The 56,757-nt window shown below is 68.6% G+C and carries 53 protein-coding genes; 30 read left to right on the top strand and 23 right to left on the bottom strand.

Translation table 11 applies throughout. The features are described from left to right. The first annotated feature begins 48 nt into the window (after positions 1-48). Positions 49-1,776: a GAF domain-containing sensor histidine kinase gene (locus BPODLACK_RS20605; RefSeq protein WP_159406099.1), complete on the top strand. Its 1,728-nt coding sequence runs from the start codon at positions 49-51 to the stop codon at positions 1,774-1,776. A 333-nt stretch (positions 1,777-2,109) separates the two neighbouring features. Here BPODLACK_RS20605 and BPODLACK_RS20600 read toward each other — a convergent pair whose 3' ends face one another. The 4 genes from BPODLACK_RS20600 to glpX form a co-directional block, all read right to left on the bottom strand. Beyond that, positions 2,110-2,811 carry a PIG-L deacetylase family protein gene (locus tag BPODLACK_RS20600; RefSeq protein ID WP_159406098.1) on the bottom strand — a complete coding sequence of 234 codons (702 nt, stop codon included), beginning with the start codon at positions 2,809-2,811 and terminating at the stop codon, positions 2,110-2,112. A gap of 13 nt (positions 2,812-2,824) precedes the next feature. Beyond that, positions 2,825-4,255: a class II fumarate hydratase gene (locus BPODLACK_RS20595; RefSeq protein WP_006434422.1), complete on the bottom strand. Its 1,431-nt coding sequence runs from the start codon at positions 4,253-4,255 to the stop codon at positions 2,825-2,827. Positions 4,256-4,262: 7 nt separating this feature from the next. Continuing rightward, a complete protein-coding gene (locus BPODLACK_RS20590) occupies positions 4,263-5,960 on the bottom strand; it encodes a fumarate hydratase (protein ID WP_006434423.1) in 1,698 nt (565 codons plus the stop codon). Positions 5,961-6,088: 128 nt separating this feature from the next. Continuing rightward, on the bottom strand, positions 6,089-7,084 hold the full coding sequence (gene glpX / locus BPODLACK_RS20585; protein ID WP_006434424.1) for a class II fructose-bisphosphatase: 996 nt from the start codon (positions 7,082-7,084) through the stop codon (positions 6,089-6,091). Positions 7,085-7,228: 144 nt separating this feature from the next. Here glpX and BPODLACK_RS20580 point away from each other — a divergent pair, with 144 nt between their 5' ends. Together BPODLACK_RS20580 and BPODLACK_RS20575 are read left to right on the top strand one after the other, a co-directional pair. After that, positions 7,229-7,804 carry a DUF4245 domain-containing protein gene (locus BPODLACK_RS20580; RefSeq protein ID WP_006434425.1) on the top strand — a complete coding sequence of 192 codons (576 nt, stop codon included), beginning with the start codon at positions 7,229-7,231 and terminating at the stop codon, positions 7,802-7,804. Between the two features lie 76 nt (positions 7,805-7,880). Next, positions 7,881-8,204: a hypothetical protein gene (locus tag BPODLACK_RS20575; protein WP_006434426.1), complete on the top strand. Its 324-nt coding sequence runs from the start codon at positions 7,881-7,883 to the stop codon at positions 8,202-8,204. Between the two features lie 2 nt (positions 8,205-8,206). Here the strand turns inward: BPODLACK_RS20575 and BPODLACK_RS20570 are convergent, their stop codons facing one another. The 3 genes from BPODLACK_RS20570 to BPODLACK_RS20560 are packed head-to-tail and all read right to left on the bottom strand — an operon-like array spanning position 8,207 to position 10,436. After that, positions 8,207-8,446, bottom strand: a complete 240-nt coding sequence (locus BPODLACK_RS20570; RefSeq protein WP_006434427.1) for an exodeoxyribonuclease VII small subunit — start codon at positions 8,444-8,446, stop codon at positions 8,207-8,209. Beyond that, positions 8,443-9,711 carry an exodeoxyribonuclease VII large subunit gene (gene xseA / locus BPODLACK_RS20565; RefSeq protein ID WP_006434428.1) on the bottom strand — a complete coding sequence of 423 codons (1,269 nt, stop codon included), beginning with the start codon at positions 9,709-9,711 and terminating at the stop codon, positions 8,443-8,445. Before xseA ends, BPODLACK_RS20570 begins: the two co-directional genes overlap by 4 nt. Further along, positions 9,708-10,436: a lipid droplet-associated protein gene (locus BPODLACK_RS20560; protein ID WP_006434429.1), complete on the bottom strand. Its 729-nt coding sequence runs from the start codon at positions 10,434-10,436 to the stop codon at positions 9,708-9,710. The genes xseA and BPODLACK_RS20560 overlap by 4 nt, the downstream gene beginning before the upstream one ends. A gap of 51 nt (positions 10,437-10,487) precedes the next feature. Between BPODLACK_RS20560 and BPODLACK_RS20555 the strand changes: the two genes are divergently transcribed. Next, positions 10,488-11,441, top strand: a complete 954-nt coding sequence (locus BPODLACK_RS20555) for a 4-hydroxy-3-methylbut-2-enyl diphosphate reductase (protein ID WP_006434430.1) — start codon at positions 10,488-10,490, stop codon at positions 11,439-11,441. Positions 11,442-11,456: 15 nt separating this feature from the next. On the opposite strand, the gene mycP is transcribed toward BPODLACK_RS20555, so the two are convergent. Next, positions 11,457-12,854, bottom strand: coding sequence for a type VII secretion-associated serine protease mycosin (mycP, locus tag BPODLACK_RS20550; RefSeq protein ID WP_006434431.1), 1,398 nt, complete (start codon positions 12,852-12,854; stop codon positions 11,457-11,459). Next, the gene (gene eccD, locus BPODLACK_RS20545; RefSeq protein WP_159406115.1) at positions 12,854-14,398 is read right to left on the bottom strand and encodes a type VII secretion integral membrane protein EccD; all 1,545 of its coding nucleotides are present in this window, start codon (positions 14,396-14,398) and stop codon (positions 12,854-12,856) included. Before eccD ends, mycP begins: the two co-directional genes overlap by 1 nt. 108 nt (positions 14,399-14,506) lie before the next feature. Here eccD and BPODLACK_RS20540 point away from each other — a divergent pair, with 108 nt between their 5' ends. From BPODLACK_RS20540 to BPODLACK_RS20515, 6 genes are all read left to right on the top strand, one after another. After that, entirely contained in the window at positions 14,507-18,589 is a 4,083-nt protein-coding gene (locus tag BPODLACK_RS20540; protein ID WP_006434433.1) for a type VII secretion protein EccC, read from the top strand. Positions 18,590-18,632: 43 nt separating this feature from the next. Next, positions 18,633-19,940 carry a type VII secretion-associated protein gene (locus tag BPODLACK_RS20535; protein WP_236577737.1) on the top strand — a complete coding sequence of 436 codons (1,308 nt, stop codon included), beginning with the start codon at positions 18,633-18,635 and terminating at the stop codon, positions 19,938-19,940. A 194-nt stretch (positions 19,941-20,134) separates the two neighbouring features. Beyond that, the gene (gene rplM, locus BPODLACK_RS20530; RefSeq protein WP_006434435.1) at positions 20,135-20,578 is read left to right on the top strand and encodes a 50S ribosomal protein L13; all 444 of its coding nucleotides are present in this window, start codon (positions 20,135-20,137) and stop codon (positions 20,576-20,578) included. Further along, complete coding sequence (gene rpsI, locus BPODLACK_RS20525) at positions 20,575-21,105, top strand: 30S ribosomal protein S9 (RefSeq protein WP_006434436.1); 531 nt, start codon at positions 20,575-20,577, stop codon at positions 21,103-21,105. Before rplM ends, rpsI begins: the two co-directional genes overlap by 4 nt. A gap of 2 nt (positions 21,106-21,107) precedes the next feature. Continuing rightward, positions 21,108-22,451, top strand: coding sequence for a phosphoglucosamine mutase (glmM, locus tag BPODLACK_RS20520; protein ID WP_006434437.1), 1,344 nt, complete (start codon positions 21,108-21,110; stop codon positions 22,449-22,451). Beyond that, positions 22,448-23,170 (top strand): HAD family hydrolase, encoded by a 723-nt coding sequence (locus BPODLACK_RS20515; RefSeq protein ID WP_006434438.1) that lies wholly within the window; start codon positions 22,448-22,450, stop codon positions 23,168-23,170. The genes glmM and BPODLACK_RS20515 overlap by 4 nt, the downstream gene beginning before the upstream one ends. Positions 23,171-23,179: 9 nt before the next feature. On the opposite strand, the gene BPODLACK_RS20510 is transcribed toward BPODLACK_RS20515, so the two are convergent. The 12 genes from BPODLACK_RS20510 to BPODLACK_RS20460 all read right to left on the bottom strand — a co-directional run bounded on the left by BPODLACK_RS20510 (position 23,180) and on the right by BPODLACK_RS20460 (position 34,122). Continuing rightward, entirely contained in the window at positions 23,180-23,932 is a 753-nt protein-coding gene (locus BPODLACK_RS20510) for an SDR family NAD(P)-dependent oxidoreductase (RefSeq protein ID WP_006434439.1), read from the bottom strand. Positions 23,933-23,977: 45 nt separating this feature from the next. Next, entirely contained in the window at positions 23,978-25,264 is a 1,287-nt protein-coding gene (locus tag BPODLACK_RS20505; RefSeq protein WP_006434440.1) for an acyl-CoA dehydrogenase family protein, read from the bottom strand. A gap of 77 nt (positions 25,265-25,341) precedes the next feature. After that, positions 25,342-26,415, bottom strand: coding sequence for a phosphotransferase family protein (locus tag BPODLACK_RS20500; protein ID WP_006434441.1), 1,074 nt, complete (start codon positions 26,413-26,415; stop codon positions 25,342-25,344). Positions 26,416-26,501: 86 nt separating this feature from the next. Then, entirely contained in the window at positions 26,502-28,340 is a 1,839-nt protein-coding gene (locus BPODLACK_RS20495) for a GAF domain-containing protein (RefSeq protein ID WP_006434442.1), read from the bottom strand. A gap of 64 nt (positions 28,341-28,404) precedes the next feature. After that, positions 28,405-29,697, bottom strand: a complete 1,293-nt coding sequence (locus BPODLACK_RS20490) for a bifunctional 3,4-dihydroxy-2-butanone-4-phosphate synthase/GTP cyclohydrolase II (protein ID WP_006434443.1) — start codon at positions 29,695-29,697, stop codon at positions 28,405-28,407. Beyond that, entirely contained in the window at positions 29,694-30,194 is a 501-nt protein-coding gene (locus BPODLACK_RS20485) for a flavin reductase family protein (RefSeq protein WP_006434444.1), read from the bottom strand. Before BPODLACK_RS20485 ends, BPODLACK_RS20490 begins: the two co-directional genes overlap by 4 nt. Before the next feature lie 82 nt (positions 30,195-30,276). Then, entirely contained in the window at positions 30,277-30,525 is a 249-nt protein-coding gene (locus tag BPODLACK_RS23670; protein WP_006434445.1) for a hypothetical protein, read from the bottom strand. Continuing rightward, positions 30,522-31,367 (bottom strand): LLM class flavin-dependent oxidoreductase, encoded by an 846-nt coding sequence (locus BPODLACK_RS20480; RefSeq protein WP_006434446.1) that lies wholly within the window; start codon positions 31,365-31,367, stop codon positions 30,522-30,524. Before BPODLACK_RS20480 ends, BPODLACK_RS23670 begins: the two co-directional genes overlap by 4 nt. Before the next feature lie 118 nt (positions 31,368-31,485). Continuing rightward, on the bottom strand, positions 31,486-31,908 hold the full coding sequence (locus BPODLACK_RS20475) for a nuclear transport factor 2 family protein (RefSeq protein WP_006434447.1): 423 nt from the start codon (positions 31,906-31,908) through the stop codon (positions 31,486-31,488). Positions 31,909-32,055: 147 nt separating this feature from the next. Then, on the bottom strand, positions 32,056-32,787 hold the full coding sequence (locus BPODLACK_RS20470) for an SDR family NAD(P)-dependent oxidoreductase (protein WP_006434448.1): 732 nt from the start codon (positions 32,785-32,787) through the stop codon (positions 32,056-32,058). Beyond that, the gene (locus BPODLACK_RS20465; RefSeq protein WP_006434449.1) at positions 32,784-33,584 is read right to left on the bottom strand and encodes an alpha/beta fold hydrolase; all 801 of its coding nucleotides are present in this window, start codon (positions 33,582-33,584) and stop codon (positions 32,784-32,786) included. The genes BPODLACK_RS20470 and BPODLACK_RS20465 overlap by 4 nt, the downstream gene beginning before the upstream one ends. Further along, the gene (locus BPODLACK_RS20460) at positions 33,565-34,122 is read right to left on the bottom strand and encodes a hypothetical protein (protein ID WP_006434450.1); all 558 of its coding nucleotides are present in this window, start codon (positions 34,120-34,122) and stop codon (positions 33,565-33,567) included. The genes BPODLACK_RS20465 and BPODLACK_RS20460 overlap by 20 nt, the downstream gene beginning before the upstream one ends. A 210-nt stretch (positions 34,123-34,332) precedes the next feature. Between BPODLACK_RS20460 and BPODLACK_RS20455 the strand changes: the two genes are divergently transcribed. The 14 genes from BPODLACK_RS20455 to groL all read left to right on the top strand — a co-directional run bounded on the left by BPODLACK_RS20455 (position 34,333) and on the right by groL (position 47,864). After that, positions 34,333-34,707, top strand: coding sequence for a hypothetical protein (locus BPODLACK_RS20455; protein WP_006434451.1), 375 nt, complete (start codon positions 34,333-34,335; stop codon positions 34,705-34,707). Then, positions 34,704-35,717, top strand: coding sequence for a hypothetical protein (locus BPODLACK_RS20450; protein ID WP_006434452.1), 1,014 nt, complete (start codon positions 34,704-34,706; stop codon positions 35,715-35,717). Before BPODLACK_RS20455 ends, BPODLACK_RS20450 begins: the two co-directional genes overlap by 4 nt. After that, the gene (locus BPODLACK_RS20445) at positions 35,714-35,974 is read left to right on the top strand and encodes a hypothetical protein (protein WP_006434453.1); all 261 of its coding nucleotides are present in this window, start codon (positions 35,714-35,716) and stop codon (positions 35,972-35,974) included. Before BPODLACK_RS20450 ends, BPODLACK_RS20445 begins: the two co-directional genes overlap by 4 nt. A 10-nt stretch (positions 35,975-35,984) precedes the next feature. Next, positions 35,985-36,974, top strand: a complete 990-nt coding sequence (locus BPODLACK_RS20440; RefSeq protein WP_006434454.1) for a dienelactone hydrolase family protein — start codon at positions 35,985-35,987, stop codon at positions 36,972-36,974. 54 nt (positions 36,975-37,028) lie between these two features. Further along, positions 37,029-38,891 carry a glutamine--fructose-6-phosphate transaminase (isomerizing) gene (gene glmS, locus BPODLACK_RS20435; protein WP_006434455.1) on the top strand — a complete coding sequence of 621 codons (1,863 nt, stop codon included), beginning with the start codon at positions 37,029-37,031 and terminating at the stop codon, positions 38,889-38,891. A 10-nt stretch (positions 38,892-38,901) separates the two neighbouring features. Further along, complete coding sequence (locus BPODLACK_RS20430; protein WP_006434456.1) at positions 38,902-40,368, top strand: bifunctional ADP-dependent NAD(P)H-hydrate dehydratase/NAD(P)H-hydrate epimerase; 1,467 nt, start codon at positions 38,902-38,904, stop codon at positions 40,366-40,368. Between the two features lie 136 nt (positions 40,369-40,504). Beyond that, positions 40,505-41,662, top strand: coding sequence for an alanine racemase (alr, locus tag BPODLACK_RS20425; RefSeq protein WP_006434457.1), 1,158 nt, complete (start codon positions 40,505-40,507; stop codon positions 41,660-41,662). Next, positions 41,659-42,801, top strand: coding sequence for an alpha/beta fold hydrolase (locus BPODLACK_RS20420; protein WP_006434458.1), 1,143 nt, complete (start codon positions 41,659-41,661; stop codon positions 42,799-42,801). Before alr ends, BPODLACK_RS20420 begins: the two co-directional genes overlap by 4 nt. After that, positions 42,798-43,331: a tRNA (adenosine(37)-N6)-threonylcarbamoyltransferase complex ATPase subunit type 1 TsaE gene (tsaE, locus tag BPODLACK_RS20415; protein WP_159406097.1), complete on the top strand. Its 534-nt coding sequence runs from the start codon at positions 42,798-42,800 to the stop codon at positions 43,329-43,331. The genes BPODLACK_RS20420 and tsaE overlap by 4 nt, the downstream gene beginning before the upstream one ends. Then, entirely contained in the window at positions 43,328-44,065 is a 738-nt protein-coding gene (gene tsaB / locus BPODLACK_RS20410; protein ID WP_159406096.1) for a tRNA (adenosine(37)-N6)-threonylcarbamoyltransferase complex dimerization subunit type 1 TsaB, read from the top strand. Before tsaE ends, tsaB begins: the two co-directional genes overlap by 4 nt. After that, the gene (gene rimI / locus BPODLACK_RS20405) at positions 44,062-44,571 is read left to right on the top strand and encodes a ribosomal protein S18-alanine N-acetyltransferase (protein WP_159406095.1); all 510 of its coding nucleotides are present in this window, start codon (positions 44,062-44,064) and stop codon (positions 44,569-44,571) included. The genes tsaB and rimI overlap by 4 nt, the downstream gene beginning before the upstream one ends. Beyond that, positions 44,568-45,614, top strand: a complete 1,047-nt coding sequence (tsaD, locus tag BPODLACK_RS20400; RefSeq protein WP_024500323.1) for a tRNA (adenosine(37)-N6)-threonylcarbamoyltransferase complex transferase subunit TsaD — start codon at positions 44,568-44,570, stop codon at positions 45,612-45,614. The genes rimI and tsaD overlap by 4 nt, the downstream gene beginning before the upstream one ends. Before the next feature lie 213 nt (positions 45,615-45,827). Next, on the top strand, positions 45,828-46,127 hold the full coding sequence (groES, locus tag BPODLACK_RS20395) for a co-chaperone GroES (protein WP_004019185.1): 300 nt from the start codon (positions 45,828-45,830) through the stop codon (positions 46,125-46,127). Between the two features lie 120 nt (positions 46,128-46,247). Continuing rightward, complete coding sequence (gene groL / locus BPODLACK_RS20390; RefSeq protein ID WP_159406094.1) at positions 46,248-47,864, top strand: chaperonin GroEL; 1,617 nt, start codon at positions 46,248-46,250, stop codon at positions 47,862-47,864. 135 nt (positions 47,865-47,999) lie between these two features. On the opposite strand, the gene BPODLACK_RS20385 is transcribed toward groL, so the two are convergent. Further along, a complete protein-coding gene (locus BPODLACK_RS20385) occupies positions 48,000-48,296 on the bottom strand; it encodes a WhiB family transcriptional regulator (RefSeq protein ID WP_006360721.1) in 297 nt (98 codons plus the stop codon). Positions 48,297-48,713: 417 nt separating this feature from the next. Here BPODLACK_RS20385 and BPODLACK_RS20380 point away from each other — a divergent pair, with 417 nt between their 5' ends. From BPODLACK_RS20380 to BPODLACK_RS20370, 3 genes are all read left to right on the top strand, one after another. Beyond that, a complete protein-coding gene (locus BPODLACK_RS20380) occupies positions 48,714-49,604 on the top strand; it encodes a hypothetical protein (RefSeq protein ID WP_006434464.1) in 891 nt (296 codons plus the stop codon). A gap of 120 nt (positions 49,605-49,724) precedes the next feature. Continuing rightward, a complete protein-coding gene (locus BPODLACK_RS20375; protein WP_006434465.1) occupies positions 49,725-50,312 on the top strand; it encodes a sigma-70 family RNA polymerase sigma factor in 588 nt (195 codons plus the stop codon). Further along, the gene (locus BPODLACK_RS20370) at positions 50,296-51,378 is read left to right on the top strand and encodes an anti-sigma-D factor RsdA (protein ID WP_006434466.1); all 1,083 of its coding nucleotides are present in this window, start codon (positions 50,296-50,298) and stop codon (positions 51,376-51,378) included. The genes BPODLACK_RS20375 and BPODLACK_RS20370 overlap by 17 nt, the downstream gene beginning before the upstream one ends. Before the next feature lie 103 nt (positions 51,379-51,481). Here BPODLACK_RS20370 and BPODLACK_RS20365 read toward each other — a convergent pair whose 3' ends face one another. Then, positions 51,482-51,871 (bottom strand): DUF5319 domain-containing protein, encoded by a 390-nt coding sequence (locus BPODLACK_RS20365; RefSeq protein WP_006434467.1) that lies wholly within the window; start codon positions 51,869-51,871, stop codon positions 51,482-51,484. Between the two features lie 181 nt (positions 51,872-52,052). On the opposite strand from BPODLACK_RS20365, the gene guaB reads away from it, so the two are divergent. The 3 genes from guaB to BPODLACK_RS20350 all read left to right on the top strand — a co-directional run bounded on the left by guaB (position 52,053) and on the right by BPODLACK_RS20350 (position 56,646). Then, the gene (gene guaB, locus BPODLACK_RS20360) at positions 52,053-53,564 is read left to right on the top strand and encodes an IMP dehydrogenase (RefSeq protein ID WP_024500326.1); all 1,512 of its coding nucleotides are present in this window, start codon (positions 52,053-52,055) and stop codon (positions 53,562-53,564) included. A gap of 87 nt (positions 53,565-53,651) precedes the next feature. Beyond that, a complete protein-coding gene (locus BPODLACK_RS20355; RefSeq protein ID WP_006434469.1) occupies positions 53,652-54,809 on the top strand; it encodes a GuaB3 family IMP dehydrogenase-related protein in 1,158 nt (385 codons plus the stop codon). 73 nt (positions 54,810-54,882) lie between these two features. Further along, the gene (locus BPODLACK_RS20350) at positions 54,883-56,646 is read left to right on the top strand and encodes a GMC family oxidoreductase N-terminal domain-containing protein (RefSeq protein WP_096273727.1); all 1,764 of its coding nucleotides are present in this window, start codon (positions 54,883-54,885) and stop codon (positions 56,644-56,646) included. Positions 56,647-56,757 lie beyond the last annotated feature (111 nt).

Raw genomic sequence — 56,757 nt, 5'->3', positions numbered from 1 at the left:
ATTGTTCAACCGAATACTCGACGGACCGCAGGGTATATCATCCAGAATATGGTCCGCGAATTCCCGGAACGTGGCGCGAGGTCTATCGAACTACAGAATGCGTTGTCGCAGAAGCGATTGCGTGATCTCCTCGGTGAGGTCAGCGACCGGATCACGCAGATCGCCGATGTCCGAGACCGCATCGACGGTCTGCTCGAAGCCATGCTGTCGGTGAGTTCCGAACTCGATCTGGAGACCACTCTCGAGTCGATCGTCGCCGCCGGAATCCGCTTGGTCGACGCCGAGTACGGCGCGCTCGGCGTTCTCGGCAGCGGATACGACCTCTCGGCCTTCCTCGCCCAGGGCATCAGCGAGGAGGTCCGCACCGAGATCGGAGACGTGCCGACGGGACGCGGCGTGTTGGGCCTGCTCATCGACGACCCGCGGGTGTTGCGGCTCGACGACCTCTCCGAGCATCCCTCGTCGGTCGGTTTCCCGCCGAATCACCCGCAGATGACCACCTTCCTGGGCGCCCCGATCCGGGTACGTGACGAGATTTTCGGCAACCTGTTCCTGACCGAGAAGAAGAACGGTGCACTGTTCACCGAGGACGACGAACTCGTCATCCAGGCACTGGCGGCGGCGGCGGGCATCGCGATCGAGAACGCCCGGCTCTACGAGCAGGCGCAGACACAGCTCGCCTGGATCGAGGCGAATCGGGACATCATCGCAGAGCTGCTGACGGGTGCCGACAACCAGGAGGTCCTCGAGGCGATTGCCCGCAAGGTGCTCACACTGGCCGACGCCGACCTGGTCTGCATCGCCGAACCCCACGACCACGAGATGCCGCCTGAATCGGTGGAAGAACTCGTCGTCACGGTCGCCGAGGGGATCGACGCCGAGGTCTTCCGCGGGCGGATCGTGCCCACCAGGGGCTCGACCTCCGGCGACGCTTTCCGGCGACGCCAGCCGGTTCTGCGTGACCAACTCGAGTACGACATCTCCGGGCACTCCTCGATACGGCACGGTCCGGTCATGGTCGCCCCGCTGCGCACGGTGGAGTCGACCCGTGGAGTGCTGATCGCCCTGCGGTCCAAGGGACGCGACGCGTTCGCAGAGGACCTGCTGAGCCTGAGCGCGGACTTCGCCGATCAGGCGGCCCTGGCACTCCAGCTTGCCAGCGCGGCCAACCAGACCCAGCAGATGCGGGTGCTGGAGGATCGCGAACGAATCGCGCGCGACCTGCACGATCACGTGATCCAGCGGATCTTCGCCGAGGGGCTGACGCTACAGGCGACGCTGCAGCGCACCCAGTCACCCGAGATCCGCGCCCGGCTGACGCGATCCATCAACAATCTGCAGGACATCGTGCAGGACGTGCGCTCGACGATCTTCGATCTGCAGGCGGAAGAATCCGAGACCACACGTCTCCGTCAACGAGTGCAGGAGACGATCGATCAGCAGGTCGACGATCTGCCGATACAGACCCACGTGCGGATGGCGGGACCGCTGTCGATCGTCGAGCCGCGACTCGCCGACCAGGTGATCGCGGTGGTACGCGAGGCATTGAGCAATGCGGTCCGGTACGCACACGCCACGACGCTGACGGTCGCGATCTCGGTCGCCGACGATCTGGTCGTGGAGGTCACCGACGACGGCGTCGGACTGGACGGGGACGTCACCGCGAGTGGGCTGACCAACATGCGGCGCCGGGCCGAGGAACTGGGCGGGACCTTCTCCCTGACGACCCCCGAGGCGGGCCACGGGTTGTCCGTGCGGTGGACCGTTCCGCTCTAGTTCGCGTCGTCGCGTAGGTTCACGTCCCGTCGGGTCAGGTGGTGGGGCCGGCCCACTGACCGGTGTCGTGGTCGGCCGGCAATCGCCAGGCCGACGTCCGCTCGGTCACCCATGCCACGGCCTGCACTCCCGACAGGAGGCCGAAGAGAACGACGAGCCAGATGGAGAGCCCGACGAGAGCGCAGACGGCGAAGGCTGCGAGGAATGCGACGAGAACACCGGTGAGAGTGATGACCGGTCACCTCCTACGTACTTGGAGGAGACTCTCGGGGGTTCGAGAGACTGACCCTCACACTTTCTCCTGGCGGCGAACGTTTCGCGAGAGGCCGAAGGTCACATGTTGATGGGTCGTTTGAGCTCGAAGCCCGCCGTGCGCACACCGTCGGCGCCGTCCTGCGGTGCCGTCGCCCGGTCGATCTGGGCGCGCGCCTGATCGAGGACCGAGGTGTCCGGGTCGAGGACCGACAGGTAGCGATCGTGCGCGGCGAGAGACCGGACGGCGACCTCGAACTGCTCGTCGACGTCGACCGCATGCGTTGCGGCCGGACCGTTCTCGAACAACCACGCGGGCACCTCGTCGTATCCGGCCGCGACCAGGGCGTCGTAGGAGTCGAGCACGGCCGCGGCGAACTCCATGTGATCGCGTTGATTCGGCTGGCCGGGGGCCCATTCGGGACCCCCGTACAATGACAGGATCACCTGCGGCGCAATGCGTTCGATGGTCTCGGTGATCTTCGCCCGGAGTTCGCGGGTGTTACGGATGTCGCTGTCGGGGAACCCCCAGAACTCCACCTCGTCGACGCCGACGATCGACGCGGAGGCGCGCTGTTCGGCTTCGCGCAGCGGTCCGCATTCGGCCGGTGACATTCCCTCGATGCCGCGTTCGCCGCTGGAGGCGAGCGCGTAGACCACCCGCCTGCCCTCACCGGTCCATCGCGCGACCGCTGCCGCCATCCCGTACTCCGGGTCGTCGGGGTGGGCGACGAGGACGAGTGCGGTCTGCCAGTCCGTGGGGAACGCCTTCAGGTTCGTCATGGCCCGGCCGTACTCAGCGTTCCCGGTCGAGATTGGCCATCTTGAGAACGTCGAGGCGCGCGTCGAGTTCCTCCTCGCTGAGCTTGTCGCCCACGAGGCCCCGATCGATCACGGTCTGGCGGATCGTCTTGCCCTCCTTGAGGGCCTGTTTGGCGACCGCGGCGGCCTCCTCGTAGCCGATCGCGCTGTTGAGCGGTGTGACGATCGACGGGGAGCTCTCGGCCAGGGTGCGGAGACGGTCGACGTTGGCCTGCAATCCCGAGATGCAGCGGTCGGCGAACAGTCGGGACACGTTGGCCAGCAGCTTGAGTGACTCGAGGACGTTGCGGGCCATCATCGGGATGTAGACGTTGAGTTCGAAGGCGCCGTTGCCGCCGCCCCAGGTGACCGCCGCGTCGTTGCCGACGACCTGGGCCGCCACCTGCGTGACCGCCTCGGGCAGAACGGGATTGACCTTGCCCGGCATGATCGAACTGCCCGGCTGGAGGTCGGGGAGCAGGATCTCGCCCAGGCCGGTCAGCGGTCCCGAGCCCATCCACCGGACGTCGTTGGCGATCTTGGTGAGCGACACCGCGATCGTCTTCAGCTGACCGGACAGTTCGACGAGCCCGTCCCGGGCGGCCTGCGCCTCGAAGTTGTCCTTGGCCAACGAGAGTTCCTCGACGCCGGTGCGGCGGACGAGTTCGGCGACCACCTTGGTGCCGAAGCCGGCCGGCGCGTTGAGTCCGGTGCCCACCGCGGTGCCGCCGATGGGCAGCTCGCCGACACGCGGCAGGGTCGCGGTGACGCGCTCGATGCCGGCCTCCACCTGCCGTGCATACCCGGCGAACTCCTGGCCGAGGGTCACCGGCACCGCGTCCATCAGGTGTGTGCGGCCGCTCTTGACCACGTCACGCCACTCGGTTGCCTTGTCGGACAGTGCCTTCCGGAGATGGTCGAGCGCCGGGACGAGGTCGGTGACGACGGCCTCGGTCGCCGCGACGTGCGTGGCGGTCGGGAACGTGTCATTCGACGACTGCGACATGTTGACGTGGTCGTTGGGATGCACGTCCACCCCGTTGGCCTTCGCGATCGATGCGATGACCTCGTTGGTGTTCATGTTCGAACTCGTGCCCGACCCGGTCTGGAAGACGTCGATCGGGAACTGGTGGTCGTGGTTGCCGTCGGCGATCTCGGTGGCCGCCGCGATGATCGCGTCGGCCCGCTCCGCGTCGAGGAGTCCCAGATCCTTGTTGACCGTGGCGCAGGCCGCCTTCAGCAGGCCCATGGCGCGGATCTGCGTCCGCTCCAGCGGGCGATGGCTGATGGGGAAGTTCTCCACCGCCCGCTGCGTCTGGGCGCGCCACAGAGCATCGACGGGCACCTGCACCTCGCCCATCGTGTCGTGCTCGGTGCGGTATTCCTGCTTGTCCGGTGCCTCGTTCTTGCCCTGTGCCTCGGTCATAGGTGTTCTACTCCTTCGATCGAATCCTTATGCCGCTCAGCGGGACGTTGACGGCCCCACTCGGGTCGGTGAAAAAGTCGTTGCCCTTGTCGTCAACAACGATGAAGGCCGGAAAATTCTCGACCTCGATCTTCCACACTGCCTCCATTCCGAGCTCGGGGTACTCGATGATCTCCTGGCTCTTGATGCAGTCGAGCGCCAGTCGGGCGGCCGGGCCGCCGATCGAGCCGAGGTAGAAGCCGCCGTGCGAGTTGCACGCCTCGGTGACCTGCTTGGAACGATTTCCCTTGGCCAGCATGACCATCGAGCCGCCGGCGGCCTGGAACTGCTCGACGTAGGAGTCCATGCGGCCGGCGGTCGTGGGACCGAACGAACCGGAGGCCATGCCCTCCGGGGTCTTGGCCGGACCGGCGTAGTACACCGGGTGATCGCGCAGGTAATCGGGCATCGGCTCGCCGGCGTCGAGGCGTTCCTTGATCTTCGCGTGAGCGATGTCGCGGGCCACCACCAGGGGGCCCGTCAGCGACAGGCGTGTCTTGACCGGGTACTGCGACAGCTGTGCCAGGATCTCGGTCATCGGGCGGTTGAGATCGACCTCGACCACCTCGCCGCCCGAGATGTCCTCCGCCACACCGGCAGCCGGCATGTACTCGGCCGGGTCGGTCTCGAGCTGCTCGAGGAACACCCCGTCGGCGGTGATCTTGCCGAGCGCCTGCCGGTCGGCCGAACACGACACCGCGATGGCCACCGGGCACGACGCGCCGTGGCGGGGCAGACGCACGACGCGGACGTCGTGGCAGAAGTACTTGCCGCCGAACTGGGCGCCGATGCCGAAGGACTGGGTCAGCTTGAAGACCTCGTCCTCGAGCTCGAGGTCGCGGAAGCCGTGCGCCGACATCGAACCCTCCGTCGGCAGGTTGTCGAGGTAGTGCGCGGAGGCGTATTTGGCGGTCTTCAGCGCGAATTCGGCTGAGGTGCCACCGATCACGACGGCCAGGTGATAGGGCGGGCAGGCCGCGGTGCCGAGCGAGCGGATCTTCTCGTCGAGGAACTCGAGGATGGACTTCGGGTTGAGGATGGCCTTGGTCTCCTGGAACAGGAAGGACTTGTTGGCCGACCCGCCACCCTTGGCCATGAACAGGAACTTGTACTCCGGGCCCTTGGGGCCCTGCTCGGTGGCGTAGATCTCCACCTGGGCCGGGAGGTTGGTCCCGGTGTTCTTCTCGTCGTACGTGGTCAGCGGTGCGAGCTGCGAATAGCGCAGGTTGAGCTGCGTGTAGGCGTCGTAGACACCCCTCGAGATCGCCTCGGCGTCGTCGGTGCCGGTCAGCACGCCCTCGCTCTTCTTGCCCATCACGATCGCGGTGCCGGTGTCCTGGCACATCGGCAGGACGCCACCGGCGGAGATGTTGACGTTCTTGAGCAGGTCGAGGGCCACGAAGCGGTCGTTGCCCGATGCCTCGGGGTCGTCGATGATCTTGCGGAGCTGCGCGAGGTGGGCCGGGCGCAGGTAGTGGCTGATGTCGTGCATGGCCTCGGCGGTGAGCTTGCGGATCGCCTCCGGCTCCACCTTGAGGAACGTCTGTCCGCCGGCTTCGAACGTCGAGACACCCTCGGTGGTGATGAGTCGGTAGGGGGTCTCGTCGGCGCCGATGGGGAGCAGATCAGAGTAGAGAAACTCGGGGGCTGAGGGTGGTTTACTCACGCACCGGATCGTATCGCCCCAGCAAAACGGCCCCACGTCAGAGGTGACCGGACTCGTGAGATGGATCACGGTCGCAGCTCCCCGACGCGGGGCCGTTTGCTCGGTGTGTCAGAGGTCGACGCCGGGCGTCAGAGACTGATGCGGGCGTACTCGCGCAGCTTGGCCGGCTTGTGGACGGCCTCGATGCGGCGGACGGTGCCCGACTTCGATCGCATGACCAGCGAACGAGTGGTCGCACCGTTGGGACGGTAGGTGACGCCGCGCAGCATGTCGCCGTTGGTGACACCGGTCGCGCAGAAGAAGCTGTTCTCGCCGCTCACCAGGATGTCGTTGGTCAGGACCCGGTCGAGGTCGTGACCCGCGTCGATGGCCTTCTGGCGCTCCTCGTCGTTGCGGGGCCACAGCTTGCCCTGGATCTCGCCGCCCATGCACTTCATCGCGACGGCCGTGATGATGCCCTCGGGGGTGCCACCGACGCCCATCAGCATGTCGACGGTCGAGTAGTCGTCGGCGGCCGCCACGGCGCCGGCGACGTCACCGTCGGAGATGAGGCGGATCTTGGCGCCGGCCTGGCGGATCTCGCCGATGAGATCGGCGTGGCGGGGCCGGTCGAGGACGATGACGGTGAGGTCGGCGACGTCGATGCCCTTGGCCTTGGCGACCGAGTTGATGTTCCACTCGACCGACTCGTTGATGTTGATGGCGCCCTTGGCGTCCGGACCCACGGCGATCTTGTCCATGTAGAACACGGCCGACGGGTCGTACATGGTGCCGCGTTCGCTGACCGCGATCACCGAGATCGAGTTGGGGCGGCCCTCGGCCATCAGGGTGGTGCCGTCGATGGGATCGACCGCGACATCGCAGTCGGGGCCCTCGCCGTTGCCGACCTCTTCGCCGTTGTACAGCATCGGCGCCTCGTCCTTCTCGCCCTCGCCGATCACGACGACGCCGCGCATGGAGACCGTCGAGAGGAGCTGGCGCATCGCGTCCACCGCCGCGCCGTCGCCGCCGTTCTTGTCACCGCGACCCACCCAGCGGCCGGCCGCGAGTGCAGCCGACTCCGTCACACGGACCAATTCCATCGCGAGGTTGCGATCGGGTGCCTGGTGGTTGCTGGCTGTCATGGGCTTCGGCTCCTCATGTGTGGCCCCGATCTCAGTGGGTCGCAGCCCCTGGGATCCGTGGGTGTGGCGGTGATCTCAGGGACCATCCTTGCATGTCACACCGGCCGTTCGGTGACTGACCCTGGTAGTGGGATACTCGGCGACATGGCAGACAAACCGCGCATTCTCATCAACGGCAAGGACATGTTCTGGTCGTTGGTGCCGCTGATCGCGCTGTGTGCATTGGTGGCGATCGCGTCGGGGAATTGCTCGGTCGGCTTGAATCAGGACCCCGCAGACAGCAAGGTGCCCGCGTTCGACGTGGTCACCGCACTGGACGCCGACGCCCGGCAGATGCCGTTCCCGATCCGCCGGCCGCCCACACCCGAAGGATGGAAGCCCAACTCCGGCTCGTCGGATGCGATCGAGGGACATCGGGTCAGCACCGTCGGCTGGCTCAGTGCGAGCAAGGCCTATGTGCAGCTGAGTCAGACCGACGCCTCGGAGGACCTGCTGGTGCCGTACCTCGGCGGGAGCGGTGACGAGTACGCGGACACCACCGGCACCGGTACCCGCGAAGCGGGTGGCCGGCAGTGGGTGACCTACGAGACCTCCGAGGGCAAGAAGTTCTGGATCGCCGACTTCGGCGATGTCCGGATCGGCGTGCTCTCCCGGGGACCGGACTCCGACATCGAGACGATCGCGTCGTCGGTGGCGACGCAGCCACCGCTCGATGCCTGAGTGGAGACGATTCGAGTAGCCGACTACTCGCGATGACGAGTGCCTCCGTTCATAGCGTCTGCTCCAGGAGGCGCTCATGTCCGGGGAATTCTGGCACAGGTACAGGTGGACACCGGCGACGTCGTTGTCCGCACAGGCCGACGCCTGGCTGAACATCATGTGGGGACGACTCGTCCTCGTCGCGGTGCTCGTCGCACTGCTGGTGATCGTGGTTCCCGTGTACGGGGCCGGCGCGGCCGTTGCGGCGACCGGCGGTCAGGTCATCAGCGTGCCGTGCGTGCGAGTCGACCCACCGGCCGGCCGCCGGGAACCGCTGGTGCTCACCGATGGTCCGGTTCGAGCCGCCGAGCGGTCGCGGGTGTCCGCGGTCGACCAGCGGGTCCTCGTCGACTTCGACTGAGGTCACTCATCGTCGTCGTCGGCCGAATTCTTCTGTGCGATCACGGTTTCGATGCGTTCACGCGCGCCGCGGAGATGTTCTTCGCAGCGAGTCGCGAGCGCCTCGCCCCGTTCCCACAGGGCCAGTGAGGTGTCGAGATCGAGGCCACCGTGCTCGAGTGTGCTGACGATGTCGGCGAGTTCGTCGCGCGCCTCCTCGTATCCGAGTTCGGTGACCGGTGTGTACTCCTCGTCGGTGCTCACGAATCTCCTTCGTCGTCCGTGGACGTGGATGTGGGTGCCTCGGTGGCGGTGACGGTGGCCCTCGCCGCGCCGTCGGCGACGCGGATGCGTAGTTCGGCGCCCGCCGGCAGATCGTCGAGAGTGCTGACGACGTGGGTCACGTCGGTGTCGGTTCGTTGCACGACCGCGTAGCCACGCGCGAGGGTCTGGGCCGGGCCCAGGGTCGAGAGCCGGGCCGCGAGGTGCTCGTGGCGCCGGTCCTCGGTGTCGACGTGGCGTAGGACGTCGCGCCGCAGGGCACGCACCAGCTCGGCCACGTTCGCGGACTCCTGGTCGACGATCACGCCCGGCCGGGCGAGGACCGGACGTCGCCGCAGTCCGTCGATCACCCCGGTCTCGCGGCGCACCCAGTTGCGCAACGCCTGAGCGCTACGCCGGCGCAGGTCGTCGATCCCGGCGAGTTCGGCCTCGACGTCGGGCACCACTCGCTTGGCGGCGTCGGTCGGGGTGGCCGCACGCAGGTCGGCGACGAGGTCGAGCAGCGGATTGTCGGGCTCGTGCCCGATCGCGCTGACCACCGGCGTCCGACACCGCGAGACCGCCCGCAACAGCGCCTCGTCGGAGAACGGCAGCAGATCCTCGACGCTGCCGCCGCCGCGGGCGATGATGATCACCTCGACGTCGGGGTGGGCGTCGAGGTCGGCGAGGTGGGTCAGGATCCGTGCCACCGCCGTCGGGCCCTGCACGGGTGCCTCACGGATGTCCAGGCGCACGGCCGACCACCGGCTGGTGGCGACGCTGACCACGTCGTGCTGGGCGGCACTGGCCCGCCCGCTGATCAGCCCGATGGCGCGGGGCAGGAACGGCAGCGGACGTTTGAGCCGGCTGTCGAACAACCCCTCGGCGGCCAGCAGCTGACGGAGGCGTTCGATCCGCAGCAGCAGTTCGCCGACCCCGACCGGACGGATGTCGCTGATCCGCAACGACACCGTGCCGCGGCCCGTGTAATAACTCGGGCGGCCGAGGACGACCACGTGGCTGCCGTCGGTCAGCGGAACCTCGGTGCGCGTCAACAGATCCGGGCTGCACGTCACCGATATGGAGATGTCGGCGGCCGGGTCCCGCAGGGTGAGGAAGGCCGTGCGGGTGCCGGGGCGCCGGCTGATCTGGGTGACCTGACCCTCCACCCAGATCTGGCCCAATCGGTGTATCCAGTCGGCGATCTTCGTGTTGACCGTCCGTACCGGCCACGGATTCTCGGCCGAATTCGGCGAGGTCCCGCTCACGCCTCGGTGGAGCGCTTGTTCTGCGAGGCGATCCGGTTCTCGAGCATCGTGACGAACGGTGCGCGACCGCGGTTCGACTTCTCGTAGTCGACGAGGCTGGTGAGGTCGTCGGTGCCGACCGCCCGAAGACGTGCCCGCAACTGTGCCAGGGTCAGCGTGTCGTAGTCGATGAGTTCGACGATCTCGGGCGTCGAGCCGTTCTTCGACGCCGGGGCCGGGGTCGCCGGCGTCTCCGCGGCGTCCAGGACGTCTTCGGGCGCGGAGCTGTACAGCGCGAAACGGCCGGCATCGGCACGCGGCGGTGCGGCGGTGGTATCCGTGGCATCGGCGGGCTGGTCGCCCGGGTCGTTGCCGTCGGCGGCGGCCTCGATCTCGTCGTCGATGGTGGTGGCCTTCGTGGACGGCCTGGCGGGCTTCGCGGGCGTCTCGATCGGTACGTCGCCGGCGTGGGCGTCGGCGTCGGGGGCCGGGGTCTCGACGTCATCCTCGTCGAAGCGGGCCCACTCGGGCTGCTCGCTGGGCTTGTCGAAGATCATCTCCAGGACGGCGTCGCCCTTGATGGCGAGTTCGGCGATGTTCTGCTGGGCCCGCATACCTGCCTGCAGGGTCTGGCTGACCGCGGTCATCGGGAGGGTGACGAACAGCGCGGGAAGCTTGCGCGTCTCCTCGAGGGCGGTGACGATCAGACCTGCGGCGATACGGGCCGGGTAGGGTGCGCGATGCATGCCAACACTCTGCCATCACGGGCACCCGTCTGTAACCCGTACCCTGGAAGCATGTCTGTCACGAAGCGTGTCCTGCTCGCCGAACCTCGCGGCTACTGCGCGGGTGTCGACCGCGCGGTGGAGACGGTCGAGCGTGCTCTCGACAAGCACGGCGCTCCCGTCTATGTCCGCAAGGAGATCGTGCACAACCGCCACGTGGTCGAGACCCTGGCGGATCGCGGGGCGATCTTCGTGGGGGAGACCGACGAGGTGCCGGAGGGGGCGATCGTCGTGTTCTCCGCACACGGTGTCTCACCGCAGGTCCATGCGACCGCCGCGGAACGCAACCTGAAGACCATCGACGCGACCTGTCCGCTGGTGACGAAGGTGCACCAGGAGGCCAAGCGGTTCGCCCGCGACGACTACGACATCCTCCTGATCGGCCACGAGGGCCACGAGGAGGTCGAGGGGACGGCCGGTGAGGCGCCCGAGCACATCCAGCTGGTGGACGGCCCGGACAGTGTGGACTCGGTGACCGTGCGTGACGAGTCGAAGCTGGTCTGGCTGTCGCAGACCACGCTCTCGGTCGACGAGACCATGGAGACGGTGAGGCGCCTGCGCGAGAAGTTCCCGCTGCTCAACGATCCGCCCAGCGACGACATCTGTTACGCCACCCAGAACCGGCAGGTCGCCGTCAAGGCGATGGCCCCCGACTGCGATCTCGTCATCGTCGTCGGTTCCAAGAACTCGTCGAACTCGGTTCGCCTGGTCGAGGTGGCCCTACAGGCCGGCGCCAGGGCCGGCCACCTGGTCGACTACGCGCGCGAGATCGACGATGTCTGGCTCGAGGGCGTGAGCACGGTGGGCGTCACCTCCGGTGCGTCGGTGCCCGAGGTCCTCGTCCGCGGCGTGCTCGACTTCCTCGCCGAACGCGGCTACGACACGGTGGACACCGTCAACACCGCCAACGAGACACTGACCTTCGCGCTGCCGCGCGAGTTGCGGCCCGCGCGTACCACCAGCTGATCAGAATCTGTCTGATCAGAACTCGTCGGGGTCGAGCTTGCGCACCCGACGGTGGGGCAGCGCGATCGCCAGCACGGTCGCGATGAGCGCGGCGCTGACACCCGCCCCCGCGACGGCGACGTTGCGTGCGGTGTGGTCCGGCGGCGTCGGGGGTGCCGGTGCGGCGATCGGGGCCGACTGCGGCCCGGCCCGCTGATCGGCGGGTAGTTCCGCGGTCAGGGCGGAGACCGGGTCGACGACCCCGTGACCGATCCGCTGGTCGTGTCCGGTTCCCGGGGCGTGGGCGGTCGCCACGATCCGATCCATGACCTCCCGTGCGCTCAGGTCGGGGAACCGTGCCCGGACCAGAGCTGCGGTACCGGCGACGTAGGGTGCGGCGAAGCTCGTCCCGATCAGCGGCAGCGGCCCGTTCTCGCTCCGTTGCGCCGACACCAGACGGCCCGAACCCTTCGCGCTGTCGAGACTCACGATGTCGGTGCCCGGTGCCGCCACACCCACCCACGGGCCGTGGAGGCTGAAATCGCTCGGTGTGCCGGTCGCGGCGTCGATCGAGCCGACGGTGAGGACGTACGGCGAGTACCACGCGGGACTCGCGATCGTCGTCACCGCACTCCAGTCGTCCGGGTCGCCGGCGAGAGGCGTCGGATTCTGGCTCTGGCAGGCGCCGTCCCGGGTGATGTTGCCGGCCGCCGCCACCACCACGACGTCGCGGTCGTAGGCGTATCGGATCGCCGCCCCGAGTGCGCGGTCGTCGACCTTGTCGGCCGCCGACGCGCACGCGACCTCGGAGATGTTGATGACGGTGGCGCGCAGATCGACGGCGCGGACGATGGCGTGGGCGAGAGTACGGACCGAACCGTAGCCCGAGCCGACCGCCGGTGCGCCGTCGTCGGCGCGGCGATCGTTCTTGGCCTTGAAGGCGCTGCTGGACTGGCGGATGCCGATGATCGAAGCTGCGGGCGCGACCCCGGCGAAGGCGTCCGAGGTGCTCGGCCGGGCGGCGATGATGCCCGCGACCAGGGTGCCGTGGGCGTCGCAGTCCTCGAGTCCGGTGCCGTTCGAGACGTAGTCGCCGCCCGCGGTGACGCGCCCGAGTCGCGGGTGCGGTGTCACGCCGGTGTCGATGACGGCCACCCGCTGTCCGGCGCCACGGCTGAAGCGCCAGGCCTCCTCGAGATTCATCATCGATTGGGCGGCAGTCGGATTCGCGGTGTTGCGGGTGAGGGTCGCGGTGTTGCACAGATGGCTCTGCTCGGTCGGTTCCGGCGGTGCGACAGGTGCCGAACGGATCAGTGCCGATGCGTCGACCCGCGGCGGCGTGACTGCGGCGGCGGGGGAGGAGGTCAACCCGAGCAGGGTCGCGGTCAGCGCCAGCGCGAGAGGCGCCGCGATCCGGGTGCGTGCCCGGGACATCAGATCTCCCGGACGATCCGGTACAGGTCGAGCAACCACAGCAGCAGCGGGACGATGAGCGCGACGAGGATGTACTCGCCGATCTCCGCCCACCGGCGCATCACCGGGGAGAAATCCTGATGAGGCGCAACGACTCCGAAGACGAGCGCGGCGATCAGGACGACGCTGCCCAGGGCGAAGGACACGATCGGCCACCGGCCGTCCCCGAACGCCAGACCGACCAGCAGGGTGAGCACCACGAGCGAGCCGCCGATGATGAGGATCGCCGCCTGGAAGAGGTCGCTGTGGGACCGTCCGCGCAGGCACAGGACCACGCCGATGATCGCTGCGTAGGCCGCGTTCTTCCATTCGAAGCCGGCGAGGGGAGCGGCGGTGAGCACCGCCGAGATCGCGACGATGCCGGTGAGGCCGCCGATGATGCCGGTCAGGTACGCGTTGGCGATGTATGAGCGACGTTCCAGCGCATCGGCCTTCGGCAGTGCCGTGGCCCCGATCGCGCCGATTCCCTCGATCGACGGCTGCGGTTCGATGTCCTTGACGTCGATGGCCGCGCCCGCGGTGGGGACCGGCGGCAACGGCAGTTTGGCGAGCAGGATCGTCAGTCGTGGGGAGAGTCCGATCAGCAGCAGACCCACCGCCGCGACGACGGCCGCGACCTCCGCGACGTCGGCGTCGATGAGCATTCGGGCACCACATCCCAGGACGCCGACGAGTGCGGCGCTGGTCACCGCACTGTGGGCGGTCGCACCGACCGCGGTCATCCGGTAGGTGATGACCGCCGTGGCCAGGGTCAGCGCGAATCCGAGGGTCAGATGCGCGGCACCGAAGGAACCGGGCGTGAGGATCATGCCGGTCACGAATGCCATCGGCGCCGCGCAGACCGAGAGGATCGTCGAGCTGAGCTGATCCCGGTAGTAGCGCGCGACGATCGTGGCCGCGGTGATCAGTCCGATCACCGCCAGCCCGGATCCTCCCGCGGGCCACAGTGCGCCGCTGTCGAGTCGACTCGCGGCGAGCCCCGCCGCCGCGGCGACCGCCGCGACCAGGGCCAGTGCATGACCCACATACCTCGCCGAGGTCGCGGTCCAGCTCATGAACTGGGATTCGTTCAGTCGCGCAACGGCATCGACCACGTCGTCGAACAGGATCGGCGACTCACCCGTCCGGGTGGAGGTCAGCAGGAGAAGGTCGCCGTCGCGGATTCCCGACTCCGACAGCGAGCGGTGCAGGGCCAGCGGTTCCTGACCGACCAGGGCCAGGGTCCAGCGGTTCTGCCGGTCGTGCGGGCGGCCGCGGCCGCGGGAATCCGAGTCGGGGTCGTCCGGGTCGTGACGGTTGGGGTTGCGCGACTCGATCTGTGCGACGAGGTCACCGATGAGTCCGGCGATCGGGATGCCCGCGGGCAGTCCGACGTCGAGTTGGGTGTTGCCGCCCAGCACCGAAACACGTACGAGCTGCGGCTCGATTGCGGTGTCCGCGCGTCGACGGTCACCGCCACTGCCGTCCGCGGCGGTCGTCGGGTGTCCCGGCGCGAATCCGTCCACAGGTGACTTACAGGTCAATCCTCCCCCAGGTTTCAGCAGCTAACATAGCCAACTTCAGCGGGTTCGCCCGCCCGGGGATACACAGCTCGAGGTGTCAGGGGGGATCGAGTGGTCACGACCACTGAGGGATTCGTGCGTCGGCCACGCATCACGCCGCCTCGAATGCCGGGCGGCGAGGTCAACATCCAGGCGCCGCCGGACGTCCCGCGCGTGGTGCCCGGCAACCTGCTCATGAAGCTGCTGCCGGTGGTGATGATCGTCGCCGTCGTCGGCATGATCGCGCTGATGATGGTCACCGGTGGCCGCAACATCCTGACCAATCCGCTGTTCATGATGTTCCCGCTGATGATGCTCATGTCGATGTTCGGCATGTTCGCCGCCGGTGGGCGCGGCGGCGGCAAGCGCGCCGCGGAACTCAACGAGGAGCGCAAGGACTACTTCCGCTACCTCGGCCAGTTGCGCGCCCAGGTCTTCGACACCGTGGAGAACCAGCGCGCCGCCCGCACCTGGAGTCATCCCGATCCGCACGCGCTGCTCGACGTCGTCGGCAGCCGGCGGATGTGGGAGCGACGCCCCGCCGACAACGACTTCGCCCATGTGCGTGTGGGAGTCGGCGTCCAACGCCTCGCGACGCGGCTGATGCCGCCGGAGACCGGCCCGCTCGAGGACATCGAGCCGGTGTCGATGGTGGCCCTGCGTCGCTTCGTGCGGACCCATTCCGCGGTGTACAGCCTGCCCCGGTCGATCTCGCTCCGCGGCTTCCCGGCGATCAACATCGAGGGTGCCCGGCAGGAGACCCGCGAACTGGTCCGTTCGATGATCGTCGAACTCTGCGCCTTCCACGGCCCCGACCACCTCCACATCGGCATCGTCACCGGCGACCCCGCCGGCGAAGCCTGGGACTGGGCGAAATGGCTTCCGCACGTAGGGCATCCGACGCTGCGCGACGGTATCGGGCCGATGCGGATGATCTATCCGACGCTCGCCGATCTCGAGAACGCGCTGGCCGCCGACCTGCTGGAGCGTGGTCGGTTCAGCAGGTCGGCGCCGCCGAACGGGAACCGCGCCCACCTGGTGGTCGTCATCGACGACGGTTACGTCGCCGGCGACGAGCGCATCCTCAGCTCCGCGGGCATGGAGGGCGTGACCGTCCTCGACCTGACGGCACCGCCGGACGGTCTCGCGGCCCGGCGCGGCCTGCAACTCGTGGTGCGCGGGGGGAAGGTCTCGGCCCGGAGCGTCGCGGGCGTCGAGGAATTCGCGGACATGGACTCGCTGACGATCGCCGAGGCGGAGGCGATCGCACGCCGCATGGCCCGGTACCGGCTGGCGACGGCGGCCACCCTGGCGAACCTGGAATCGGAGGCCACCTCGACCGATCCGGGCCTGCCCGCCCTCCTCGGCATCGACGACGCCGCCCGTTTCGACCCGGCCACGGCCTGGCGCGGACGCACCGGTCGTGAACGTCTGCGGGTGCCGATCGGATACACCCCGAGCGGCGCGCCGGTCGAACTCGACATCAAGGAGAGCGCCCACGGTGGCATGGGACCCCATGGCCTCTGTATCGGTGCGACGGGTTCCGGCAAGTCGGAGTTCCTGCGGACCCTCGTCCTCGCCATGCTGGCCACGCATTCGCCGACCGAGCTGAACCTGGTCCTCGTCGACTTCAAGGGCGGCGCGACCTTCCTCGGGCTCGAGTCCACACCGCATGTCGCGGCGATCATCACCAACCTCGAGCAGGAACTGTCGATGGTCGACCGCATGAAGGATGCGTTGTCGGGCGAGATGAATCGCCGCCAGGAGGTCCTGCGTGCGGCGGGCAACTACGCCAACGTCGCCGACTACGAACGTGCCCGCGCCTCGGGTGTGCGCCTCGAACCGCTGCCCGCCCTGTTCATCGTCGTCGACGAGTTCTCCGAACTGCTCTCGCAGAAACCGGATTTCGCCGAACTCTTCGTCGCGATCGGTCGCCTGGGCCGCTCGTTGCACATCCACCTGCTGCTGGCCTCGCAACGTCTCGAGGAGGGCAAGCTCCGTGGGCTCGACTCCCACCTGTCGTATCGAATCGGCCTGAAAACCTTCTCCGCCAACGAATCCCGGTCGGTACTCGGTGTCCCCGACGCCTACCACCTACCTAGCGTGCCCGGTTCGGCCTACCTGAAATGCGACTCGGACGACCCGGTCCGGTTCAACACCTCGTATGTCTCGGGTCCGTACTATTCGCCGGCCGTGGCCTCAGACACCTCGGACACCATGACGTCGGGGATACCGCGACTCGGGAACCTCAAGGTCTTCACCGCGCTGCCGGTCCCGCTGGACGAGGGTTCCCCGCGGTCGCTGCTCGATCAGGCGGCGAGCCTGCTCGACGAGGAGCCGCCTTCCCTCGACGCCGCGCCCGCCGACTTCGAGCCGACCTCGGTGTCGGTGCCGACGCTGATGCAGACCATCATCGGTCGCATGGAGGGCTCCGGCCCGCCGGCTCACCGGGTCTGGCTGGACCCGCTCGACGATTCGCCGACCGTGGAACACCTGGTGGGAGCACGCGACTGGATCAAGCCGACGGTCCCCGGCAACCTGGCCTTGCCCATCGGTCTGGTCGATCGCCCCTACGACCAGCGCCGCGACCCCCTCGTCATCGACCTGGCGGGCGCGGCCGGCAACGTGGCCGTGGTCGGTGGCCCGCAGTCGGGTAAATCGACGACGCTGCGCACGATCATCATGGCCGCGGCGGCCACGCACACGCCGGAACAGGTGCAGTTCTACTGCCTGGACTTCGGCGGCGGCAGTCTCGCCGGCCTCGCCGGTCTCCCACATGTTGGTTCGGTGGCGTCCCGCGGCGACATGGATGCCGTCCGCCGCACCGTCGCCGAGGTCGGGGCGGTAGTCCGGGCACGGGAGCTGTTGTTCGGCCGTCTCGGCGTCGAGTCGATGCGTGATTACCGGGCCCGCCGTGCGGCCTGGTTCGCCTCCGGGACCCTCGCGCCCGACGATCCGTTGGCCACCGACCGGTTCGGCGACGTCTTCCTCGTGCTCGACGGCATCAGCGTGCTGCGTTCCGAACTCGAGTCGCTCGAGGAGCAGATCACCACGATTGTCTCTCAGGGGTTGTCTTTCGGCGTGCACGTGATCGTCAGCGCCTCGCGGTGGGCCGAGATCCGCCCGGCGGTCCGAGACCTCCTGGGTACGCGCATCGAACTGCGCCTCGGCGACCCGTCGGACTCCGAGATGAGTCGCCGCGCCGCTGCGGGCGTCCCGCAGAACCGTCCCGGTCGGGGTCTCACCGCGGAGGAGCTCCACATGCTCATCGCCCTGCCGCGCCTCGACCCGGTCAGCAGCGCCGAGTCGCTGCCCGCCGGTGTTGCGGCCTCGGCGGAGAAACTCGCCGCCGCGTACCCGGGCCGTTCGGCGCTGCCGGTCCGCAAGCTGAGCACCGAGATCGCGATGTCGGCCGTTCAGAACGGGCTGGCCGCGGCCGGGGTCACGTTGTCGCTGAACCAGGTCGCGATCGGCGTCGGCGAACTGGAGCTGGCCCCGGTGGTGCTCGACTTCGACGCGCAGCCTCACTTCATGGTGTTCGCCGACGTCGAGCACGGAAAGACGAACGTGCTGCGCGCGATCGTTCGCGGCCTCGTCGCCGGCGGCACCCCGGAGCAGGTGAAGATCGCGTTCATCGACTACCGCCGCACGATGCTCGGTGTGGTCGACGGCGATCACCTCGCCGGATATGCCAGCTCGCACGACAATGCCATGACGCTGATGAACCAGCTGGCGGCATATCTCAAGGACTGCATGCCCCCGAACGATGTGACCGTTCAGCAGCTGCGGGAGCGTTCGTGGTTGGTCGGCAAGCCGGAGGTGTACCTCGTGGTGGACGACTACGACATGGTGGCAACGTCGTCGGGCAATCCGTTGCTGCCGGTCATCGAGTACGCATCGCACGCCCGGGACATCGGTTTCCACATCGTCCTGGCGCGTCGATCCGGCGGCCTCGGCCGGGCGATGTTCGATCCCGTGATCGCGCGGCTGAAGGACCTGTCGTCCGACATCCTGCTGATGAGCGGCGACCGCGACGAAGGTTTCATCACCGGACGCAGCCGCATGCAGCGGCTGGTGCCCGGACGCGGTGAACTCGTCTCGCGGGTGCGTCCGCAGGAGATGATCCAGGTCGCCCACCTACCGGCCGACGACTAGCGACGGATCTGCCTTGGACGACACGGGTACGGGCAGGAGCGGGGTGAGCCGACGCCGTCCGACGGTCGTCGACCTCGCGTTCGGGCAGCCACGGATCTGGGATCCGGTCACCGGGCTCAGGTGCCCTGACCGCGATCTGCGCCCGCTGCTCCTCGCGGTCGACGAGATGACGGTCGTGCTCGACGGCCGGCGCCGGCACCTGCGGCAGGCGTGGCAGCAGGCGTTCGACGAGATGGGTGTCCACGCCTCGGATCCGGGCCGGCCGCTGATCGTCGGGCATCCGAGTACCTGGGGACACCGGCGCGCGTCGTCGCTGGCCGATGCCGGAGGGCGGAGGGCGGGCCAGGCGCCACTGACGCTTCTCCCGCGTGCGGTCCTCATCGCGCGCAGCCACGCCGACATCACCGTGCGGCGCTGTGCCGTCGTGGAGACCACGCACCTCCCGGAACCGCCCCACGATCCCGCCCGTCCACGCCCGGCTGCGTGGGATGTGCAGATCGTGCGGCGACACCCCCAGGGCTGGGACATCGAGCGCAGTGGGGTGATCGAGCCGGGGGACCGGGAGGCCGAGGGGCTCTCGATCATCGACGACGCGGTCGAAGCCGTCTTCGTCGACGGTGACGATCCGCGGGAGGTGGCGGCGGCGACAGAGCTGGTCGCCGCGCACGCGATCGCGGGCCGTGTCGTGCCGGTGGACCGCGACCTTCTCGTCCGTCTGGGCCGCCGGACCGGTGGTGTCGCCGACGACGCCGTGCCGGTGGCCGACGGGCCCGCGATGCCGGCGCCGGACGCGTCGAGGCGACGCAGCCGTCGTGTGCTGGCCGGTGCTGCGGCCGCGGCGGTGGTGGTCGTCGCCGTCGCCTTCGGGGTCGGGTGGTGGCAGCGGGACGACCCCGCGCCCGCTGCTGCCGAGGTCGCGGTCGGCCGCGCCACGCTGTCGGTTCCCGGGAACTGGCGGGAGTCCGGGCAGGACACCCCGAGCGGCGACACCACCGACGACCCGACCACGACCCGCGCCGTGTTCGTCTCCGCCGACGACGGCCGGCGGATCATCGCGGTCCTGACCGAGCTGCGCGACGGGTCGACCCGGCAGTCCGTCGCCACGAGTCTGCGTAATCGCATCGACCAGCGGGGCGACGACGTCGTCACCGAGTTCTCCGCGGACACCCGCTACGCCGGACGCGACGTCATCAGCTACCGGGAGGCGCCGGCGTCGGGCAGCGCCATCCGCTGGTATGTCATCGTCGACGACGGTCTGCAGGTGTCGATCGGGTGTCAGGCCGGGACGGCCGCCGAATCTGTGGACCGCGAATGCGCGGAGGCCGTCAGATCGGTACGGGTGGGGCAGTAGGGGACGAGCGTGACGGGTCGGCTCGGCGTTTTGACCCTGACCTGCACGGTCGCGTAACCTGGATCGCTGGTGCTCGGCGCCTGTCGCATACACGCGTGCACAGGCAGAAGAGGCCCGGGTCCCCACTGGTCGCCGGGAAGAACCTCCGCCGTACATCCGACCAGCACCCACAAGACAAGAGTTGAGGACCAACTGTGCCTACCTACACCCCGAAGGCCGGTGACATCACGCGTACGTGGCACGTCATCGACGCCACCGACGTGGTGCTCGGCCGGCTGGCCGTGCAGAGCGCGAACCTGCTCCGCGGCAAGCACAAGCCGACCTACGCCCCGCACATGGACGGTGGCGACTTCGTCGTCATCATCAACGCGGAGAAGGTCGCGCTGACCAGCAACAAGGCCGAGCGCAAGCTGAACTACACCCACTCGGGGCATCCCGGTGGCCTGAAGTCCCGCACCACCGCCGAGCTGCTCGAGACCTTCCCCGAGCGCGTCATCGAGAAGGCCATCAAGGGCATGCTGCCCTCGAACAAGCTCGGCCGTGCGATGGCCTCGAAGCTGAAGGTCTACGCAGGCCCGAACCATCCGCACGCGGCTCAGCGCCCCGTTCCCTTCGAGATCAAGCAGGTGGCCCAGTGACCAACGAGAACATCAACGAGGCCGTCGAGGCCGTCGAAGAAGCTGTCGAGGTCGTTGAGGCCGTGGAGGCCGTCGAGGCCGCTGCCGACGATTACGACACCGCTGCCGCTGTCGAAGAGGTTCGCGAGCCGGTAGTGATCGACCGTCCGATCCAGACCGTCGGCCGCCGCAAGGAAGCCGTCGTCCGCGTTCGCCTGCTGCCGGGCACCGGTGAGTTCAAGCTCAACGGCCGTTCGCTGGAGGAGTACTTCCCCAACAAGGTGCACCAGCAGCTCATCAAGGCTCCGCTGGTCACCGTCGAGCGCACCGAGTCGTTCGACATCTACGCCAAGCTCGTCGGCGGCGGCCCCTCGGGCCAGGCCGGTGCGCTGCGTCTCGCCATCGCTCGTGCCCTCATCGAGGTCACCCCGGATGATCGCCCCGCCCTGAAGAAGGCCGGCTTCCTCACCCGTGACCCGCGTGCGGTCGAGCGCAAGAAGTACGGCCTCAAGAAGGCCCGCAAGGCGTCGCAGTACTCCAAGCGCTGATCTTGGCACGCCTTTTCGGTACCGACGGCGTCCGAGGCCTGGCCAACGCCGAGCTCACTCCCGAGCTCGCGTTGCGCCTGGCCTCGGCCGCCGCGGTCGTTTTCGAAGACCTGTCCGACGATCACTCGCGCCGCCCGCGTGCGGTGGTCGGTCGCGACCCACGAGCCTCCGGCGAGATGCTGGAAGCCGCCGTGTGCGCGGGACTCGCCGCGACCGGCGTCGACGCCATCCGCGTCGGCACCGTGCCCACCCCGGCGGTCGCCTTCCTGACCGCGGACTACCACGCCGACTTCGGCGTGATGATCTCCGCGTCGCACAACCCCATGCCCGACAACGGGATCAAGTTCTTCTCCGCCGGCGGGCACAAGCTCGACGACGAGGTCGAGGACCGTATCGAAGCGGCGATGGACGACGACTTCGTCCGGCCCATCGGTGCGGCGGTCGGTCGTGTTCTCGACGCACCGGACGCGGGAGACCGCTACCGGCGGCACCTGGCCCAGGCCGTCGACGAGCGTCTGGACGGTCTGACGGTCGTGGTCGACTGCGCACACGGCGCCGCGTCGCAACTCGCGCCGCTGGCCTATGCCGACGCCGGTGCCAAGGTCATCACGATCCACGCCGATCCCGACGGCCTGAACATCAACGCCGACTGCGGTTCCACCCACATGGACAAGCTGCAGGCCGCCGTCCTCGAGCACGGCGCCGATCTCGGTCTCGCCCACGACGGCGACGCCGATCGTTGCCTCGCAGTGGATTCCACCGGTCAGATCGTCGACGGCGACGCCATCATGGCGATCCTGGCGACATCGCTCGCCGACAAGAACCGTCTGCACGAGAACGTCCTCGTCGCCACCGTCATGAGCAACCTCGGCCTGCACATCGCGATGCGCGAGGCGGGAATCACGGTGCGTACCACGGCCGTCGGCGACCGCTACGTGGTGGAGGAGCTGCGTCGCGGCGGGTACTCCCTCGGCGGTGAGCAGTCCGGCCACATCGTGGTCCCGGGATCGGGAACCACCGGCGACGGCATCCTCACCGGCCTGATGATCATGGCCCGCATGGCGGCCACCTCGTCGCGACTGGCCGACCTGTCCGGCATCGTGACGGTGCTGCCGCAGGAGCTCATCAACGTCCGCGTCGCCGACAAACACGCAGTCGCGGAGTCGCAGTCGGTCAAGCAGGCCGTCGTCGACGCCGAGGCCGAACTGGGCGAATCGGGACGAGTTCTGTTGCGTCCCTCCGGAACCGAACAGCTCGTCCGGGTGATGGTGGAAGCCGGCACCGCGGAGCAGGCGGGCACGGTCGCCCGTCGCCTCGCCGATGTCGTCGCCGCCGCCGGCGCATGACCCCCGATCTCGTGGACAGGGCCAGCACTCCGCGGGCGGTCCTGTTCGACTTCTCCGGCACCCTGTTCCGCTTCGAGGCGCGCGACGACTGGTTCGTCGATCTCCTCGACGATGCGGGCGAGGCGTTCGTCCCGGAGCGGCAGGCGGACATCATCCGCCGCATGGTCGCGCCGGTCGGACTGCCCGAGGGTATCGAGGGCGACGACCGGACCGCTTGGGAGCGAAGGGATCTCGATCCGGAATTGCACCGGGTCGGGTACCTCGCCCTGCTGCGCACGGTCGGGATGAGCAACGCCGGTCACGCCAACTCGCTCTACGACCGGGTCCTCGACCCGGAATCGTGGGTGCCGTTCGCCGACACCGTCGAGGTGCTGACGCGTCTCGCGGACACCGGGGTGCCGATCGGCATCGTCAGCAACATCGCCTTCGATCTGCGCAAAGTCCTTGCCCTGCACGGCATCGACCACCTCGTGGACGCCTACGCGCTCTCCTATGAGGTCGGCGCGATCAAACCCGAACCGCGCCTCTTCCGCGCCGCCCTCGACCCGATCGGCGTGCCGGCCGGCGACGTGCTCATGGTCGGGGACAGCGAGAAGGCCGACGGCGGTGCGCGTGCGCTGGGGTGTTCCTTCGCGCTCGTGCACGATGTGCCGCCGGCCGATCGCCCGACGGCGCTGCTCGACGCCGTGGCCGCTCATGGCATCGAGCTGCGCGACTGAGATCTCCTCTCAGAAGTTGCCCTTGGCCGACCAGCCGCCGTCGACCGGGTAGATCTCGCCGGTCAGGAAGTCGCCCTCACGCATGAGATAGGCGACCATCGAGGCGATCTCCGACGGGCGGCCCAGCCGACGCACGATGTGCGCGTTGGCATTCGCCTGCCGCATCTCCTCGGTGATGTCGGCCAGGATCGGGGTGTCGATGGTGCCCGGTGCGATGGCGTTGATCAGGATGTTGTGCGGGCCGTACTCGTAGGCGGCCTGCTTGGTGAGGCCCACGACGCCGCCCTTGGCCGCCGAATACGACGCCAGGTTGGGCAGACCCCGAAGCGCGGCCATCGACGAGATGTTGACGATGCGGCCACCACCGTTCTCGATCATGCCGGGGATGACCGCTCGCATGCCGAGCCACACGCCCTTGAGGTCGGTGCCGACGACGACGTCCCATGCTTCCTCGGTGAGGCCGACGACGGTGTCCTCGCTGATCATGTTGACCACGCCGGCCACATTGGCCAGGAAGTCGATCGAGCCCTGTGAGGCGGTGATCTGCTCCACCGTGGCCGCCCAGTCGTCGGCGACGCGGACATCGAGGCGGACCGCCTCCGCGGAGCCGCCGGCCTCGGCGATCTCCTTGAGGGTGACCTCGCAGTCCTGGATGTCGGCGGCGACCACATGGGCGCCGTCCGCGGCGAGTCGGATGGCCGTGGCCTGACCGATACCCTGTGCGGCGCCGGTGACGATGGCAGTTTTTCCGTTGAGAGACATACGTGTTCGCTTTCTGGTTCGGAGGAGGGGACGAGCAGGGTGCGTTCAGGGCTGTTCGGCGAGCAATTCGGCGAAGCGATGCCGGGCGGCCTCGCGCCGGGTGGGGATGTGCTCGGTCGGCCGGTCGTCGGCCGGTCGTGTGTATCCCTTGAGGTACTGGCGGGCGACGCTGTCGCGGTGCACCTCGTCGGGGCCGTCGTAGAGACGCGCGGCGCGTGCCGCGCGGTACATGGACTCCAGCGGCAGGTCCGCGCTGTAGCCGAGTGAGCCGTGGACCTGGAGCGCGCGGTCGATGACGTCGTGCAGGATCTTGGCGCCGAAGAACTTGATGTGCGCGATGTCCTTGCGGGCGGCGGCCGTGCCCTCCTCGTCGATGCGCCACGCGGCATGCAGCGTCATCAGACGGAGGGCCTGGATCTCGGCCGCGGAGTCGGCGATGAAGTTGCGGACCGTCTGCTTGTCGGCGAGGACCGATCCGTGGGCGTACCGGTAGGTGGCGCGTTCGCACATCATGTCGAATGCGCGACTCGCCTGACCGATCCAGCGCATGCAATGGTGAATCCGGCCGGGGCCCAGTCGTTTCTGGGCGATCAGGAAGCCGTCGCCCCGATTGCCGAGCAGCGCCGTGTCGTCGACCCGGACGTCACGCAGCACCACCTCGCAGTGCGAACCGTAGGTGTGCGGGCGCGGCCGGGGATTCTCGACCGAACCGATGTCGCGGACCACGTCGAGACCCGGTGCGTCGATCGGGATGATGAACTGCGATGTGCGACGGTGGCGTTCGGCGTCGGGATCGGTGACGGCGACGACGATCATGAAGTCGGCGGTGGCTGCATTGCTGATGAACCACTTGTGGCCGTTGAGAACCCACTCGTCCCCGTCGCGGACCGCGGTGGTGGTGAGGTTGGTGGGATCGGCGCCGGCGTTGTCGGGTTCGGTCAGCGCGAACGAGGAATAGTACTCGCCGGCGAGCAGCGGTTCGAGCCACCGCTTCTTCTGCTCCTCGGTGCCGACCGCGGCGAGGATCTCGCAGTTGCCGGAATCCGGTGCCTGGCAGCCGAACACGAGCGGACCGTACGGTGTGGAACCCAGGATCTCCTGCATCAGGCCCAGCTTCACCTGGCCGTATCCCTGTCCACCGAGTTCCGGGTCGAGGTGTGCGGCCCACAGGTCGTTCGCCTTGACCTCTTCCTGTAGCGGGGCGATCGCCTTGCGCAGTTGATCCCAGTCGAGATCGAGGGTCTCGAGCGGGAAGACCTCGGTACGGACGAAATCCTTCATCCAGTCGAGCTTCTTCTGGAATTCGGGTTCCGTGGAGAAATCCCAGGCCATGGTGGTGTGCTCCGTTTCTGTGGGGGATCGTTGACGAGTACGGGTGGGGTGGGGAAGCGCCGGCGATGTGCGGCGGGTCAGGCGCCGGCGATGATCCCGCGTGCGCGGACGAACAGACCGTCGGCGTAGCGGTGCAGCCGTTCACCGACGTCGCGGGGCGCCTTGCCGTCACATGACCGGGCGTAGGTGCCCTCGAGGATGATGCCGAGTTTGAAGCTCGCGAGAACGGTGTACCAGTCCAGTGCGTCGAGATCCCGGTCGGAACGCTCCGCGTAGCGGGCGACGATCGCGGACCGGCTCGGCAGGTTGCCGGCGCGTCCGAGGGCGCTCTCGTAGAGATCGGACTGCAGCGGGTCGTCGGGCCAGATCGCCAGCAGCACACCGAGATCGAGCAGCGGATCGCCGACGGTTGCCATCTCCCAGTCGACGATGGCCGCGACCCGGGGAGCGCGGTGATCGTAGAGGACGTTCGCCACGTGGTAGTCGCCGTGCAACAGTCCGGGTCGGAAGTGGCCGGGACGGTTGTCCTCGAGCCAACCGGCGATCCGATCCAGATCGGGGAATGCTCCGCCCCGATATCCCGGTGTGGCGGCGTACCGCTCGTGTTCGGCGAGCCACCGGGGCACCTGCCGTTCGAGGAAGCCGTCCGGTTTGCCGAAGTCGTCGAGGCCGATGACGGAGTGGTCGACCGCCGCCAGTCCGGCGAGTGCGTCGACGAGGGCGTAACCCATGGCCTCGCGTCCTTCGGCTGTCGCGGCGTACGGGGCCGGCAGCGCATCGGCGGCGTTGAACCCGTGCACCGGCTCCATCAGGAAGAAGGTCGCGCCGAGGACGTCGGGATCGGTGGTGCCGGCGACGAAACGCGGGTGCGCGACCTCCGTCGAGCTCAGGGCCGACAGCAGGGTCATCTCGCGGGCGATCGCGGCGTTCGACTGCGGGCGCAGGTGCCGGGGCCCGCGCCGCAGGACGTACTCACGTCCGCCGCGGCTGACGATCACCATGATGTTCTGGGTACCGCCGTGCAGCGGCCGGAGCTCGGTGGTGTCACCGGTGGGGAGGCCCTGCTCGTCCATCCACGCCGTCAGCGCTGCGATGTCCACCGGGATGGGGTCGGCGGGAGCAGGACGGTCGGGGATCGTGCTGTGGGCCATGAGACGAACCTATGGCGTGTCCGCCTCGCGGAGAACCGTCGTCGTGCTGATCTGTTGGAGGAATCTCCAACCGGCATCGACGCAGTTCACTGACCTGCGAGATCCAGGACCTGGAAGGCCATCTTCGCCGACAGCAGGCAGTCCAGCGACGTCGGATCGCGACGGGCGATCTCCTTGATCCGGCCAAGGCGGTACCGGATGGTGTTCTCGTGGACGTCCAGCGCCGACGCGGTCGCCTGCACCTTGCCGTCGGCGGCCACGAAGGCGCGCCAGGTGGCGAGGAGGGTGCCGTCGTCGTGCTGTCGTACCGGCGCGACGAAGGAGTGCGCGAAGTGCAGGGCCTCCTTGACGTGGCCGCTGGACACGATCACCCGGAACAAGCCGAGCTCGTCTAGCGTCATGACCCGCTCGTCCCAACCGAAAGACTTTGCCACCGAGCCCATCTCGCGCAGGTCGCGATGAGCGTGGGGATAGTCGACCGGGGTGCGACAGATCCCGGAGATCAGGGTCGCCCCGAGTGAGAGGTCGCCGGAGAGTCGATCGCGGATCGTCGACACGTGGTCGCGGACGTGCCCGACCTCGTCGAGGTCGTCGGATTCCAGGCGGACCATCACGATGACCGCCCCGGGCAGCCGGACGGCCGGTGGCGGGGAGATGGACATGACCGAGGCGAAGGTGCGCGTGACCAGGGACTGAATCGCCGACGCCGTCAGCCTGTCGGTCGCGTCGTCGACGGCGAAGCGAACGAGCACATGGGGATTGGTCAGGTCGATGCCGAACTGCGGGCCTCGTCGGACCAGGTGCTCCTTGTCGCGGCTGTTGCGCAGTAGATCGGAGAGGTAATCGTCGCGCGCCTGACCCTCGGTCTCGATCTGCCGACGCTCGGAGAGCATCTGGAGCGCCAGGACGGTGGCGCCGCGTTCGGCGATGTTGGCGTCGAGCGCCTCCAGGCTGCGGCCCACCTCGACGATGCCGAGGAAGCCGGTCTGCTTGCCCTCGATCACCATGCGGCACATGAGATGCCGACGACCGAGGCCGACGGCCAGCTGCGCGGGCACGATGGCCGACGGCGTGCTCACCGACAGTTCGGCGAGTGCCTGACGCACCGAGGCGGTGGCCCGCACCTTCTCGCTCATCACCGGGGGAGCGGTGAGCTTCAGCGCGTCCGGCGCGGACCAGGCGAGCACGTCGAACGAGTTGTTGTAGAGGACCACAGGCTTGGCTGACAGCTCCGACAGAAGCTCGACGACGCGGTGGATGTTGGCACCCTCGAGCACCGCGCTGGTCAGCCGGTGATGGACGTCGGCGAGGTAGGCCAGTGTGGCGTTGTTCCGGGCGATCTCGGCGGCCTGACCGCGCAGGCGGGTGTTGAGCATCGCCTGGCTGATGAACAGGGCGGACAGGCGGGCGAACAGTTCGGCCACCTCGATGTCCGCGGGCGTGAACTCGTGTTCGCGTCCGCGGCTGTCGACGAAGATCAGGCCGATCACCGCATCGTCGAAGGTGAGCGGGACGCCGAGCATCGCGCGGACATCCCAGTGCGTCATCGTTCGGCGGTGGGGACGCGGGTCGTTGAGCGCGTCGGCGATGACGACGGGCGCGCGCGTGTTGATGACCTCCTGGCTGAAGAGGTCGCCGTCGAAACCGGAGACCTGCCTCTTCACGGCCTCGGTGATGTCGCCGGCCTCCTGGCAGAAGCCCGCGGCGCCGCGGTAGCTGCCGTTGGCGTGCCGCAGGTACACCGAGCACCGGGTGACGCCGAGAAGTGCGCAGAGCTTCTGGCCGACCAGGCTGAGGAGATCTTCCAGCTTCGTGTCGGTGATCGCTTCGGTCGTGATCTCGGCGACGGCCGCGATGACCTCGCGTTCGCGGCCGGTGGCATGTGCCGATCCGGCGTCCACCCCGTGCTCCACCATGGACGTCATCCGCGCGACCTCCTCACCGACTGCTCATGATGAACCTCACAGTAGCAATGAGTGGTGAGGCGGATCATGCACCTGTCGTCCCGGTCGGCGCCTCGGTGACGGCCTCGGTGGGCAGCACGTGGCCCATCCGCTCCCTCTTCGTGCGCAGATACCGGACGTTGTGCGGGGTCGACACGGTCGGCAGTCCGACGCGTCCGACGATCTCGAGGTCGTGCCCTCCGAGTCCGCCGTACTTCGCCGGGTTGTTGGTGATCAGGCGGACGCGGCGGATGCCCAGGTCCTTCAGGATCGCGGCGCCGGTGCCGTAGGTGCGCGAGTCCACCGGGAGTCCGAGAGCGGTGTTGGCGTCGACGGTGTCGAGCCCCTGTTCCTGGAGTGCATAGGCGCGGATCTTGTGGCCCAACCCGATGCCGCGGCCCTCGTGTCCGCGCAGGTAGACGACTGCGCCGCAGCCCTCTTCCGCGATGGCCGACAGAGCTTGTTCGAGTTGTGCACCGCAGTCGCAGCGCAACGAGCCGACGATGTCGCCGGTCAGGCATTCGCTGTGTACGCGGACCAGCGCGCCCTCGGCGGTGGCGCCGGCTGCGGCCACGTCGCCCATGACGAGAGCGAGATGTTCGGTGTCGTCGATGTCCGAGCGGTAGGCGACCGCGCGGAAGTCGCCGAAGAGGGTCGGCATCGCCGCGGTGGCCATCTGGTGGACGAACGAACCGGTGGCGGTCCGGTGGGTCACGAGGTCGGCGATGCGCAGCACGGGCAGTCCGTGACGTTCGGCGAACTCGAGCAGGTCGTCGCCGCGTCGCATCGTCCCGTCGTCGGCGATGATCTCGCCGATGACCCCGACCTCGCCGGCGCCGGACATGGTCACCAGATCGACGGCGGCCTCGGTGTGTCCGGCGCGGGTGAGGACCCCGCCGTCGCGCGCCTGCAGCGGGAAGACGTGCCCGGGACGGCGCAGATCGCCGGCCAGGGTGTCGTCGGAGGCGAGCGCCCGGACCGTGAGCGCGCGGTCGTGTGCCGAGACCCCGGTGCCGGCATCCCGGTGGTCGACGGTGACGGTGAAGGCGGTGCCGTGCGCGTCCCGGTTGTCCTCGACCATCTGCGGTAGCTCGAGCCGGCGGGCGCGGTCGGCGGTCATGGGCGCACAGATGATGCCGGTGGTGTGCCGGATCAGGAACGCCATCTGTTCCTCGGTGACGGAAGCCGCCGAACAGATCAGATCGCCTTCGTTCTCAAGGACGTCGTCGTCGACCACGACCACGAAACCGCCGGCGGCGACCGCCGCTACGGCACGGGCGACCGCCTGGGTGGACGCCTCGGTCGCGATGGGGGTCGGGGTGCTGGGGATCGTGTTCACGAGGCGACCTCGAATGCTCGGTGGGTGCCGAACACCCGGTCGTGGTAGGTGAGAGGTGCTACGGGGGCGACGCCGGTCGCGGCGATGTTGCCCAGTGCGACAACATGATCGCCGCCGTCCACCAGGGATTCGGTCGTGCAGGCCAGCCAGCCGGAGGTGCCGTCGAGGCGGGGGAGTGCAGACGACTCCGACCAGACGATCCCGTCGAACTTGTCGGCGCCCTTGCGGGCGAACCGCATCGCGACGTCGGCCTGGTCGTGGGCCAGCACGTTGACGCCGAATCGACCGGTGCGACGGATGATCGCGAGGAGGTCGGAGCCGCGATCGAGGGACACCAGGACCATCGGCGGTCCCATCGACAGCGACGTGAATGCGCTGACCGTGGTGCCGTGCGGTCGCTGGTCGTCGAACGCGGTGATGACCGCTACGGGCGTGCAGACCCGGGCCATCACCTCGCGGAACTCGAGGGCCACCTGGTCGATGACGGTTTCGCTCATCGATCCTCCTGGAGATGCGTGAGAGGGTTGGGGTCGCTGCGACGCCGGAGAGTACCGGCGCCGCAGCGACGTTCGGATGGCGTCAGACCCCGGCGGGCGTCTTGGCCTTCATCTTGTGGACCGCGGGTACGACCTTCTCGCCGAAGAGCTTCAGGCTCTGCTCGGCGGCGTCGAAGGGGAGACCGCCGAAGGCGAAGGCCGCGTTGGGCAGGAAGTCGCCGATGAGTTCGTGGCGGTAGGCGTACTTCTCGATGCACTGCTCAGGTGTGCCGTAGATGTTCGCCTCGACGTAGGCGTCGGCGGCGGCCTCCATGCCGGCCTCACGGATCATGTCCGCGCCCGCCTGGTAGGTCTCGTAGCCCTTGGTCTCACGCCAGTGCTTGCCGGCGAAGTCGTAGTGCTTGATGACCGACAGGAAGACCGGTTGATGTGCTCGTAGGCCAGGCGACGGGCCTCCTCCTCGTCCTCGTGACAGATGACGAAGTCCTGGATGACCGGCGGGCCGGGCTCGGTGCCCTGGGCATCGCGGAACATCTGCTTCCAGCCGTTGATGGCCTCGGCATGCTGCTCGAACGGGAACTGCATGAAGGTCATCATCTGGACACCGAGGTCGGCGACCACCGGCACCGAGTCGGGTGACATCGCGGCGGCGAAAAGCCTTCCGTCCCAAGAGGTGTTCGGATTGGGGGCGGGACGCAGCGCGATCTCCTTCTGCGGATACATCGGGCCGTCGCCGGAGACGACGCCGGTGCGCAGTCCGCGCAGCACCATCTCGGCGGCCTCGTTGAAGCGGGGGCGCGCCTCGTCCATCGGGATTCCGAAAGCCTCGTACTCCATCTTCGCCAGACCGCGTCCCATGCCGAGAAGCACACGACCGCCGGACATCTGGTCCAGCATGATGGCCTTCTCGACGACACGCAGCGGATCGTTCCACGGCAGGATCGTGGCACCGATGCCGAGCTTCACCTTCGAGGTCCGGCCGGCGAGGTAGGACAGGATCGCGAAGTTGTCCGGGCACATCGAGTAGTCGTCGAAGTGGTGCTCCGCCGACCAGACCGAGTCGAAACCGGCCTTCTCGGCCAGTACGCCGAGCTCGAGGTCGCGCAGGAAGACCTCTTCGTCGCTCACGTTCTCGTGGTAGTTCTGGAAGACGAGAAGTACGCCGACATCCATTGCATTGACTCCTTGATCACAGGGGTTGGGGTACTGGGTATCTCGAAAGATCGGGTCTTTCGAGGGGAATGGCCGCCGGCGGCGGGATTAGGGTCGGGGACCGCCGGCGACCGGGGGCTCAGCCGAGGAAGACCGCGCGGGTGTGCTCGGTGTCGAGGAATTCCTTGACCTCGTGGATCTTTCCGTCGCGGACCACGAAGACGAAGTGGTAGAGGTTGTTGTAGACCTTGCCGTTGTTCATCTCCGAGTACGACTCGGTCTCGACCGCGACGCGTTCTCCCTCGGCGGTGAAGGCGAGCGGGGTGAGGGCGATGGCACCGGTCTTGGTGGTGGAGGAGAGGCCGGCCAGCATTTCGCCGAATGCCTCTTTGTCCTTGGTCCCGGAGATGCCTTCGATCTCTCCGCCCACCCACCAGGTGGCCGTCGGCGCCAGGTAGGACAGGATGGCGTCCACGTCGTCGCGGGAGAACACCTCCATGAATTCCGCGACCAGAGCCTTGTTCTGCTGCTCCGTGCTGACGCTTGCCGTACTGGTTGACACCGATTGGCCTCCTTCTGACCGCCCCCCGGGGGAAGGCGAGAAACTGTGTGCAACAACGACGTTATGGGTCGATATGGCGTGAGTCACCCTTGCGTTTCGCGTCTCTTGTGGGTTGTCACAACCGGTGCGGGGTGTCGCGAGCCCACGTCACCGGCCACCGCCGCTGAAGGTGTTCATCAGTCCGCCGTCGACGGGCACGATGGCGCCGTACATGTAGGTGGACAACGCGACATCGACGATGACCTGCGCGATCTCCTCCGGCCGGCCGGTACGTCCGGCCGGGATGGACGAGACGACACGCGCCCGCGCCCGGTCGCTGAGTCCCGAGGTCATGTCGGTATCCACAAAACCGGGGATGACCAGGTTCACCCGGATGTCGCGTGGGGCGAGTTCCGCGGCCAGGACCTGGGTCAGACCGCTGAGACCGGCCTTGGCCGAGCCATACGCGACGTCGCCCGGGAATCCCCGGAAACCGACCACCGCACCGACATTCACGATCGACGAGCCCGGTTCGAGGATCGGGACCGTGGCCTTGCACATCTCGAAGGCGCCGGTGAGGTTGGTGGTCAGCACAAGGTCCCAGTCCTCGCGACTCAGATCGTCGACGCGTCCACCGCGGTGCACGCCGGCGACGTTGATCAGGCCGTGGGCACTGCCGTACTCCTCCTTGACCGTGGCCAGTGCGCCGGCCACCGAAGAGGAATCGGTGATGTCGGTCTTCAGTTCCAGGACCTGAGCCGGTCTGGTGAACGGCGTGGTGGACACGCCACGGGCCAGGGACACGACCGAATCGCCTCGGGCTGTGAGGTTCTCGACGACCGCCCGGCCGATGCCGCGCGATCCGCCGGTGACGATCCAGACCCGGGGTCGGGTGCTCATGACTTCAGGAAGCCGGTCAGTTCGGCGAGGTAGCGGTCCCGGTCCTCGAGGAACGGGGCGTGACCGCAGGCGTCGAACGGGACGAGACGAGCGCGCGAGTTGAGTTCGAGGACGGCCTCGGCCCCGGCGAAGGGGACGAAGGCGTCGTCGCGGCCGTGCAGGAGCAGGATCGGGATGTCGAGCCCGCCGAGTTCCTTGCGCAGGTCGGTCCGGGCGAGGTCGCGCAGTGAGTCGTCGCCGACGGGTCCCATCTCCATGAACATCCCCCAGATCCAGTCCAGGACATCGGAACTCGGGGGAGTTGCGCACACCGCCGCGGCCACCCCGCGGAAGGTGTCGGCGCGGTTGGCGGCGGCGCCGGCGAGCACACCCTCGACGTCGTCGGTGGAGCCGCCGTAGGGCCAGTCGTCGGTCGCGGTGTAGCGCGGCGACGCACCACCGGTCAGGACCAGGCCGCCGGCACGCGAGCCGAGTGCGGCGGCGGCAGCGGTGGCGACCGCTCCGCCCAGGGACCAGCCGTTGATGACCGGGGACGACAGGCCGAGGTGTTCGACCACCTTGACCACGTCGGCGGCGAGCGCCGCGATCGTCACATCTTCGAAGTCCTTGTCGGAGCGGCCACAGGCGCGCAGATCGACGAGAACGACCTCGTGGCCCGCGGCCTTGAGCGCGGGAGCGGTCGTGTCCCAGCAGCGGGTGTTGGCGCCCCACCCGTGGATCAGCACGATGGGACGCTCGTCCCCGCGGTGGTGCTCGAAGTAGATCCGGCGATCGTTCTCAACCGCGAGATGGCTCATGGACTTCTCCTTCTTCGTCGAACTCGATTTCGAAAAACTTGTCGGTCTGGGTGGTGGGTTCCTCGTGCCGCAGGGCGCGGGGGACCAGCGGCGGGGCGTCGGCGAAATGCGGCATGACATGGTCGGCGAGCAGTTCCATCGACCGCACGACGTCCTCGTGTGCCATGCCGCCGAACCGCATCCAGCAGATGAGATGGTCGAGACCCGTTTCCTCGCGGAGGATCTCGATGTCGCGGATGAGCCCCTCGGGGTCGCCGACGTAGCAGATCCCGCCCTCACGCAGGCCGGTCAGTGACATCGCACCCTCCGCGGCGGCCTCTGCCAGCGCGGCGTATCGCTCGTAGCCCGCGGGTGTAGCGGCGCCCTGAGGAACGGCGGACATGACGTTGTCGAAGTACCACTCGAGGCTCGGTCGTGCCCGTCGGACGGCCAGGGCGTCGTTCTCGGCCAGATGGATCTGCCAGTTCATCGGGAAGTCGAGGGACAGCGGATCGCGACCCCGATGCATCAGCGTGCGTTTGGCGCCGACGACGTGCATGGTCCTTTCGCCGACGGTGTGGTCGGTGTCACTCTGGGCGATGGATGTGACGACGGGAAGGGCCCATCGGCGGGGTCATTGTCGGAAATCCCAAGGTCCGCGGATGCCGACCCGGGAGATGGAACCGGCAGCGTCCCGTGAGCGTCCAACAGATGGCGTGTTCCGGGCGGAGACGGCGAGCGCGCGGGATGGGTACCATCAGGCATCGTCATGGGGGTGGGCATGGACAGCGCGGGGTCGAACCGGATCGCGATGGACGTCGAGCAGGTGTCCGCGGTCGCGGGCTATTACCGGCGTTCGTCCCTTGTTCTGAACGCGGTCGCCGACGACCTGGCCGCGCACGACTTCGGCCGGTGGGCGCGCACCGATGCGGACCGCGGCCCGGTGTCGTCGCTGGGTCCGTCCGCCGCGGCCTACGCCGAGATGAGTGCCACGCTCTCTGTCCGACTCCGAACGCAATCACGCGCGGCGGCCGTTCTCGCCGACACCCTGCGGAACTCCGCGATCATCATGGCCGCGGGCGACGCGCACGCCGCGGACGAGATCACCCGTGCGGCACCGGGATCGGGGGCGACGACGGGATGAGGCGGGGTGCGGATTCGCTGGCCACGCTGCGGAAGGACGCGCAGGACGGTACCGGGGCGCTGACCGAGTTGCTGGCGGTCGGACGGCTGATGGGTGTACCGGTTCCCGACGACGTGACGATCCGTGCGGGGCTCCGTGCGGTGGACGACTTCGACATCGCGGCGCTCGCGGCGGACAGCCGGGTGCTGGTCTCCGCTCATCGAGCCGTGTCCGATCAGCTGCATCACCTGCCCGAGCAGCGGGTCCGGCTCGACGACGGCTGGCACGGGGAGACCGCGTCGTTCGTGATCGAGACCGTCGTCGACCATCAGCGGCGCGCGGAATCCGACCTCTATCTGCTGCACACGATCACCGACGCCACCTCCGCGGCCGCATCGGGGATCGACCGTCTGTTGCGCTCCTTCTATCTGGCCCTCGCGCGTCTGTCGGCACCGAATGCCGCGGGAACCCCACCGGCCGAGCTCCCACAGGCCGTGCTCTCCGGACGTGTCCCGCTCAATGTCGCGGTCGAGGACATCCGGTCGCGCGTGGCACTGTTCACCACCTCCCTCGACGCGACATTGCGCGGGATCACCGGAATCCTCGACATCCTGAACCGGTCCCTCGACGGGATCGACGACGATCCCTATCCCGTCGAACCCGAGCCCGTCGAACCCGAGACCCGGCCCGTCGCGCGTGCTGCCGAGCCGGTCCGGCCCCAACCCGCTCCGACCGAGCCGCCCCTCCCGCCGACCGAGACGGTGCTACCTGTGCGCGAGTCCGACGAAGGGGACATCCCGTTCCGGTTGAGCGGCTCGTCGGCCGCGGAACCCGAAGTCGCGCAGAAGGTTCGTGGGGCCGAACCGGCTGCTTTCGAGAGCAGGCCGGCGGCCGGTCCCGGACCGCAGACGCCGACACCGACCCACATCGTCGCCGACACCCGCAGCGGCCGCACATCTCCGGCCGCCGGCGGGGCGTCGAGCTCACCCGAGCGATCGACCGGAGATCTGGCCCTGGCGGGTGACCAGTGAGTCTCGCCGATCAGATCGAAGCGCTGGCGCGCTCTGCCACCGCCGAGGTCGCCGATGCCTCACACCGTTTCTCCGCGGCACAGCGCGATCTCGAGATCGCGATGACCGACCACCGGCGCACCGCCGAGCAGTCGGCGGCGCAACGGCTTCGTGCCGAACTGGAGCACGAGGCCGACGCCGCCGACGCATTGCCCGGCATCATGCTGCCCGCCGACATGGCCGACGCCAGTCCGCATCTGCCGCCGCCGAACGCATAGGCTGTCAGCTGTGCCAGGCAAGAAGCGTCCGAAACCATCGCAGTCGCCCGCGAAGCTGATGACCGCGCTCGGCCGTCGGGGCCCAAATCGCGTTCTCCACGGCGATCTCGGGATCGTCGGTACCCGCGGCGAGGTGTTCACCCCTGCGAGCGGGGAACGACTGCCCGCCATCGCCTTCGGGCACGGCTGGCTGTCCTCGCCGAGCCGCTACCGCGACCTGTGCCAGCACTTGGCGTCGTGGGGCATCGTGGTGGCGGTCCCGGCCGGTCAGCGGGGGGTACTGGTGTCCGACGACGCGATGGCCGCGGAGCTGCGTTCGGCGTTGTCGATCGTGACCCGGGTCCGGCTGGGCTTCGGCGAGATCACCGTCGACCCCGCGAAGGTGGGCTTCGCCGGTCACGGTTTCGGGGCGTCCGCCGCCGTCATCGCTGCGTCGGAGGGCATCCTGCACGGCCAGCGGCAGCCCGACGTCCGGGGTGTGGTCGCGCTCTTCCCGGCGCCGACCACCGCCGGGCTCCTGCCCGCGGCACGTCGAGTGACCGCGCCGGGGCTCATCGTCTCCTCGATCGGCGAACTCGACACCATCGACGGCAACGCGCTACCGCTCGCGCAGGCGTATGGCGCCGACCACACATCAGACGACGAGCGCCGCGTGGTGCTGCGCACGCCGCCCGGAGCGACGTCGCGGGGCCTCGTCGAACATCGCACGATCGGCGCGCTGTGGGGGAGCAACGGGGCCGACAAGAAGACGCACGGCGCCGCGCGTGCGCTGACCACCGGATTTCTGCTCCACACGCTTACCCAGGACCCCGAGTACCAGGCGTTTTCCGATCCCGACACCGTCCTCGGCAAAGTCCCGGCCGTTGACCTCGACGATCCGCCGGAGGCACAGGACCGAATCGCCAAACTGCTCGGCGCCAAGGAACGCAGGCGTCGTCGCGCAGCGTCTCCGGTGCCCGCCGCGGCCCCGAACGTCGTGGTCCCCAAGACCCTGGAGTGACGCCCCCGCGCGCGAGCGCATCGTCCGCACCGCGCGCAGGTACGCTGACTAGCTATGTGTGGAATCGTCGGATACGTGGGGCGCCGCGATGCCCTGGACATCGTCGTCGAGGCATTGCGACGGATGGAGTACCGCGGGTACGACTCGGCGGGTGTCGCCATTCTCGACGGCACCGGTAACACCGCGATCCAGAAGAAGGCGCTCCGCATGGAGAACCTGGAGAAGCAGATCGCGACCGTCGGCCGGGAGTCGCTGTCGGGGACCACGGGCATGGGGCACACCCGGTGGGCCACGCACGGCAAGCCGACCGACCGCAATGCGCATCCGCACGCGAGTGACGACGGCAAGATCGCGGTCGTCCACAACGGCATCATCGAGAACTACGCCGAGCTGCGGGCCGAGCTGGAAGAAGACGGCGTCGAGTTCGGCTCGGAAACCGACACCGAGACCGCCGTCCACCTGGTCTCCAAGTACTACGCCCTCGGCCCGACCGCCGGCGACTTCGTGGCCAGCGCCTATGCCGCGCTGCGCCGGCTCGAAGGTGCGTTCACCCTCGTGTTCACCCACGCCGACCATCCCGACACCATCGTGGCGGCACGCCGGTCGACCCCGCTCGTGGTGGGTGTCGGGCAGGGCGAGATGTTCGTCGGATCCGACGTGACCGCGTTCATCGAGCACACCCGCGAGGCCGTGGAGCTCGGCCAGGACGAGGTCGTCGTGATCACCGCCGACACCTACACGATCACCGACTTCGACCGGAATGAGCGCGCGGGCAAGCCGTTCCACATCGACTGGGATCTCGCGGCGGCCGAGAAGGGCGGCTACGACTTCTTCATGCTGAAGGAGATCGCCGAGCAGCCGCGCGCGATCGCCGACACCCTGCTCGGACACCTGCAGAACGGGCGCATCGTGCTCGACGAGCAGCGACTGACCGACGACGACCTGCGCGATGTGGACAAGGTCTTCGTCGTCGCCTGCGGTACGGCCTACCACGCCGGACTGCTGGCCAAGTACGCGATCGAGCACTGGACGCGTCTGCCTGTCGAAATCGAGCTGGCGAGCGAGTTCCGCTACCGCGACCCGGTCCTCGACCGGTCGACGCTGGTCGTGGCGATCTCCCAGTCGGGCGAAACCGCCGACACGCTCGAGGCCGTCCGGCACGCAAAGGATCAGAAGGCACGAGTCCTCGCCATCTGCAACACCAACGGTGCGCAGATCCCGCGCGAATCCGACGCGGTGCTGTACACCCACGCCGGTCCGGAGATCGGTGTCGCGTCCACCAAGTGCTTCCTCGCGCAGATCGTCGCGGCCTATCTGGTGGGTCTGGCCCTGGCGCAGGCCCGCGGCACCAAGTATGCCGACGAGGTGGCCCGCGAGTTCGCGGCCATCGAGGCGATGGCCGACTCGGTCGCCGAGGTCCTCGAGACCATGGAGCCGGTGCGCGAGCTCGCGCAGTCGCTGGCCCACCACAATACGGTGCTGTTCATCGGCCGTCACGTCGGCTATCCGGTGGCCCTCGAAGGTGCGCTCAAGCTCAAGGAGCTCGCGTACATGCACGCCGAGGGCTTCGCCGCCGGTGAACTCAAGCACGGGCCCATCGCGCTGATCGAGGACGGTCTGCCCGTCATCACCGTCATGCCGTCCGCGGACGGTCGCGCGGTGCTGCACTCGAAGATGGTCAGCAACATCCGCGAGATCCAGGCCCGCGGTGCGCGCACGATCGTCATCGCCGAATCCGACGACGCCGCCGCCCGCGCGGTCGCCGACGAGTTCATCCCGATCCCGAAGACGCCGACGCTCCTGCAGCCGCTGGTCTCCACGGTGCCGCTGCAGGTGTTCGCCGCCAGCGTCGCCCAGGCGCGCGGTTACGACGTCGACAAACCGCGCAACCTGGCCAAGTCGGTGACCGTCGAGTAGACCGGTCCCGATGTCGACCCGGTACCTGACCGCCGACGAGGTCTGCGACGCCGAGCGGGCGTCGGGGGACCTCCTCGCCAACGGAACGCTGATGCGCCGCGCCGCGCACGGCGTCGCGCAGGCCGTCGTGGGGGAGTTGAACCGGACGGGCGGATGCTACGGGCGGACGGTAGGAGTGGTCGTCGGGGCGGGTGACAACGGCGGCGACGCCCTCTTCGCCGCCGCCGAACTCGCCCGCCGCGGAGCAGCCGCCCATGCGGTGCTGCTGGCACCCGACAAGGCGCACCCGGCCGGGCTACGGGCGTTCCGGTCGGCCGGCGGGCGTGTCGTCGACTCATTGCCGGGGCATCCCGACGTCGTCATCGACGGTGTCGTGGGCATCGGCGGCCGCGGACCGCTGCGACCCGCCGCGGCGGCGGTCTTCGCCGGTCTCGGTGCCGAGACCACGGTCGTGGCAGTCGATCTGCCGTCCGGTGTCGACGCCGACTCCGGCGAGGTCCACGACCCGTCGGTCCGCGCCGATCTCACCGTCACCTTCGGCTTCCCCCGGCGCGCACACCTTCTCGCCGCGCCCCGGTGTGGTCGCGTGATCGTCGTCGACATCGGCATCGGTGGCCCTACGGAACCGGCTGCGCAGCAACTCATCTCGTACTCCGACGAGGAGATCGACTGGCCGGTGCCGGGACCTGCCGACGACAAGTACACCCAGGGCGTGGTCGGGGTCGTCGCCGGCTCGCACCGCTATCCGGGCGCGGCGATCCTGGCCTCCGGGGCCGCGGTGGCCGCGACCTCGGGCATGACGCGGTATGTCGGATCGGCTCACGCCGAAGTCGTTTCGCACTTCCCCGAGGTGATCGCCGCTCCGGACCTCGCCGACGCCGGCCGCGTCCAGGCATGGGTGGCCGGTCCGGGAATGGGCACCGACGCCGCCGCGACGGCGACGCTGCGTACCGTCCTCGACTCCGATCTGCCGGTTCTCGTCGACGCCGATGCGCTCACCATCGTCTCGACCGATCCCGCACTCGTCGACGGCCGTCGGGCGCCCACGCTCCTGACTCCCCATGCCGGGGAGTTCGCGAGGCTGACCGGGACCGAGGTGGGCGCCGATCGGGTGTCCGCGGTCGCCGACCTCGCCGCCCGGTGGGGTGTCACGGTGCTGCTGAAGGGCCGGATCACGCTGATCGCCGACCCGTCGGGAAGGGTCGTCGGAAACGACGCCGGGGCGTCGTGGGCCGCGACCGCCGGCGCGGGCGACGTGCTGGCCGGGATCGCCGGCTCACTGCTCGCGGCGGGTCGGTCACCACAGGAGGCGGGTGCCGCGGCGGCCCGCGTCCACGCCCACGCCGCCCTGCTGGCGAGTCGGGGAGCCCCGATCGGCGCCTCCGCGCTGCTCGCGGCCCTGCGACCGGCGATCCGCGAGTTCGCCACACGACGAGCAGGAGCGGAGCCGCCGACGCCGTCACGCGCATCATCGTGACGTCCGCCCAACCGTGTCCCCGGTGCGCCCGCATCGGTGTGATTCCTCATAGGCGGCCGGGTGAAACGGCTGGTCACGGCGCTGGGCAGGTCTCCGCGCACAAATCGTTCGCGACGATCTGGGAGAATGGTCGGCGATGACTTCCCCTGCTCTGACCGCGACCGTCGACCTCGGCGCCATCGCGCACAACCTCGACGTGTTGCGGACGACCTCGAATGCTGCCGTGATGGCCGTCGTGAAGGCCGACGCCTACGGTCACGGCGCCGTGCCGGTCGCGCGGACCGCACTGGCCGCGGGCGCCGCCGAGCTGGGCGTCGCGCACATCACCGAGGCCCGCGCCCTGCGTGCCGCCGGGATCGACGCCCCGATCACCGCCTGGTTGCACACCCCGGCCGCGGACTTCGAGGGCGCGGTCACCGACCACATCGAGATCGCCCTGTCCTCGTCCACCCAGCTCGACGCGGTGGTCGCGGCCGCCCGTGCCACCGGAGTCGCGGCGAGTGTCACGGTCAAGGTCGACACCGGACTCAACCGGAGCGGCGTCGCGGCCGACGAGTGGGACGACTTCGCCGTGAAGATCGCGAAGGTGCACGCTGAGGGAGCCGTCACCGTCCGCGCGGTGATGTGTCACCTCGCCCGCGGTGACGAACCCGACCATCCACTCAACAGCGAACAGGCCGCCCGGCTCGACGCCGCAGCCGCCGACCTCGCTCGCCTCGGCGCGGCGCCCGAGATCATCCACATGGCGAATTCACCTGCGGCACTGACTCGTCCGGACCTGGCGCGTGACATGGTCCGGCCCGGGATCGCGCTCTACGGTCGTACCCCGGTCCCCGAGCGCGGCGACTTCGGGCTCATCCCGGCGATGACGCTGTCGGCGCAGATCGCCCTGGTCAAGCGCGTCGCCGCCGGGGAGGGTGTCTCCTACAGCCAGACCTGGATCGCACCGCACGACACCGTCGTCGCGGTGATCCCCGCGGGTTACGCCGACGGGGTCCCGCGCCTGCTGTCGGGACGACTTCGCGTACGGATCGGTGACCGGCTCTTCGGCGGGGTCGGCCGGATCTGCATGGATCAGCTGGTCGTCGACCTCGGACCCGACGCGGCCGGGGTGCGGGAGGGCGACGAGGTCGAACTCTTCGGCACCGGGGCCCGCGGGGGCCTAACCGCCAAGGACTGGGCCGACGCCATCGGCACCATCGACTACGAGATCGTCTCCCAGATCGGCAGCCGCGTGGTCCGGCGCTACGTGAACGCGAGCCCGGCTCGCGGTGACGCGGTGGCCGACGAGTGAGCGGGGTGAGTGTGGTGGACGATTCCGGACGCGTCGGACTGCTGGCCGGGCTGGCCGGTGTCGCGGCACTGGGCGGTATGGCGGCGGTCGGCGCCGCGCGCAACATCGCGCGCAAGAGCGTCGTCGGCAAGTCCGATCCCCACGCCGACATCGACCTCACCAGGTTGTACGACGAGCAGGCGCGGACGGTGACCACCGACGACGGACTCGACCTCGCGGTCCGGACCGTCGACCTCGGTGACGTTCCCGACGGCACACCTCCCGAGCTCACCATCGTCTTCGTACACGGATTCAGCCTGCGGCTGGCGAGCTGGCACTTCCAGCGCGACCAACTCGCGGCGGAGTGGGCCGACCGCAACTACCGTTTCGTCTTCTACGACCACCGCGGACACGGCGAGAGCGATCCCGCGCCGGTGGAGACCTGCACGATCGCCCAGCTCGCCGACGACGCCGCGGCCGTGATCCGTTCCACGGTGACCGCCGGACCCGTTGTCGTGGTGGGCCATTCGATGGGCGGCATGACGGTGATGGGGCTGGCCCGTCGTCATCCGGCCCTGTTCTCGTCGACGGGCCCGGTTGCCGGCGTGGGTCTGGTCGCGACCGCGTCGCGTGGCCTCACCGAGGCGGGACTCGGTGAGGGACTGGGTAATCCGGTGGTCGACGCTTTCCGCCTGAGCGTCCGACGCGCGCCGCGCCTGGTCCAGGCAGGTCGTGGCCTGACCCGCCAAGCCCTCGAACCCGTGCTCGTCGCGGCCAGCTTCGGGCCGGCGTTCTTCAGCCCGGCACTCGGTAGTGCCGTGGAGAAGATGATCCAGAACACGCCGATCGAGACCATCGTGAACTTCCTGCACGCCTTGGAGATCCACGACGAATCGACGGCACTGCCGGTGCTGGCGCAGGTGCCCACGACCGTCGTGTGCGGCGACAAGGACCGGCTGACAACGCTGCCGAACTCGGTGCGCATGTACTCCCAGCTCGGTCCGGATTCCCGCCTCGTGGTGGTCAAGGGGGCCGGCCACATGGTCCAGATGGAGGAACCCCGGATGGTCAGCGACGCGATCGTCGATCTCGTGGACCGCGCCCGGATCGCCCGGCCGGCGCCCCGTCGGCGCTGGTGGAAGAAGCTGGGGAAGGCATGAGCCCAGAGAGATCGCACACCGACGGAATCCACCCGACACCGGTCACCGACCGCACCGGAACCCGTGAGCTGCCCGAGGTCGCCGACACCGAGGCGTTCGGCGCCGAACTCGCCACCGTGTTGTCCGCCGGTGACCTGGTGATCCTCGACGGCCCGCTCGGTGCGGGCAAGACGGCCCTGGCCCGCGGAATCGGCGCAGGTCTGGGGGTCGAGGGCCGGGTCACCTCGCCGACCTTCATCATCGCGCGCGAGCACCGGCCGGGCCGACCCGACGGCCCGGCGATGGTCCATGTCGACGCCTACCGGCTCGGCCTGGCCGGCAGCGACGAGGCCGGTAGACCGGCACGAGGCGGCCTGGACGAACTCGACGCCCTGGACCTGGACACCGAACTGACCGATGCGGTCGTCGTGGTCGAATGGGGTGAGGGGGTCGCCGAGCGACTGGCACAGCGATACCTGGTCGTGCGGTTGCGTCGCGACGTGGACACCGATGTGCGACACGTGGAATGGGAGTGGGTGACCGAAGAATGAGTTCGGCTGAACGGGGTCTCGGCGCGGCGCGGACGGTGCTCGCGATCGACACCGCGACCGACTCGGTCGTCACCGGCGTCGTCGCACTGACCGGCGAGACGATCGGCGGTGTGCGCGTGCTCGCCGAACGCGTGGTCACCGACCACCGCCGGCACGCAGAGCTGCTGACCACTCTCATCGCGGAATGCCTTGCCGAATCCGGGATCTCCCGCGACGCCCTCTCCGCGGTGGTTGTCGGATGTGGTCCCGGACCGTTCACCGGCCTGCGTGTGGGTATGGCCACCGGCGCGGCGTTCGCCGACGCACTCGGCATTCCCGCACACGGCGTGTGTTCGCTGGACGCGCTCGCACTCGAGACGACTCCGCCGGCCGGGCGTCCCGACGTCCTCGTCGTCACCGACGCCCGGCGCCGCGAGGTGTACTGGGCGCTGTACCGCGACGGGGCGCGGGTCCGCGGACCTGAGGTGTCCGCGCCGGCGACGGTCGCCGAGGAGCTGGCCCCGGTGTTCACCACCGGCGAGGTCGGTGCGGTGTCCGGGTCGGCGTCGCATCTGGAGCTGGTCGGCTGGACGGAGACGACCCCGCAGGTGACCGTGCCGTCGGCCCGGGGGCTCGTCGCGGCTGCCGCGTCGGCAATCGAGGCCGGCGTGGTGCCGGAACCACTTGTGCCGCTGTATCTCCGACGCCCCGACGCGGTCGAGCAGAAGGCCAGGAAGCTGGGAGCCGCGCGGTGACCGCCCCCGAACTGATCATCGACGCGCTGACCTACGGCGACATCCCGCACTGCGCGGCGCTGGAGAAGCGGATGTTCGCCGAGGACTCGCCCTGGCCGGCCTCGGCGTTCCGGGCCGAACTGAACGCGCCGTACAACACCTACTTCGCGGCGCGGGAACGTGCGGGCGGTGAGGTCATCGGCTACGCCGGGATCTCCACACTCGGTCAGCCGGATGCCTACGAATGCGAGATCCACACGATCGCAGTCGATCCCGCCCACCGGGGGCGGGGAATCGGCAAGGCGTTGCTGGAGGCGATGCTGACGGTGGCCGACGCCGTCGACGCCCCGGTCTTCCTCGAGGTCCGCACCGACAACGACGTCGCGATCACCCTGTACTCCCGGCACGGCTTCAGTACCGCCGGCTTCCGCCGCAATTACTACCAGCCGTCCGGCGCGGATGCATACACGATGTTGCGGGCCCCGAGTTCGGGACGGCCGCTCGATCCCGAGGAGGGCCCGGCGTGATCGTCATGGGCATCGAGAGTTCCTGCGACGAGACCGGGGTCGGCATCGTGCGCTGGACGCCGGCCGACGGTGACACACCCGGCCATGCGACGCTGCTCGCGGACGAGGTCGCCTCGAGCGTCGACGAACACGCCCGGTTCGGCGGCGTCGTCCCCGAGATCGCCTCACGCGCGCACCTCGAGGCCATCGTGCCGACGATGCGCCGCGCCCGCGAGGCCGCCGGCATCGACCGGCCCGACGCCATCGCGGTCACCATCGGACCCGGACTGGCCGGTGCGCTGCTCGTCGGCGTCGCGGCCGCCAAGGCGTATGCGCTGGCCTGGGACGTACCGCTGTACGCGATGAATCACCTCGGCGGACATGTCGCCGTGGACACGCTGGAGCACGGACCGATGCCCGAGTGCGTCGCCCTCCTCGTGTCGGGCGGACACACACACCTGCTGCACGTCACCGATCTCGCGGAGCCCATCGTCGAGCTCGGCACCACCGTCGACGACGCGGCAGGGGAGGCCTTCGACAAGATCGCCCGACTGCTGGACCTCGGGTTCCCCGGCGGCCCGGCCCTCGACCACGCTGCGCGCGACGGCGATCCGAAGGCCATCGCGTTCCCTCGCGGGATGACCGGGCCACGCGATGCCCGCCATGATTTCTCCTTCAGCGGTCTCAAGACCGCGGTCGCGCGCTACGTGGAGAAATGTGAGCGCGATGGGGTGGCGGTTCCGGTGGCCGACGTCGCGGCGTCGTTCCAGGAGGCCGTCGCCGACGTCCTCACCATGAAGGCCGTCCGCGCGTGCGGTGATCTGGGTGTCGACACCCTCGTCCTCGGTGGCGGTGCCACCGCCAACTCGCGGATCCGGTCGCTCGCCGAGGAGCGCTGTGCGGCCGCCGGCATCACGCTGCGCGTGCCGAAACCGAGACTGTGCACCGACAACGGCGTGATGATCGCGACCCTGGGCGCACATGTGATCGCCGGGGGCGCGGCGCCGTCGCCGCTCACGGTGGCTTCCGATCCGGCGATGTCGGTACGGGTCAGTCAGCTCTGAGGTCCGCATCGAGGCTCGGGCGCTTCCTGAGCTGCGATCGCGGGGAGCGAAACTCCGGCATTTTGCACCCACCACCCTTGAGTGCTGGCACTCGCACGTATAGAGTGCTAGCTGGCGCTGAACGAAGCCTCGGACACCCGCGACGACGAGGTTTTGTCCCAGGGCCATGAACGTGCAGATTCTTTCTCAGTACGAAAGTTGAGGACTCACATCGTGGCGAGCGTGAACATCAAGCCGCTTGAGGACAAGATCCTGGTGCAGGCCGTCGAGGCCGAGACGACCACCGCCTCGGGCCTGGTCATCCCGGACTCCGCCAAGGAGAAGCCGCAGGAAGGCACCGTCATCGCCGTCGGCGAGGGTCGGGTCACCGAGCAGGGCAACCGCGTCCCCGTGGACGTCAAGGAAGGTGACACCGTCATCTACAGCAAGTACGGCGGCACCGAGATCAAGTACGCCGGCGAGGAGTACCTGATCCTGTCGGCGCGCGACGTCCTCGCCGTCATCGGCAAGTAGGACTCGGGCTCTACAGACCCCGCGAGTCGTTCGCGATTCGACGCACCGCCCCGGCTCCCCGTGCAGGGGTACCGGGGCGGTGTGCGTTGTCTCGACCGACTCCCGCGAAGAAAGAGATTCATGGCCAAGCAGATTGAATTCAACGAAACCGCGCGGCGGGCGCTCGAACGAGGCATCGACCAGCTCGCCGACACCGTGAAGGTCACCCTCGGCCCGCGCGGCCGGCACGTGGTCCTCGCCAAGGCATTCGGTGGACCGAGTGTCACCAACGACGGTGTCACCATCGCCCGCGACATCGACCTCGAGGACCCCTTCGAGAACCTCGGTGCCCAGCTGGTCAAGTCGGTGGCGACCAAGACCAACGACGTCGCAGGTGACGGCACCACCACCGCAACGGTTCTCGCGCAGGCGATGGTCAAGGCCGGTCTGCGCAACGTCGCCGCCGGTGCCAACCCGATCGCACTCGGACAGGGCATCAGCAAGGCCGCCGACGCGCTGAGCGAAGCCCTACTGGCCGCCGCGACCCCGGTCGCCGGCGAGCAGTCCATCGCCCAGATCGCCACCGTCTCCTCTCGTGACGAGGAGATCGGCGAGATGGTCGGCAAGGCGATGTCCGTGGTCGGCGCCGATGGCGTCGTCACCGTCGAAGAGGGCTCGGGGCTGCAGACCGAACTCGAGATCACCGAGGGCGTGCAGTTCGACAAGGGCTTCCTCTCGCCGTACTTCGTCACCGACGTCGACAGCCAGGAAGCGGTCCTCGAGGATGCGCTCGTGCTGCTGTACCGCGACAAGATCAGCTCGCTGCCGGAGTTCCTGCCGCTGCTGGAGAAGGTCGTCGAGGCGGGCAAGTCGCTGCTGATCGTCGCCGAGGACGTCGAGGGCGAGCCGTTGTCGACCCTGGTCGTGAACTCGATCCGCAAGACCATCCGAGCCGTCGCGGTGAAGTCGCCGTTCTTCGGTGACCGCCGCAAGGCGTTCATGGAGGACCTGGCGGTCGTCACCGGCGGCACCGTGGTCACCTCGGACGTGGGCCTGAGCCTGTCGACCGTGGGCCTCGAGGTCCTCGGCTCGGCACGTCGTGTCGTCGTCACCAAGGACGCCACCACCATCGTCGAGGGTGCGGGTACCAAGGAGGCGATCGCCGGCCGCGCCGCGCAGCTGCGTCGTGAGATCGAGGAGTCGGACTCCGACTGGGACAAGGAGAAGCTCTCCGAGCGTCTGGCCAAGCTGGCCGGCGGGGTCGCCGTCATCCGTGTCGGTGCGGCCACCGAGACCTCGCTCAAGGAACGCAAGCACCGCGTCGAGGATGCCGTCGCCGCAGCCAAGGCCGCGGTCGAGGAGGGCATCATCCCCGGCGGTGGTTCGGCGATCGTGCAGGCGTCGAAGGTGCTCGACGAGCTCGCCGCCTCGCTGACCGACGACGAGGCGCTGGGCGTCCGCGTGGTGCGGGATGCTGCCAAGGCGCCGCTGTACTGGATCGCCTCCAATGCCGGTCTCGACGGCGCCGTGGTGGTCGACAAGGTGTCCAACCTCGGCAAGAACGAGGGCTTCAACGCCGCGAGCCTCACCTACGGGGACCTCGTCGGCGAGGGCATCATCGATCCGGTGAAGGTGACCCGTTCCGCGGTCGTCAACGCCGCGTCGGTCGCCCGCATGGTGCTCACCACGGAGACCGCGGTCACCGATCGACCCGCCGAGGAGCCCGCCGGCCACGCCGGACACGGTCACTCGCACTGATCGAGCGGTAGTTCACCGATCGAGCGGTGATACACACACAGGAGCCGGGCATCCTCCGAGGATGTCCGGCTCCTGTGTCGTTCGCGGTGGTGTCCGCAGGGCCCTGCTCGCCGTCCGCCGGCGGCTACGGACTGCTCAGCTCGCCATGCGGCGACCGACGCCGCGCTTCATCAGCATGCTGCGTTCGGACTCCGAGAGTCCGCCCCAGATCCCGTAGGGCTCGGCCACTGCCAGCGCGTGCTCGCGGCACTGGGCGATGACGGGGCACTGGTGGCACAGCTCCTTCGCCCGACGTTCACGCTGGGCGCGCGCACGGCCACGTTCACCGTCAGGATGGAAGAACATCGACGAGTCGACGCCGCGGCAGAGGCCGGACATCTGCCAGTCCCAGATGTCTGCGTTGGGGCCGGGGAGATGATTGGGCTGAGGCATGGCAGCTACTCCTTGTCTAAGGCCGCACCGAGGTGCTCGGTCGAGAAACGTCGATTTCCTGCAACGCTTGGGCTCACATTAAGCGGCCCTGAGAAATGGCGTCAATACCGTCGAAATCAGACATCGGGGCAGTGAAAGTCTCCTAAATGTTAACGGCGGGTTAGATGAACGGATGGTGCTAGCACAGCGGGGTCGAGGGGTTGTCACGCCCTCTGATCGGACGAAGGTAATGGGCCGCGACCTGCGTAGATGGAAAGACCAATGCTTTCCTCGACGAGTGAACACGACCTGATCATCGAACGACGGCCGTGTCAACGGTTAACACCGAGGAAATCTGGTTATTATCCGCCGGTGATCTGGTCGCAGGATTAACGTTGGGAATCGTTCGTTAAATTCATGCAAACCAAAAGAGAAGTAGTGATCAAGACCACTTCACGGGGCCTCGACAAGGCTCTTGAACTGCGTTGGGAGGCCGCGGTGGAGGCGGGAGGCCGCGGTGAATACGCCGCGGCGCTCACCATGCTGGCGCGGTTGGACGAGGACGTGAGGTCCACACAGGGGTCGACGCCCCGCGGACCCGCCGCCGCGTTGCTGTCGCTGTGCCGGAGCACGACGGCCTCGCTGCTGCGGCAGGGCGGACGCCACGATCTCGCGCTGGGACTCGACGGGGTCGCCTTCGCAACGGTCGCGGGTGTCCATCCGGTCGCGGACGATCTGGGACGGGATGACTCGGCTCGGATCGACCCGGTACGGGCCGCACAGTCCGATGCTCTCATCGGACTGGCTGCCGACAATCTCGGTCTCCTTCGTTTCCGGGCGTCGGCGCGACTGCTCGGTCGTGCTCGGGAGCAGCTGTCCGGGCCGGGCGGGTCCGGCCCGGAGGGGTGGGCCTCATCGGAAGCCGTGGACTGGCTCACCCACGGCCGGTGCCGGCTGCGCTGGGAATGGGTCAGTGCCGAACTCGGGCTGTACTCCGGAGACGTCGCCGCGGGGTTGGCTCATGCAGAGGCCGCCGACCGGCTCGTCCGTCATCTGGCCGGCACCTCGGACGTGCCGGTCCGGCATCGCGTGAAGACCTCTCTCATCCACGCGGCGGCCCTCGCCGGGGCGGGGAATTCCGAGGCATCGGCCGCGCGGGCCCGTCGCGTCGTCGTCGATGCAGGTGAACACGGTTTGATGCCCCTGGAATGGGCGGCGACGAGCCTGCTCGTCGGCACGGGCGTGGCGTCGGCGTCGGAAGAGGAGAGATGTCGAGAACTGCGCGCCACGCTGAGCGGCAAGGGCATGGCACTGACGCCCGCGGAGTGATGGCTAAGGTGTTTGAGGGTCTGCCTCGTGCGTTGCGGTGACGTTCAGGGGTGTCGCGGCCCGTAACAGGACCGCCTCACGACGGTCAACCGATCTGTAACACGGGGATTCCTACGCGCGATGAAGCTGTCAGGTGGTGAGTTGGACGACGCTGTCCGGGCCGCGGGCCATGGCGATCGTGCAGCTCTCACCTCTGTCCTCGAAAGCGTGCAGGAACCGATCCTGCGCTATTGCCGAGGGCGAATCGGAGTAGGAGAACGTCATCTGTTCTCCGCAGACGACATCGCGCAGGAGGCTTTGATGGCGGTGATGACCGCGCTGCCCCGTTATCGGGACCAGGGCAAGCCGTTCATGGCCTTCGTCTACGGCATCACGTCACACAAGGTCGCCGACGCCATGCGGGTGGCCGCCCGGGTCAAGTCCGATCCGGTGGAGGATGTGCCCGAGGTGGGTCATGTGACCGGCGGACCGGAGCAGTCCGCTCTCGACGCCGACGGCAGTAGGCAGATGCGCGCGTTACTGGACATACTTCCGGACAAGCAGCGTGAGGTGCTGGTACTGCGGCTGGTCGTCGGCATGTCGGCCGAGGAGACGGCCCAGATGATCGGGAGCACCGCGGGTGCGGTTCGAGTGGCCCAACACCGGGCGCTGGCGAAGCTGAAAGACGAGTTGAAACGGACAGGAGGTCACGATGAGCGGGGAGTCTGACTGGCGCGATCGTCGCTTTGTCCACGGACGCGAACATCTCGGCCGTCCGGGTCAGCCGTCGAGCCGAGGTCGAGGACCGGGACCGAGCGGCCCGTCCACCGGAGGTCCCGCCACCGGAGGACCCGCAACCGGCGGTGACGCTCTCGAGCACGAAGCGGGTGCAATCGGTGCGGAATCACTGGACTTCGCCGAGGTCGGTTTCGACGAGAACTTCCTCGACGCGCTTTCCCACGATGTGCCCGTCCCCACGCGTGACAGCACCGAGTACCAACTCGCAGAACTTCTCTCGGGGTGGCGCAACGACGTCGTGTCGACCCCGGTGTCGCAGCTGGTGTCCGTCGACGACGTCGAGCGCGCGATCGCGAGCACCGAACGCGCGAGTCGTGGCCGCCGTATGGTGCGCCACCTGCGCGTGGTGTCCGGCGCGGCCGCGATCGTCATCGTGGCAGCGGCCGGCCTGACCGTCCTGTCCGAGGGCTCGCAACCGGGCGACCCGCTGTGGGGCGTCAAGCAGGTCGTGTTCGCCGAGGCGGCGTCGGAGACCCAGGCCGCCCACGATGTGCGCGCGGACCTCGAACGTGCCGAGGCGGCGATCGCCGCAGGCGACACGCAGGCGGCCGCGAGCTTCATCGCGAAGGCCCAGAGCAGCATGGGGCCGATGCGCGACAAGGACAGCCGGGAGGAGATGTCGGACTGGATGAACCGGCTCCGCGCCGGGGTCGGCCTGCCGCCGACCCGGGATGCGACGTCGTCGGCCGGTCAGTCGGAATCCGCGGCGACCGAATCCGGCGCAACGACCACCGATCCGGACGTGCGCAACCGGACCGACCAGAGGTCGCCCTCCGACAGTTCGGTGACCACGACGCCGACGACCGAGGTGCCGCCTCCCGCGGAGGAGCCCGGTCAGACCGAGGAGCCGTCACAGTCGGCCCCGCCGAGCGAGCCGACCACCGGGCCCACCGAACCCACGACGAGTTCCTCGGTGTCGCGTACACCCGCCGACTTCCCGGCCTTCCCGTGGACACCGCCGCCCGGTGTCGACGCGTCGGACGGACGGCCCCGCTAGATCCGCAGGAACAACCGCAGACGACTACGCCCGTACCGAGATCGGTACGGGCGTAGTCGTCTGACGGGGAGATGTCGGTCTGGTGGGCGGTGGCCCGCTGGTGTCAGCGGCCTTCGTCGAAATGGTTGCGGGCGTCGGCGTAGCCGCGGCAGTAGTCCCAGGTGACGTAGGCGTCGGGTCGCGGGTCGACGGCCGGCTCGTGCGGCCGGACGGTCCCGTCGATGAGCAGCTGGATCAGGTTGGCCCGGAGCATGTCCCAGTCGTGGTAATGGTCCTCGTGGCAGTCGTCGCAGACGACGACGAGACCGCGGACGCCGCGGTGGGCGAGCAGCGCCTCGTAGACCGCGAGATCGGCCAGGTCCTCCTCGACCGCCAGCCGCTCGTTCTCGTCCAGAGGGATGCCCGGTTCCACACTGTCCAGTGCGGAAGCGGGATCGCTCGGGTCGTCGGCGAACGGATCCGGCGGGAGGCCGGGTGGCAGGTGGTCACGCACACCACCACCGTAGCCGATCCGGGCGCTGTTCCGCCGTAGCCCTCCAAAGGTATTCCGAAGGTATCCGAGCCGGTGCCGGAGGAGGTTCCCGAACGTGGGAACGCGGGGTCCCGGACGCCTCACCGGCGCCGGAGTACACGTGTGACGATCGCCGCATCGGTCGACTCGATACGATGGACCGATGACGCATGTTCGCACCGGTGGAGACGATCCCGGCAAGGTCGCAATGCTCGGCCTGACCTTCGACGACGTCCTGTTGCTGCCCTCGGCCTCGGACGTGATCCCCAGTGAGGTCGACACCTCCTCGCGAGTGACCAAGAACGTGACGCTGCGGGTGCCGCTGGTGAGCTCGGCGATGGACACCGTCACCGAGTCTCGCATGGCCATCGCGATGGCGCGCGCCGGCGGCATGGGCGTGCTCCACCGCAACCTGTCCATCGAAGCGCAGGCCGCCCAGGTGGAGACCGTCAAGCGGTCCGAGGCCGGCATGGTCACCGATCCGGTCACCTGCACGCCGTCGCACACCCTCGCCGAGGTCGACGCGATGTGTGCGCGGTACCGGATCTCCGGGCTGCCCGTCGTCGACGACAAGGGTGAGCTCGTCGGCATCATCACCAACCGCGACATGCGCTTCGAGGTCGACCAGAACCGTCCGGTCGCCGAGGTCATGACCAAGGCGCCGCTCATCACGGCGCAGGAGGGCGTGTCCGCCGAGGCCGCGCTCGGGCTGTTGCGTCGCAACAAGATCGAGAAGCTGCCGATCGTGGACGGCAACGGTCGACTCACCGGTCTCATCACCGTCAAGGACTTCGTCAAGACCGAACAGCATCCGAATGCCACCAAGGACTCCGACGGTCGTCTCCTCGTCGGCGCCGCGGTGGGTACCGGTGGGCCGCAGTGGGACCGCGCGATGGCCCTGGCCGACGCGGGCGTCGACGTGATCGTCGTCGACACCGCCCATGCGCACAATCGCCTCGTGCTCGACATGGTCGCCAAGCTGAAGGCGGAGGTCGGCGATCGTGTCGACGTCGTCGGCGGAAACGTCGCGACCCGCGAGGCCGCCCAAGCGCTCATCGACGCCGGTGCGGATGCGGTCAAGGTCGGCGTCGGACCGGGCTCGATCTGCACCACCCGCGTGGTGGCGGGCGTGGGTGCCCCGCAGATCACCGCGATCCTCGAGGCGGTCGCCGTGTGCCAGAAGGCCGGTGTGCCGGTCATCGCCGACGGCGGTCTGCAGTATTCGGGCGACATTGCGAAGGCGCTCGCCGCCGGTGCGTCGACCGCGATGCTCGGCTCGCTGCTCGCCGGCACCGCCGAGGCGCCGGGCGAACTCGTCCTGGTCAACGGCAAGCAGTTCAAGAGTTACCGCGGCATGGGTTCACTCGGCGCGATGCAGGGCCGCGGCCAGGCCAAGTCGTACTCGAAGGACCGCTACTTCCAGGACGACGTCCTCAAGGAGGAGAAGCTCGTCCCCGAGGGCATCGAGGGTCGCGTGCCGTTCCGCGGTCCGCTGGCGCAGGTGATCCACCAGCTCGTCGGTGGCCTGCGTGCCGCGATGGGCTACACCGGTTCGTCGTCGATCACCGATCTCCAGACCGCACGTTTCGTCCAGATCACCGCGGCCGGGCTCAAGGAGTCGCATCCCCACGACATCACCCTCACCTCCGAAGCGCCCAACTACTATTCCCGCTGACATCCCCGCGGCCGTTCCCGCCGGTCCCTCCGGACCGGGGACGCCGTAGGGTCGTCGTGCAGTTGAACTCCGCAGAAAGGCGCACTGGTGCGTGACCTCGTCGAAATCGGCATGGGCCGGACGGCCCGACGGACCTACGAACTGGACGACATCAGCATCGTCCCGTCCCGTCGGACCCGTTCGTCCAAGGATGTCTCCACCGCGTGGCAGATTGATGCCTATCGATTCGAGTCCCCGATCCTGAGCCACCCGACCGATGCCCTGGTGTCGCCGTCGGTGGCCATCGAGCTCGGCAAGCTCGGCGCGCTCGGCGTCATCAACGGCGAGGGACTGTGGGCGCGGCATCGCGACGTCGAGGCCAAGCTCGAGGAGCTGGCCGCCATCGCCGCGGGCGATCCCGATCCGTATGCGGCGGTGCGTCATCTGCAGAAGCTGCACGCCGCACCCCTCGACAGCGGTCTTCTCGCCGAAGCGGTTGCGCAGGTTCGCGACGCCGGTGTCACCACCGCGGTGCGCGTCAGCCCGCAGCACGCACCGGAACTGACCCCCGCCCTCCTCAAGGCGGGTGTCGAACTCCTCGTGGTGCACGGCACGATCATCTCCGCCGAGCACGTCGCGCAGGTCGACGCCGACGGGGCCCAGCGCGAACCGCTGAACCTGAAGACGTTCATCGCCGACCTCGACATCCCGGTCATCGCCGGCGGCGTCCTCGATCACAGCACCGCGCTGCACCTGATGCGCACCGGTGCGGCGGGCGTCATCGTCGGCTACGGCTCGGCAGCCGGAGCGACGACCACCGGTGAGGTGCTGGGCATCGGCGTGCCGATGGCGACCGCCATCGCCGATGCGGCCGCCGCCCGTCGCGACTACCTCGACGAGACCGGTGGACGCTACGTCCACGTCATCGCCGACGGCGACATCCACACCTCGGGTGACCTGGTCAAGGCCATCGCCTGCGGTGCCGATGCCGCGGTGCTCGGTACGCCGCTCGCCGCCTCGGCGTCGGCTCCCGGTGGTGGGTGGTACTGGCCGTCGGCCGCCGCTCACCCCGACACCCCGCGCGGGGCGCTGCTCCAGGTGGCCGGCAACGCCGACCGCCCGAGCCTCGATCGAGTCCTCAACGGCCCGTCCGACGATCCGTTCGGCGAGCTCAACCTCGTCGGTGCGCTGCGGCGCGCGATGGCCAAGGCCGGGTACTGCGACCTCAAGGAGTTCCAGCGGGTGGGGTTGTCCGTCCACGCTTGACCGCTTCCCGCGTATCGAAGGGTTAGGGTGACCTGGCTCATCCCATGTGATTACAGCCATTAGTATGGTTTCCATGGGTGTGACAAAGCGATCCGACAGCTCCACCGACTTCGACGTCCTCGTCGTCGGCTCCGGATTCGGTGGCAGCGTGAGCGCGCTCCGACTGGTGGAGAGGGGTTACCGCGTCGGTGTCGTCGAGGCGGGACGCCGCTTCGAGGACGAGGAGTTCGCCAAGACCAGCTGGCGGCTGAACCGTTGGCTGTGGGCCCCGAAGCTCGGTCTCTACGGCATCCAGCGCATCCATGCGCTCAAAGACGTGATGATCCTGGCCGGCGCGGGTGTGGGCGGCGGTTCGCTGAACTACGCGAACACGCTGTACAAGCCTCCGACACCGTTCTTCACCGACCCCCAGTGGAACCACATCACCGACTGGGAGGACGAGCTCACCCCGTACTACGACCAGGCCCGGCGGATGCTCGGCGTGGTCACCAACCCGACCATCACCGACTCCGACCGGATCGTCGCGGAGGTGGCGGAGGAGATGGGCGTCGGCCATACCGTGACGCCCACGCCCGTCGGCGTGTTCTTCGGTGCCAAGGCCGGACTCGACGGTGCACCCGGCGAGACGGTGCCCGACCCGTACTTCGGCGGCGCCGGACCCGACCGCACCGCGTGCACCGAATGCGGTGCCTGCATGACCGGCTGCCGCGTCGGCGCCAAGAACACCCTGCTGAAGAACTACCTCGGACTCGCCGAACGCAACGGCGCCACCATCATCGACCGGACGACGGTCGACTCCCTCGTCCAGCGGGCAGACGGCTCGTGGGAGGTCGGGACACACCACTCGTCGTCGTGGGGGCCGTTGGGACGTCGTCGGCGCACGTTGACCGCCGGCCAGGTGATTCTCGCGGCGGGGACGTTCAACACCCAGCGTCTGATGCATCACGCGAAAGTCACCACGCTGCCGCAGATCTCGGATGCGATGGGCCGGCTGACCCGGACCAACTCGGAGTCGATCCTGGGCGCGATGGGTTCGCGGGTCGACCCCGAGCACGACTACTCACGCGGCGTCGCGATCACGTCGTCGTTCTATCCGGAACCGAACACTCACATCGAGCCGGTGCGATATGGCAAGGGCTCCAATGCAATTGCCTACTTGCAGACGCTGCTCACCGACGGCGGCACGCGCCGCAACCGGTTCGGGCAGTTCCTCAAGCAGGTCGCGAAGAACCCGTTCCTGCTGGTGCGGCTGCTCGTCGTGCGCCAGTGGAGTGAGCGGACGGTGATCGCGCTGGTCATGCAGAACAACAACAACTCGCTGACGACCTTCGTGCGCAAGCGCGGACCGCTGCGTTACATCACCAGCAAGCAGGGTCACGGCGAGCCGAACCCGACATGGATTCCCAAGGGTAACGAGGCAACTCGCCGGATGGCGGCCAAGCTGAAGGGCGGCGTCGCCGGCGGCACCTGGGGTGACATCCTCAACATGCCGCTGACCGCCCACTATCTCGGTGGCTGCGCCATCTCCGACGATCCGGACAGCGGTGTCATCGATCCGTATCAGCGCGTGTGGAACTACCCGACGCTGCACGTCGCCGACGGCGCGTCGGTCTCGGCGAACCTCGGTGTGAATCCGTCGCTGACGATCTGTGCGCAGGCCGAACGGGCGGTCGCGTTGTGGCCCAACAAGGGTGAGGAAGACCGTCGGCCCGCGCAGGGGGAGTCGTACCAGCGGATCGACCCCACGGTCCCGGCGGCGCCCGTCGTCCCGGCGGACGCTCCCGGCGCGCTGCGGCTGCCGATCACACCGGTCACGGGCCCGGGCGTCACCGCATAGATTCCGCAACCTGATTTTCACCTCACGCGCTAGTTGTACTGACCCGGGACGTTAGGTACGGGGTTCGGCGAGTCGGCGTGACATAGGGAAGACCTCCGAGTGAGGTGTGGA

The organism is Gordonia sp. YY1 (assembly GCF_009872315.1).
GTDB classification, from domain to species: Bacteria; Actinomycetota; Actinomycetes; order Mycobacteriales; family Mycobacteriaceae; genus Gordonia; species Gordonia amicalis.
This window is presented reverse-complemented; position numbering and strand designations above follow the sequence as displayed.

What these genes read in the sequence shown, in the direction of transcription:
- groL (WP_159406094.1), top strand. Translation starts at nt 46,248, where the DNA reads ATGGCCAAGCAGATTGAATTCAACGAAACCGCGCGGCGGGCGCTCGAA.
- BPODLACK_RS20385 (WP_006360721.1), bottom strand. Translation starts at nt 48,296, where the DNA reads ATGCCTCAGCCCAATCATCTCCCCGGCCCCAACGCAGACATCTGGGAC.
- BPODLACK_RS20465 (WP_006434449.1), bottom strand. Translation starts at nt 33,584, where the DNA reads ATGAGCCATCTCGCGGTTGAGAACGATCGCCGGATCTACTTCGAGCAC.
- BPODLACK_RS20555 (WP_006434430.1), top strand. Translation starts at nt 10,488, where the DNA reads ATGTCTGTCACGAAGCGTGTCCTGCTCGCCGAACCTCGCGGCTACTGC.
- BPODLACK_RS20470 (WP_006434448.1), bottom strand. Translation starts at nt 32,787, where the DNA reads ATGAGCACCCGACCCCGGGTCTGGATCGTCACCGGCGGATCGCGCGGC.
- BPODLACK_RS20480 (WP_006434446.1), bottom strand. Translation starts at nt 31,367, where the DNA reads ATGGATGTCGGCGTACTTCTCGTCTTCCAGAACTACCACGAGAACGTG.
- BPODLACK_RS20560 (WP_006434429.1), bottom strand. Translation starts at nt 10,436, where the DNA reads ATGCATCGCGCACCCTACCCGGCCCGTATCGCCGCAGGTCTGATCGTC.
- BPODLACK_RS20495 (WP_006434442.1), bottom strand. Translation starts at nt 28,340, where the DNA reads ATGACGTCCATGGTGGAGCACGGGGTGGACGCCGGATCGGCACATGCC.
- BPODLACK_RS20500 (WP_006434441.1), bottom strand. Translation starts at nt 26,415, where the DNA reads ATGGCCCACAGCACGATCCCCGACCGTCCTGCTCCCGCCGACCCCATC.
- BPODLACK_RS20450 (WP_006434452.1), top strand. Translation starts at nt 34,704, where the DNA reads ATGAGGCGGGGTGCGGATTCGCTGGCCACGCTGCGGAAGGACGCGCAG.
- BPODLACK_RS20505 (WP_006434440.1), bottom strand. Translation starts at nt 25,264, where the DNA reads ATGGCCTGGGATTTCTCCACGGAACCCGAATTCCAGAAGAAGCTCGAC.
- BPODLACK_RS20575 (WP_006434426.1), top strand. Translation starts at nt 7,881, where the DNA reads ATGTCCGGGGAATTCTGGCACAGGTACAGGTGGACACCGGCGACGTCG.
- alr (WP_006434457.1), top strand. Translation starts at nt 40,505, where the DNA reads ATGACTTCCCCTGCTCTGACCGCGACCGTCGACCTCGGCGCCATCGCG.
- BPODLACK_RS20600 (WP_159406098.1), bottom strand. Translation starts at nt 2,811, where the DNA reads ATGACGAACCTGAAGGCGTTCCCCACGGACTGGCAGACCGCACTCGTC.
- BPODLACK_RS20350 (WP_096273727.1), top strand. Translation starts at nt 54,883, where the DNA reads ATGGGTGTGACAAAGCGATCCGACAGCTCCACCGACTTCGACGTCCTC.
- BPODLACK_RS20460 (WP_006434450.1), bottom strand. Translation starts at nt 34,122, where the DNA reads ATGCACGTCGTCGGCGCCAAACGCACGCTGATGCATCGGGGTCGCGAT.
- tsaE (WP_159406097.1), top strand. Translation starts at nt 42,798, where the DNA reads ATGAGCCCAGAGAGATCGCACACCGACGGAATCCACCCGACACCGGTC.
- mycP (WP_006434431.1), bottom strand. Translation starts at nt 12,854, where the DNA reads ATGTCCCGGGCACGCACCCGGATCGCGGCGCCTCTCGCGCTGGCGCTG.
- BPODLACK_RS20510 (WP_006434439.1), bottom strand. Translation starts at nt 23,932, where the DNA reads ATGTCTCTCAACGGAAAAACTGCCATCGTCACCGGCGCCGCACAGGGT.
- BPODLACK_RS20515 (WP_006434438.1), top strand. Translation starts at nt 22,448, where the DNA reads ATGACCCCCGATCTCGTGGACAGGGCCAGCACTCCGCGGGCGGTCCTG.
- BPODLACK_RS20595 (WP_006434422.1), bottom strand. Translation starts at nt 4,255, where the DNA reads ATGACCGAGGCACAGGGCAAGAACGAGGCACCGGACAAGCAGGAATAC.
- BPODLACK_RS20580 (WP_006434425.1), top strand. Translation starts at nt 7,229, where the DNA reads ATGGCAGACAAACCGCGCATTCTCATCAACGGCAAGGACATGTTCTGG.
- guaB (WP_024500326.1), top strand. Translation starts at nt 52,053, where the DNA reads ATGACGCATGTTCGCACCGGTGGAGACGATCCCGGCAAGGTCGCAATG.
- BPODLACK_RS20375 (WP_006434465.1), top strand. Translation starts at nt 49,725, where the DNA reads ATGAAGCTGTCAGGTGGTGAGTTGGACGACGCTGTCCGGGCCGCGGGC.
- BPODLACK_RS20485 (WP_006434444.1), bottom strand. Translation starts at nt 30,194, where the DNA reads ATGAGCGAAACCGTCATCGACCAGGTGGCCCTCGAGTTCCGCGAGGTG.
- glmS (WP_006434455.1), top strand. Translation starts at nt 37,029, where the DNA reads ATGTGTGGAATCGTCGGATACGTGGGGCGCCGCGATGCCCTGGACATC.
- BPODLACK_RS20605 (WP_159406099.1), top strand. Translation starts at nt 49, where the DNA reads ATGGTCCGCGAATTCCCGGAACGTGGCGCGAGGTCTATCGAACTACAG.
- tsaB (WP_159406096.1), top strand. Translation starts at nt 43,328, where the DNA reads ATGAGTTCGGCTGAACGGGGTCTCGGCGCGGCGCGGACGGTGCTCGCG.
- BPODLACK_RS20430 (WP_006434456.1), top strand. Translation starts at nt 38,902, where the DNA reads ATGTCGACCCGGTACCTGACCGCCGACGAGGTCTGCGACGCCGAGCGG.
- glpX (WP_006434424.1), bottom strand. Translation starts at nt 7,084, where the DNA reads ATGACAGCCAGCAACCACCAGGCACCCGATCGCAACCTCGCGATGGAA.
- BPODLACK_RS20370 (WP_006434466.1), top strand. Translation starts at nt 50,296, where the DNA reads ATGAGCGGGGAGTCTGACTGGCGCGATCGTCGCTTTGTCCACGGACGC.
- BPODLACK_RS20455 (WP_006434451.1), top strand. Translation starts at nt 34,333, where the DNA reads ATGGGGGTGGGCATGGACAGCGCGGGGTCGAACCGGATCGCGATGGAC.
- BPODLACK_RS23670 (WP_006434445.1), bottom strand. Translation starts at nt 30,525, where the DNA reads ATGATCCGTGAGGCCGGCATGGAGGCCGCCGCCGACGCCTACGTCGAG.